This window comes from Pseudoalteromonas sp. NZS71, from assembly GCF_015864715.1.
In the GTDB taxonomy this organism is placed as follows: domain Bacteria; phylum Pseudomonadota; class Gammaproteobacteria; order Enterobacterales; family Alteromonadaceae; genus Pseudoalteromonas; species Pseudoalteromonas arctica.
In genome coordinates this window covers 1-57671 of sequence record NZ_JADYWS010000018.1, presented here as the reverse complement: position 1 = coordinate 57671, position 57671 = coordinate 1, and the positions used below count along the sequence as shown (strand labels likewise).

At 39.3% G+C, this 57671-nt stretch carries 48 protein-coding genes and 16 tRNA genes; 32 read left to right on the top strand and 32 right to left on the bottom strand.

All coding sequences use genetic code 11. The features are described from left to right. Positions 1-19: 19 nt before the first annotated feature. From lnt to miaB, 5 genes are read right to left on the bottom strand one after another with little or no spacing between them, the layout of a single operon-like run. Entirely contained in the window at positions 20-1570 is a 1551-nt protein-coding gene (lnt, locus tag I6E85_RS13030) for an apolipoprotein N-acyltransferase (protein ID WP_197236999.1), read from the bottom strand. After that, positions 1551-2435 carry a CNNM family magnesium/cobalt transport protein CorC gene (gene corC / locus I6E85_RS13025; protein WP_007585597.1) on the bottom strand — a complete coding sequence of 295 codons (885 nt, stop codon included), beginning with the start codon at positions 2433-2435 and terminating at the stop codon, positions 1551-1553. The genes lnt and corC overlap by 20 nt, the downstream gene beginning before the upstream one ends. Before the next feature lie 22 nt (positions 2436-2457). Then, the gene (gene ybeY, locus I6E85_RS13020; RefSeq protein ID WP_002958542.1) at positions 2458-2916 is read right to left on the bottom strand and encodes an rRNA maturation RNase YbeY; all 459 of its coding nucleotides are present in this window, start codon (positions 2914-2916) and stop codon (positions 2458-2460) included. A 4-nt stretch (positions 2917-2920) separates the two neighbouring features. After that, the gene (locus I6E85_RS13015) at positions 2921-3979 is read right to left on the bottom strand and encodes a PhoH family protein (protein ID WP_007585598.1); all 1059 of its coding nucleotides are present in this window, start codon (positions 3977-3979) and stop codon (positions 2921-2923) included. Positions 3980-4029: 50 nt separating this feature from the next. Beyond that, complete coding sequence (gene miaB / locus I6E85_RS13010) at positions 4030-5478, bottom strand: tRNA (N6-isopentenyl adenosine(37)-C2)-methylthiotransferase MiaB (protein WP_010554713.1); 1449 nt, start codon at positions 5476-5478, stop codon at positions 4030-4032. Between the two features lie 169 nt (positions 5479-5647). Here miaB and I6E85_RS13005 point away from each other — a divergent pair, with 169 nt between their 5' ends. Together I6E85_RS13005 and I6E85_RS13000 are read left to right on the top strand one after the other, a co-directional pair. Further along, positions 5648-6904: an FAD-dependent monooxygenase gene (locus tag I6E85_RS13005; RefSeq protein WP_024591112.1), complete on the top strand. Its 1257-nt coding sequence runs from the start codon at positions 5648-5650 to the stop codon at positions 6902-6904. A 154-nt stretch (positions 6905-7058) separates the two neighbouring features. Next, the gene (locus tag I6E85_RS13000) at positions 7059-8642 is read left to right on the top strand and encodes a bifunctional diguanylate cyclase/phosphodiesterase (protein WP_197236998.1); all 1584 of its coding nucleotides are present in this window, start codon (positions 7059-7061) and stop codon (positions 8640-8642) included. A 41-nt stretch (positions 8643-8683) separates the two neighbouring features. Here the strand turns inward: I6E85_RS13000 and I6E85_RS12995 are convergent. The 16 genes from I6E85_RS12995 to lolB all read right to left on the bottom strand — a co-directional run bounded on the left by I6E85_RS12995 (position 8684) and on the right by lolB (position 15242). Further along, positions 8684-8758, bottom strand: a tRNA-Gln gene (locus I6E85_RS12995). Positions 8759-8798: 40 nt separating this feature from the next. Beyond that, positions 8799-8883: transfer RNA gene (locus I6E85_RS12990), tRNA-Leu, on the bottom strand. 71 nt (positions 8884-8954) lie between these two features. Beyond that, positions 8955-9029: transfer RNA gene (locus I6E85_RS12985), tRNA-Gln, on the bottom strand. A 38-nt stretch (positions 9030-9067) separates the two neighbouring features. After that, positions 9068-9152: transfer RNA gene (locus I6E85_RS12980), tRNA-Leu, on the bottom strand. Between the two features lie 71 nt (positions 9153-9223). Continuing rightward, positions 9224-9298: transfer RNA gene (locus tag I6E85_RS12975), tRNA-Gln, on the bottom strand. Positions 9299-9336: 38 nt separating this feature from the next. Then, positions 9337-9421: transfer RNA gene (locus I6E85_RS12970), tRNA-Leu, on the bottom strand. A gap of 90 nt (positions 9422-9511) precedes the next feature. Continuing rightward, positions 9512-9588 (bottom strand) — tRNA-Met (locus I6E85_RS12965). Between the two features lie 5 nt (positions 9589-9593). Beyond that, positions 9594-9668, bottom strand: a tRNA-Gln gene (locus I6E85_RS12960). A gap of 39 nt (positions 9669-9707) precedes the next feature. Next, a tRNA-Leu gene (locus tag I6E85_RS12955) sits at positions 9708-9792 on the bottom strand. 47 nt (positions 9793-9839) lie between these two features. Further along, positions 9840-9916 (bottom strand) — tRNA-Met (locus I6E85_RS12950). A gap of 332 nt (positions 9917-10248) precedes the next feature. Continuing rightward, positions 10249-11340 carry a redox-regulated ATPase YchF gene (gene ychF, locus I6E85_RS12945; protein ID WP_002958547.1) on the bottom strand — a complete coding sequence of 364 codons (1092 nt, stop codon included), beginning with the start codon at positions 11338-11340 and terminating at the stop codon, positions 10249-10251. Positions 11341-11393: 53 nt separating this feature from the next. Next, a complete protein-coding gene (gene pth / locus I6E85_RS12940; protein ID WP_002958548.1) occupies positions 11394-11978 on the bottom strand; it encodes an aminoacyl-tRNA hydrolase in 585 nt (194 codons plus the stop codon). A 19-nt stretch (positions 11979-11997) separates the two neighbouring features. Next, entirely contained in the window at positions 11998-12609 is a 612-nt protein-coding gene (locus I6E85_RS12935; protein WP_002958549.1) for a 50S ribosomal protein L25/general stress protein Ctc, read from the bottom strand. 149 nt (positions 12610-12758) lie between these two features. Continuing rightward, complete coding sequence (locus I6E85_RS12930; protein WP_002958550.1) at positions 12759-13706, bottom strand: ribose-phosphate pyrophosphokinase; 948 nt, start codon at positions 13704-13706, stop codon at positions 12759-12761. Positions 13707-13794: 88 nt separating this feature from the next. Next, the gene (gene ispE / locus I6E85_RS12925) at positions 13795-14652 is read right to left on the bottom strand and encodes a 4-(cytidine 5'-diphospho)-2-C-methyl-D-erythritol kinase (RefSeq protein ID WP_154903382.1); all 858 of its coding nucleotides are present in this window, start codon (positions 14650-14652) and stop codon (positions 13795-13797) included. Positions 14653-14654: 2 nt separating this feature from the next. Further along, positions 14655-15242, bottom strand: coding sequence for a lipoprotein insertase outer membrane protein LolB (gene lolB / locus I6E85_RS12920; RefSeq protein WP_024594739.1), 588 nt, complete (start codon positions 15240-15242; stop codon positions 14655-14657). An 83-nt stretch (positions 15243-15325) separates the two neighbouring features. On the opposite strand from lolB, the gene hemA reads away from it, so the two are divergent. From hemA to I6E85_RS12850, 14 genes are all read left to right on the top strand, one after another. Then, positions 15326-16582, top strand: coding sequence for a glutamyl-tRNA reductase (gene hemA / locus I6E85_RS12915; protein ID WP_197236997.1), 1257 nt, complete (start codon positions 15326-15328; stop codon positions 16580-16582). A 7-nt stretch (positions 16583-16589) separates the two neighbouring features. Then, positions 16590-17675, top strand: a complete 1086-nt coding sequence (gene prfA / locus I6E85_RS12910; RefSeq protein WP_024597763.1) for a peptide chain release factor 1 — start codon at positions 16590-16592, stop codon at positions 17673-17675. A gap of 2 nt (positions 17676-17677) precedes the next feature. Continuing rightward, on the top strand, positions 17678-18517 hold the full coding sequence (gene prmC, locus I6E85_RS12905; protein WP_197236996.1) for a peptide chain release factor N(5)-glutamine methyltransferase: 840 nt from the start codon (positions 17678-17680) through the stop codon (positions 18515-18517). Between the two features lie 54 nt (positions 18518-18571). After that, the gene (locus tag I6E85_RS12900; protein ID WP_197236995.1) at positions 18572-20116 is read left to right on the top strand and encodes a response regulator; all 1545 of its coding nucleotides are present in this window, start codon (positions 18572-18574) and stop codon (positions 20114-20116) included. Positions 20117-20145: 29 nt separating this feature from the next. Next, complete coding sequence (locus I6E85_RS12895) at positions 20146-20520, top strand: SirB2 family protein (protein WP_024605422.1); 375 nt, start codon at positions 20146-20148, stop codon at positions 20518-20520. A 149-nt stretch (positions 20521-20669) separates the two neighbouring features. Then, complete coding sequence (locus I6E85_RS12890; protein ID WP_002958558.1) at positions 20670-21497, top strand: tetratricopeptide repeat protein; 828 nt, start codon at positions 20670-20672, stop codon at positions 21495-21497. A 14-nt stretch (positions 21498-21511) separates the two neighbouring features. Continuing rightward, positions 21512-22765 carry a DUF819 domain-containing protein gene (locus tag I6E85_RS12885; RefSeq protein ID WP_024595290.1) on the top strand — a complete coding sequence of 418 codons (1254 nt, stop codon included), beginning with the start codon at positions 21512-21514 and terminating at the stop codon, positions 22763-22765. A gap of 9 nt (positions 22766-22774) precedes the next feature. Beyond that, positions 22775-23629, top strand: coding sequence for a 3-deoxy-8-phosphooctulonate synthase (kdsA, locus tag I6E85_RS12880; RefSeq protein ID WP_024600663.1), 855 nt, complete (start codon positions 22775-22777; stop codon positions 23627-23629). Between the two features lie 121 nt (positions 23630-23750). After that, positions 23751-24653 (top strand): transcriptional regulator GcvA, encoded by a 903-nt coding sequence (locus I6E85_RS12875; RefSeq protein ID WP_002958561.1) that lies wholly within the window; start codon positions 23751-23753, stop codon positions 24651-24653. Between the two features lie 2 nt (positions 24654-24655). Beyond that, entirely contained in the window at positions 24656-25291 is a 636-nt protein-coding gene (locus tag I6E85_RS12870) for an alpha/beta family hydrolase (protein WP_024591611.1), read from the top strand. 19 nt (positions 25292-25310) lie between these two features. Further along, positions 25311-25679 (top strand): DUF423 domain-containing protein, encoded by a 369-nt coding sequence (locus I6E85_RS12865; protein WP_024591610.1) that lies wholly within the window; start codon positions 25311-25313, stop codon positions 25677-25679. 17 nt (positions 25680-25696) lie between these two features. After that, entirely contained in the window at positions 25697-26782 is a 1086-nt protein-coding gene (gene rlmM, locus I6E85_RS12860; RefSeq protein ID WP_007583974.1) for a 23S rRNA (cytidine(2498)-2'-O)-methyltransferase RlmM, read from the top strand. Between the two features lie 16 nt (positions 26783-26798). Continuing rightward, positions 26799-30107 carry a hypothetical protein gene (locus I6E85_RS12855; protein WP_197236994.1) on the top strand — a complete coding sequence of 1103 codons (3309 nt, stop codon included), beginning with the start codon at positions 26799-26801 and terminating at the stop codon, positions 30105-30107. A gap of 1 nt (position 30108) precedes the next feature. Further along, positions 30109-30630 (top strand): hypothetical protein, encoded by a 522-nt coding sequence (locus I6E85_RS12850; protein WP_197236993.1) that lies wholly within the window; start codon positions 30109-30111, stop codon positions 30628-30630. A 72-nt stretch (positions 30631-30702) separates the two neighbouring features. On the opposite strand, the gene cysZ is transcribed toward I6E85_RS12850, so the two are convergent. Continuing rightward, positions 30703-31431, bottom strand: coding sequence for a sulfate transporter CysZ (gene cysZ, locus I6E85_RS12845; RefSeq protein WP_024591607.1), 729 nt, complete (start codon positions 31429-31431; stop codon positions 30703-30705). A gap of 295 nt (positions 31432-31726) precedes the next feature. Here cysZ and I6E85_RS12840 point away from each other — a divergent pair, with 295 nt between their 5' ends. The 6 genes from I6E85_RS12840 to speB all read left to right on the top strand — a co-directional run bounded on the left by I6E85_RS12840 (position 31727) and on the right by speB (position 39817). After that, a complete protein-coding gene (locus I6E85_RS12840; RefSeq protein WP_197237003.1) occupies positions 31727-33979 on the top strand; it encodes an EAL domain-containing protein in 2253 nt (750 codons plus the stop codon). Between the two features lie 346 nt (positions 33980-34325). Further along, the gene (locus I6E85_RS12835; protein WP_024591605.1) at positions 34326-34787 is read left to right on the top strand and encodes a GNAT family N-acetyltransferase; all 462 of its coding nucleotides are present in this window, start codon (positions 34326-34328) and stop codon (positions 34785-34787) included. Between the two features lie 233 nt (positions 34788-35020). Next, positions 35021-35890, top strand: coding sequence for an MYG1 family protein (locus I6E85_RS12830; RefSeq protein WP_024591604.1), 870 nt, complete (start codon positions 35021-35023; stop codon positions 35888-35890). Positions 35891-35967: 77 nt separating this feature from the next. Beyond that, positions 35968-36300, top strand: a complete 333-nt coding sequence (locus I6E85_RS12825; RefSeq protein ID WP_007378102.1) for a YnfA family protein — start codon at positions 35968-35970, stop codon at positions 36298-36300. A gap of 676 nt (positions 36301-36976) precedes the next feature. Further along, entirely contained in the window at positions 36977-38890 is a 1914-nt protein-coding gene (gene speA, locus I6E85_RS12820) for a biosynthetic arginine decarboxylase (protein ID WP_007378101.1), read from the top strand. A gap of 3 nt (positions 38891-38893) precedes the next feature. Further along, the gene (speB, locus tag I6E85_RS12815; protein ID WP_007583987.1) at positions 38894-39817 is read left to right on the top strand and encodes an agmatinase; all 924 of its coding nucleotides are present in this window, start codon (positions 38894-38896) and stop codon (positions 39815-39817) included. Between the two features lie 54 nt (positions 39818-39871). On the opposite strand, the gene I6E85_RS12810 is transcribed toward speB, so the two are convergent. From I6E85_RS12810 to I6E85_RS12800, 3 genes are read right to left on the bottom strand one after another with little or no spacing between them, the layout of a single operon-like run. After that, positions 39872-40270: a DoxX-like family protein gene (locus tag I6E85_RS12810; RefSeq protein ID WP_024591603.1), complete on the bottom strand. Its 399-nt coding sequence runs from the start codon at positions 40268-40270 to the stop codon at positions 39872-39874. Further along, entirely contained in the window at positions 40257-41279 is a 1023-nt protein-coding gene (locus I6E85_RS12805; protein WP_197236992.1) for a M48 family metallopeptidase, read from the bottom strand. The genes I6E85_RS12810 and I6E85_RS12805 overlap by 14 nt, the downstream gene beginning before the upstream one ends. Positions 41280-41288: 9 nt before the next feature. Then, entirely contained in the window at positions 41289-42398 is a 1110-nt protein-coding gene (locus tag I6E85_RS12800) for a YjgN family protein (protein ID WP_101216160.1), read from the bottom strand. 413 nt (positions 42399-42811) lie between these two features. Here I6E85_RS12800 and I6E85_RS12795 point away from each other — a divergent pair, with 413 nt between their 5' ends. From I6E85_RS12795 to msrB, 10 genes are all read left to right on the top strand, one after another. After that, a complete protein-coding gene (locus I6E85_RS12795) occupies positions 42812-43015 on the top strand; it encodes a DUF1656 domain-containing protein (RefSeq protein ID WP_008171772.1) in 204 nt (67 codons plus the stop codon). Between the two features lie 5 nt (positions 43016-43020). After that, positions 43021-43881 carry an HlyD family secretion protein gene (locus tag I6E85_RS12790; protein WP_024591600.1) on the top strand — a complete coding sequence of 287 codons (861 nt, stop codon included), beginning with the start codon at positions 43021-43023 and terminating at the stop codon, positions 43879-43881. A 10-nt stretch (positions 43882-43891) separates the two neighbouring features. After that, on the top strand, positions 43892-45928 hold the full coding sequence (locus I6E85_RS12785) for an FUSC family protein (RefSeq protein ID WP_024591599.1): 2037 nt from the start codon (positions 43892-43894) through the stop codon (positions 45926-45928). Between the two features lie 75 nt (positions 45929-46003). Continuing rightward, positions 46004-46735 (top strand): RNA methyltransferase, encoded by a 732-nt coding sequence (locus I6E85_RS12780; RefSeq protein WP_024591598.1) that lies wholly within the window; start codon positions 46004-46006, stop codon positions 46733-46735. 68 nt (positions 46736-46803) lie between these two features. Continuing rightward, positions 46804-50196 carry a chromosome segregation SMC family protein gene (locus I6E85_RS12775; protein ID WP_197236991.1) on the top strand — a complete coding sequence of 1131 codons (3393 nt, stop codon included), beginning with the start codon at positions 46804-46806 and terminating at the stop codon, positions 50194-50196. Positions 50197-50269: 73 nt separating this feature from the next. Further along, positions 50270-51037 (top strand): cell division protein ZipA, encoded by a 768-nt coding sequence (gene zipA, locus I6E85_RS12770; RefSeq protein WP_007584012.1) that lies wholly within the window; start codon positions 50270-50272, stop codon positions 51035-51037. 80 nt (positions 51038-51117) lie between these two features. Beyond that, positions 51118-53136 carry an NAD-dependent DNA ligase LigA gene (ligA, locus tag I6E85_RS12765; RefSeq protein WP_024591595.1) on the top strand — a complete coding sequence of 673 codons (2019 nt, stop codon included), beginning with the start codon at positions 51118-51120 and terminating at the stop codon, positions 53134-53136. A 10-nt stretch (positions 53137-53146) separates the two neighbouring features. Then, the gene (locus tag I6E85_RS12760) at positions 53147-53665 is read left to right on the top strand and encodes a DUF2919 domain-containing protein (RefSeq protein ID WP_007584017.1); all 519 of its coding nucleotides are present in this window, start codon (positions 53147-53149) and stop codon (positions 53663-53665) included. 2 nt (positions 53666-53667) lie between these two features. Continuing rightward, positions 53668-54108 (top strand): hypothetical protein, encoded by a 441-nt coding sequence (locus tag I6E85_RS12755; protein WP_024591594.1) that lies wholly within the window; start codon positions 53668-53670, stop codon positions 54106-54108. Between the two features lie 147 nt (positions 54109-54255). Beyond that, the gene (msrB, locus tag I6E85_RS12750; RefSeq protein ID WP_007584021.1) at positions 54256-54696 is read left to right on the top strand and encodes a peptide-methionine (R)-S-oxide reductase MsrB; all 441 of its coding nucleotides are present in this window, start codon (positions 54256-54258) and stop codon (positions 54694-54696) included. Positions 54697-54700: 4 nt separating this feature from the next. Here msrB and I6E85_RS12745 read toward each other — a convergent pair whose 3' ends face one another. The 7 genes from I6E85_RS12745 to I6E85_RS12715 all read right to left on the bottom strand — a co-directional run bounded on the left by I6E85_RS12745 (position 54701) and on the right by I6E85_RS12715 (position 57670). Continuing rightward, entirely contained in the window at positions 54701-56347 is a 1647-nt protein-coding gene (locus tag I6E85_RS12745; protein ID WP_024591593.1) for a tetratricopeptide repeat-containing response regulator, read from the bottom strand. A 523-nt stretch (positions 56348-56870) separates the two neighbouring features. After that, a tRNA-Val gene (locus I6E85_RS12740) sits at positions 56871-56946 on the bottom strand. A 62-nt stretch (positions 56947-57008) separates the two neighbouring features. Then, positions 57009-57084 (bottom strand) — tRNA-Val (locus tag I6E85_RS12735). 32 nt (positions 57085-57116) lie between these two features. Continuing rightward, positions 57117-57192: transfer RNA gene (locus I6E85_RS12730), tRNA-Val, on the bottom strand. 48 nt (positions 57193-57240) lie between these two features. Next, a tRNA-Val gene (locus I6E85_RS12725) sits at positions 57241-57316 on the bottom strand. Positions 57317-57469: 153 nt separating this feature from the next. Further along, positions 57470-57545, bottom strand: a tRNA-Val gene (locus I6E85_RS12720). A 49-nt stretch (positions 57546-57594) separates the two neighbouring features. After that, positions 57595-57670, bottom strand: a tRNA-Val gene (locus I6E85_RS12715). Between the last annotated feature and the right edge of the window lies 1 nt (position 57671).

The window sequence follows — 57671 nt, the reverse complement described above, 5'->3', positions numbered from 1 at the left end:
GACAGCTATTAATTTTAATTCACTTTCTCAACCTAACCCCAAAACCACCAAGACCCATCAACAACACAAATCCCCACACAAATATGTTGCCGTATTGGCTGTACACGCTGTCGCCTTTTATAAGCTTAATGTTGGCTTTCAATATGGTAGCTTCAAACTGAGGCATGGTTTGTTGTGTGTGGCTTATGGGGTCGTATACGGCGCTTACACCATTGTTGGTAACTCGCACTAGAGGGCGTTGTAGTTCGAGCGACCGCATACGGGCTATTTGCATATGTTGCAAAGGTCCAATAGAGTCGCCAAACCAGGCATCGTTACTTACAGTAAAGAGTAGGTCAGAATCGCTTTTGTAATTACCGCGGACTAAATCTGCAAAAGCAATTTCGTAGCAAATAGCGGGTAGTAAATTAAAGCCGTTGGCGCGCAAGTTGTTTTGCACTTTGTCGCCACGGGTAAACGATGACATAGGCAAATCGAATAATGGGGCAATAGGGCGCAAAAAGTCTTGAAACGGTACAAACTCGCCAATAGGTAATAGCTGGTGTTTTTGATAGCGGTTTTTATCAAGGTAATGATAATGCCCGTGCTCGTCGCCGCGTTCTTTATTACCGACCACAATAAGCGTGTTGAATATATTTTTGGTGTCTCGCTGATAGTCAACAATACCGGTTACAAGGGCGGTTTTATTAAACGAGGCTGCACTGTCTAAATTGGCTAGGTAGGAATCAGCAAGCATTTCTATTTCAGGCACGGCGGCTTCTGGCCATACTATTAAGTCGGCATCCCAATGTGGGCGTGTCAGGTCTTGGTATTTGCTCATTGTGGTCCAAAACTCACTTGGCTCAAAGCGCAGGTGTTGCTGTATGTTCCCTTGCACGAGCAACACTGACATGTTTTTATCTGTGTAATGAATACTGCCGGTGGTGCTTGCGCCTATAAAAATAAGCGCAACAGCTGTAGCAGTAACCGCCGGGGTTTTAAAATCTTTTTGGGTAAGTCTATACAGTGCAAAGCCAATAGCGACACAGGTAAGTGTTAAGCCAAACTCGCCAATATAAGGGGCAAGCAGCCTTAAAGGTCCATCGGTTTGTGTGTAGCCAAAACTTAACCACGGGAAACCGGTAAGTACGGTGCCACGTAAATACTCACTAATTGCAAAGCATGCTATTAGTAATGCGCCAAAGCTTTTAGGGCCAGTGGCAAAGCGTGTAGTTGCCCAAAAGGCAAGTGCGGGAAATAACGCTAAGTATGCGCACAAAAATGCCATTAACGAGAGCGACGCTATAAGCGGCATACCGCCAAAGGTGGCAATAGAAACATGTACCCAGCTTATACCTGCACCAAACCAGCCTAGGCCAAATATAAAGCCATATTTAGCAGCGGTTTTTGCGTGTGCTTTACCGGTATTATTGGGGTTAACGCAAAAAATTATGGTACCAAGGCTAATAAATACGATGGGCCAAATTTCAAATGGGGCATAGCCAAAAGTTAAAACAAGGCCCGCAACGAGTGCGAGCCATGCTTTTTTATCTTTTGCTAATAGGGTAAGTCTAGTTAGCAGTTTCTTCACTGTCGTTATCATCAGCCTTAGGAACGGTGACTTGCAGTTGCAAAATACGACGATTGTCGGCGTTGGTTACTTTAAATTGGTAACCTTCTATGTCAATCGTTTCACCACGGCTTGGCATATGGCCAAATGCGTGCAGTACAGTTCCGCCAATAGTATCGGCTTCGTCTGTGCTGTAGCCTGTTTTAAAATGCTCGTTAAAGTCATCTACAGGTGTGAGTGCTTGCACTACGTGAACATGTTTAGCAAGTCGACGAATATCTTGATGTTCTTCTTCTTCGTCGTGCTCATCTTCGATTTCGCCAACAATTATTTCAAGAATATCTTCAATCGTTACCAAGCCCGATACGCCGCCGTATTCGTCAATAACAACAGCCATATGGTAGCGTTGCTGACGGAATTCGTTTAGCAATGTATCAACACGTTTGCTCTCAGGTACTACCATTGCTGGGCGTAAATAATCGCGTATTGATGGTAAATGCTCGTCTTTATTTAAGATCAGTGGCAATAAATCTTTAGCGAGTAAAAAACCTTCTACATGGTCTTTGTCTTCAATCACCACTGGAAAACGTGAGTGAGTTGAGTCAACCATCATTGGAATTAGCTCTTCAAGCGGGCTGTCGATCTCAAGAGTGATCATTTGTGAGCGCGGAACCATTATGTCTCGCACTTTAAGCTCAGACACGCCAAGCACACCTTCTATCATCTCTTTTGTTTCAGGATCGATTACGTCTCGTTCTTGCGCATCGGCAATAACTTCGACCAGCTCTTCTCTATTCTGGGGTTCCCCTTGCAACATTTGGGCTATTCTGCCCAACCACGTTTTGCCAGAAGAACCCTGGCTAGATTGCGAGTTACCGTCGCTCATTGCGTCTAATTGCTCCGTTAATTTAAATATCGTCCCGGTATGGGTCTGCTATGTTTAGCTCTGCAAGTAATTGCTTTTCGATGCTTTCCATCTCTAAAGCATCGTCACTCTTTATATGGTCAAATCCAAGCAAATGCAAGCATCCGTGAATAACCATGTGGGCAAAGTGGTCATGAAATGACTTCTCTTGCTCAATTGCTTCAGCTAATACAATGGCTGGGCAAATAATTAAATCACCAACCAAGGGAATATCTATTCCTGGTGGTGCTTCAAATTCGAACGACAGTACGTTGGTCGGTTTATTTTTACCGCGATAGTCGTTATTAAGTTGTTGCGATTGCGCTTCGTCGCTAATAACGATACTGAGTTCTGACTCGTCACGGTATTGGCTAAGGGCTTTGTCGGCCCACAGTGCAAATTGCTCTTCGCTTGGGAGGTTGTCAAACTCACAGGCTATTTGTAAATCAAGTTCGGTTGTCAAAGTATTACTCTTTAGTAGTAGGCTGTTGAAGAGCAGCAAGTGCGTCTTTTGCATTTTGCTTTTCAATGCGCTTTAGTCGCTCGCTTTCGTCGTTTCGCTCGTAGGCTTCAACTATGCGTGCTACAACAGGGTGGCGTACTACGTCTTGGGCTTTAAAGTAGTTAAAGCTAATTTCGTTTACGCCATCAAGTACTTCCATTGCATGGCGAAGGCCTGAACGTGTGCCACGAGGTAAATCGACCTGTGTTATATCGCCTGTAATAACCGCTTTTGAGTTAAACCCTATACGGGTTAAAAACATTTTCATTTGCTCGGCGGTGGTATTTTGGCTTTCATCTAAAATAATAAAGGCATCGTTTAAAGTACGTCCGCGCATGTAAGCAAGCGGGGCGACTTCAATGATATTTTTTTCGATGAGTTTTTCTACTTTTTCAAAACCTAGCATTTCAAAAAGAGCGTCGTAAAGAGGGCGCAGGTACGGGTCTATTTTTTGACTTAAATCACCGGGTAAAAAGCCAAGCTTTTCGCCCGCTTCTACAGCAGGGCGCGTTAATAATATGCGGCGTATTTCTTGGCGCTCAAGGGCGTCAACGGCGGCAGCAACTGCAAGGTAGGTTTTACCAGTACCAGCAGGGCCAATACCAAAGGTAATGTCGTGGTTTAAAATATTAGCCACATAAACACCTTGGTTATCGTTACGTGGTTTAATAACACCACGGCGCGTTTTAATCACCATTTCTTTGCCGTAAGCGCTGCTTGATGCGTCTTGCTCTAGGGCTTTTGATTCGGTAATAGCTAAATGAACGGCTTCGGGTTCTATTTCGCCTAAAACACCACGAACTGGCTGAGTATCAACATAAAGGTTTTTTAAGATTTCTACAGCGCCGGCGCAGTTGTGTAGTTTACCGGTTACTTTAAAAAAGTTGTCGCGGTGAATTATTTCAACAGCCAGGTGGCGTTCAATTTGTTTGATGTTTTCGTCAAACGGGCCACATAAAGAAGAAAGGCGTTTGTTATCGGCAGGTTCTAAATAAATCTCTAATGTTTTTAACTGATTACTCAAAATTGCTTCCTATAGTACTGCGCCAGCGTTAACTGGCGCTAATAGTGTGACTAAGGAACGAAAGTAGCTACGCCAATTTCGTTAACAGTGTCTGGTTTTGGCTCTGCAGCTGCAGCTTTAGTTAAAATAGCTGAAGGCGCGATTTCACGTCGTAAGTTCATTTCTGATTCTGTACGAATTAAGTCACCACGTAAAGAGTTAGGTAGTGCTTCGGTAATACGTACGTCAACAAACTGTCCGATCACTGTGTGCGGGCCAACAAAATTTACTACACGGTTATTTTCGGTACGGCCACGTAATTCCATTGGGTTCTTTTTAGAAGGACCTTCAACAAGTATACGTTGCTCTGTATCGAACATTTGACGGCTAATTTGCTGCGCCATTTGTGTAATACGGTTTTGTAGTAAGTATAAGCGTTCTTTTTTCTCTTGCTCTGTTACGTCATCTGGCAAATCTGCCGCTGGCGTACCTGGGCGTGCACTGTAAATAAAGCTAAAGCTCATATCAAAACCAATGTCGCTAATAAGCTTCATGGTTGCTTCAAAGTCTTCTTTACTTTCGCCTGGGAAACCAATAATGAAATCTGACGACATGCTTAAGTTAGGGCGAATTTTGCGTAACTTACGAATTGTCGATTTGTATTCAATTGCCGTATGGCCACGTTTCATTAGGTTTAATATACGGTCTGAACCACTTTGTACTGGTAGGTGTAAGTGATCTACAAGCTCTGGTACATCAGCGTAAACGTCGATTATATCAGGCGTAAATTCTACCGGGTGCGATGTGGTGTAACGAATACGGTCAATACCATCAATAGCAGCAATAAGACGAATTAAATCTGAGAAGTAACATATTTCGCCATCGTGCGTGTCGCCGCGGTATGCGTTTACGTTTTGGCCTAGTAGGTTTACTTCACGTACGTTTTGCTCAGCAAGCTGTGCAATTTCTAGTAATACGTCATCTACTGGGCGGCTAACTTCTTCGCCGCGAGTATACGGTACAACACAAAAAGTACAGTATTTAGAACAGCCTTCCATAATTGATACAAACGCAGATGGGCCATCCGCTTTTGGCTCTGGCAGGCGGTCAAACTTTTCAATCTCTGGGAATGAAATATCAACAACTGATGAGCCTTTGTTGCCTTGCACTTGTTTAATCATTTCTGGTAAACGGTGCAATGTTTGCGGGCCAAAAATAACATCCACAAATGGTGCACGTTGACGAATAGAGTCACCTTCTTGTGAGGCAACACAACCACCTACACCAATTATTAAGTCTGGCTTGTCGTCTTTTAACAACTTCCAACGACCTAACTGGTGAAATACTTTTTCTTGTGCTTTTTCACGAATTGAACAGGTGTTAAGTAAGATTACGTCGGCATCTGTTGCATCATCAGTTAGCTGGTAGCCGTTGGTGGCATCTAAAAGTTCAGCCATTTTCTGAGAGTCGTATTCGTTCATCTGACAACCCCAGGTTTTAATATGCAGCTTTTTGCTCATTGAAATATTGCCTCGTGTTCAATTCGATAGTGGCACAAAAATGTGCTAGAAACAGGATTAAGGAGCAAGCATGCTCACTTAAAGGAGGCGTATTTTAGCTGGATACCCGCCCAGATCCAAGTATAGTTTTCATGTTTGTGATCTCAAATCAATACGGGGCGAGTTTAATGTGCTGTTAGGGATATCCTCTGGTATAAAACAAATTAATTTTGATACAATCAAAACAGACTCAAGTAATAATAAAATGATGAAAAACATGACCAAAAATAATGTGATAGTGGTTGGCGGGGGCATGGTTGGCGCGGCTATGGCGATAAAGCTGGCTCAGCAAGGCTTTGGCGTGCGCATAATTGAAAAACACCTAATAGACCCATCGCACATTCTTAGTAGCGATAAGGTGGATATTAGAGTGTCTGCTATTAATCGTTTTTCAGAAAATTTACTTGATGAATTAGGGGCAATGCCTCTTTTAAGGCAAAACCGCATAGCACCTTATCAACAATTAGAGGCTTTTGAGCGCGGTGGTGACAATTTATTATTTGATTGCGCCGACATAAACACGACACATTTAGGCCACTTGATTGAAAATAGTTTAATTCAAGCAAGTTTGTGGCAGCAATTTGGGCATTATAAGATTGAGGTTATTGAGCAATCATTGCCGGTAACTAAAATAGAGCAAACGGATGATTTAATTACGCTTGTGTATGGTGATCAAACCTATACGGCTGATTTAGTAATTGCCGCCGATGGTGGGCAATCGCAGCTGCGCGATAAGGCGAATATTGGTATTACGGGTTGGCAGTACCAACAGCATTGCATGGGGGTGTTAATTAAACTCGATGCACCGCAACAAATTAAAACATGGCAACAGTTTACACCAAGTGGGCCGTTAGCATTTTTACCAATGCAGGCACCGTACGCTAATTTAATTTGGTACGACGATGCAAATACATTGCAAGCATTTAAAGGGCTAAGCCCAGCTCAGTTAAAAACGCACATACTGAATAAATTCCCAGAACTTGCTGGAGACTTTGAAGTACAAACCCATGCAGTATTTCCGCTTACTCGCCAACATGCTAATAATTATTCGCAAGGGCGCTTGGTTTTAGTAGGCGATGCAGCGCATACAATTAATCCCCTTGCAGGGCAGGGCGTTAATTTAGGCTTTCAGGACGTAGTGGCACTTGCTGAGGTTTTAAACGAAGCAGGAGATATAGGTTGCCCACTAAAACTTAAAGAATACGAGCGAGCTCGCCGTAAAGCTAATTTATTAATGATGAGCATGATGGACGCGTGTTACTTTGGGTTTTCTAATCAAATTACGCCACTTAAATGGGCACGTAGCCAGTTTTTAAAAATGGCTAATAATACGGGGCCAATAAAAAACTGGGTTTTAAAATACGCAATTAGTGGTGATTTAGGCTAAATTTAAAGTAGATATTAGAAAGGCTCATTTATGAGCCTTTTTTTATGTCTGTTTTTAAGTCAGCAAATAGTGACTCGGCTATATTGAACACAGTTTTAATTTAACTGGTGTTACATCACTAAATCGCAATTTAATAACTTTAAAGAGCCTGTGTGTGGATAATTTTTTTACAGTAATAATTATTTTAGGTGCGCTACTGCTTGTTGCTAGCTTAAAAACAACCGTTAAAGTTTGCAAAAAAACATCGCAAAGAGCATGGAGTGTACTGCTATGCGCTATTATTTTTTTTATTTTAGGGTATTGGTGGATACTTTATTATTTTTCAAACCACGATATTGCACCCGTCGTTATGAATATGGTGGCTATGTTGTTACTTGGCGGTGGTGGGTTTGTTTTTTTAGTTATTAAACTGAGCTTAAAAAGTATTCTTAAAATAGAGCAAGCAACGCAGTATCAAAAATATCAAACTGAGCACGATAACTTAACAACCTTACCTAACCGCGATAAATTTTTTAAATCTTTAAGTAAACAAGTTGAATATCCTTCCCCATTTTCACTATTTTATATCGACTTAAATAACTTTAAACAAATTAATGATGCGTTTGGGCATCATTGTGGGGACCAATTATTGACTGCATTTGCCAATAAACTAAATAAAGAATTATGCGGCATTGCTAAGTTATATCGAATAGGTGGCGATGAGTTTGCATTTTTATTGCATACCGATACAGATGAAAGCATGAATTATTGTGTAAACATTATAAACTCAGCCGTCAAAAGTCCGTTTTGTACGAATGAGCAAATGGTTAAAATACAATTAAGTATAGGCGTAAGCCGTTTTCCTGATGATAGCCGATTGCCCGATCAGCTATTAAAAAAAGCTGACTTGGCACTGCATGAAGCTAAAAAAACATTTCAACCTTTGGTAAATTACTCATCTGCAATAGGTAAACGAGCTGAGGACTTTTTTGATTTATCAGCCAAAATTAAAGTGGCATTACATAAAGATGAGTTTGAGCTTTATTTACAACCCATAATGGACTCTAAGGATCTGCAATTACATGGCCTAGAAGCGCTTATACGATGGCCGCAAGATGATGGTAGCTTTATTAGTCCTGAAAAGTTTATAACCGTAGCTGAGCGTACAGGGCTTATTTTTCCTTTATCGAAATGGGTTGTACAAGAAGCCGTTAATCACATTAGAAAGCTAAAACTATTTGGCTTCACCGGTACCATACATGTCAACTTATCGACGAAAGATATTGAAAGCAGTGAGTTTTACGATTTTATAATTAGTTTACTCGCAACGGATCCTACATTAAGCGACTCGTTAATTTTTGAAATTACTGAAGGTGCAATGATGACAAATATACCGGCTGCTAGAAAAATGATGCAACAGTTGAATATGCGCGGGTTTAAATTTAGTGTTGATGACTTTGGTACTGGCTTTTCGTCGCTGTCGTTATTAAGAGAGCTGCCAATCAATCAAATAAAAATAGATCAGTCGTTTGTCAAAGATATGCTTATTAACTCGCCTGATTACGCCATTGTAGAATCTACATTGTTTTTAGCGGGTCGATTAAATTGCGATGTAGTTGCTGAGGGAATAGAAACTAAAGAAGTAGAACAGGCGTTGTTGAATCTGAACTGTGATTATTTACAAGGGTATTTATATAGTAAACCGATAACAATAGATGAGTTTATAAGTGTTTATTTAAATGCAGAGAAAGTAAGTTGAACTTAATGAGTATTGAGAAGTTTTAGACAGGGGAGTCAAATTGGCTGGGATACCAGGATTTGAACCTGGGAATGCCAGGATCAAAACCTGGTGCCTTACCGCTTGGCGATATCCCAACTATAAATTTGATATTAATTTTAGTTCTTAATAAGAACATGGTGCGGAAGGAGAGACTTGAACTCTCACAACCTAAGTTACTGGAACCTAAATCCAGCGCGTCTACCAATTCCGCCACTCCCGCATCACTAATTTGCTAATTTAGACTCTAAGCTAGAGCGATTCTTTTATCCAACTTTCCTTGGTAGAAGAAGTTGGCTGGGATACCAGGATTTGAACCTGGGAATGCCAGGATCAAAACCTGGTGCCTTACCGCTTGGCGATATCCCAACAAAGAATTCTTTATAATTTTAGTTCTTATAAGAACATGGTGCGGAAAGAGAGACTTGAACTCTCACAACCGAAGTTACTGGAACCTAAATCCAGCGCGTCTACCAATTCCGCCACTCCCGCATCAACAATTTGCCAATTTAAACTCTAAGCTAGAGCAATTCTTTTATCCAACTTTCCTTGGTAGAAGAAGTTGGCTGGGATACCAGGATTTGAACCTGGGAATGCCAGGATCAAAACCTGGTGCCTTACCGCTTGGCGATATCCCAACAAAGAATTAATGATAATTTTATTTCTTATCAAGAAATGGTGCGGAAAGAGAGACTTGAACTCTCACAACCGAAGTTACTGGAACCTAAATCCAGCGCGTCTACCAATTCCGCCACTCCCGCATCGTTTGTACAATAAAGTACAGGTAGTTATTTTAAACTCTTCATTGAGCTGCAATTTAACTCTTGCAGAGCCATTTCTAAAAGAAGAAATGGTGGCTAAGACGGGATTTGAACCTGTGACCCCATCATTATGAGTGATGTGCTCTAACCAGCTGAGCTACTTAGCCATTGTTGGCTGGGATACCAGGATTTGAACCTGGGAATGCCAGGATCAAAACCTGGTGCCTTACCGCTTGGCGATATCCCAACAATAACAATTGATAGTTTTAATTCTTATCAAGAATTATGGTGCGGAAGGAGAGACTTGAACTCTCACATCCTAAGATACTGGAACCTAAATCCAGCGCGTCTACCAATTCCGCCACTCCCGCACACAAGGTAGTTATTTTAAACTCTTCATTGAGCAACAAAAAAATAATGGTGGCTAAGACGGGATTTGAACCTGTGACCCCATCATTATGAGTGATGTGCTCTAACCAGCTGAGCTACTTAGCCATCTTTTTTTGTTAGCACTTCATCGCTGAGTGCGGGGCGTATTATGCTGATATGACCCAAATTCGTCAACACCTTTTTTGCAAAAAAACACTTAACGGTGTTTGTTTGCAGGAAAATTAAGCTAACAGGCTAAAATTTAATAAAAATGCTGTTTTTTTAGCTGCCTTTAAGGCGCGGAATCTTAATTAACCCTGTACTTCTTTCATTAAGCGATATTACAAAGATAGACTAGTTGAGGTTAATTATTATTTTTATAATGCTTAAATACAAAAAAGGCTCGTAAAAACGAGCCTTTAAAAATTATTACCAAGTTAAATTGGTTTAATTTGTACTTATACGTTGAACAAGAAGTTCATTACATCGCCGTCTTTAACAATGTACTCTTTACCTTCTTGACGCATCTTACCTGCTTCTTTTGCGCCGCTTTCACCTTTAAAGGCAACAAAGTCGTCAAAAGCAATCGTTTGCGCACGAATAAAGCCACGCTCGAAGTCGGTATGGATTTTACCCGCTGCTTGTGGCGCTGTTGCACCTACAGGGATTGTCCATGCACGCACTTCTTTAACACCCGCAGTGAAATAAGTTTGTAATTGTAGTAATTCATAACCACCACGAATAACAAGATTAAGGCCGGGCTCTTCTAAGCCAAGATCAGCCATAAACTCAAGCTTGTCTTCGTCATCTAATTCTGAAAGCTCAGATTCGATAGCAGCACATACAGGAACAACAATCGCATCTTCTGCTGCAGCAATAGCGCGTACACGGTCAAGGTATGGATTATTTTCAAAACCATCTTCAGCAACGTTTGCAATATACATAGTTGGTTTAATAGTTAAGAAGTTGATAGAGCTGATTGCTGCTTTTTCTTCTTTAGTTAATGCTAAAGCGCGTAAAGTTAAGCCTTCATCAAGATGCACTTTTACTTTTTCAAGTACGGCATTTTGCTCTTTGGCGTCTTTATCACCACCTTTTGCTTTTTTTGCGTTACGGAAAAGGGCTTTTTCAGCGCTATCCATATCAGCAAGTACTAACTCAGTGTTGATTACGTCAATATCGTCAGCAGGGTCAATAGTGCCTGCTACGTGTATGATGTTTTCATCTTCAAAACAGCGAACTACGTGGCCAATTGCATCGGTTTCACGAATGTTAGCTAAAAACTGGTTACCAAGGCCTTCACCTTTAGATGCGCCCTTTACCAAGCCAGCAATGTCTACAAATTCCATACTAGTGGTAAGAACTCGTTGAGGATTAACAATTTTAGCAAGTTCGTCTAGACGAGGATCTGGCACAGGTACCACACCTGTATTAGGCTCAATGGTACAAAAAGGAAAGTTAGCGGCTTCAATACCCGCTTTAGTTAGTGCATTGAAAAGCGTTGATTTACCTACGTTAGGCAAGCCAACGATGCCACATTTAAAACCCATAGTAAGATACCTTGTTTAGAATTCGTTTAAACGGTGTACTTGGACCCAAGTTACTAGGGTTTAAACGAATGTAGTCTGTTTTGTGCTTTTAACACACCATCTTTTGCAAGTATTTCCATGCAACGAACTGCTTCATCAACAGCAGCATCCATTTTTTCTTGGTCTTCTTTGGCCGCTTTTCCAAGCACCCAACCAGTTACCATTTCACGATGCCCCGGATGACCTACACCAATGCGCAAGCGCATAAAGTCTTTTTGATTTGCCATTTTTGCAATAATGTCTTTTAAACCATTATGACCGCCATGCCCGCCACCTTTTTTTAATTTGGCAACGCCTGGGTCTAAATCCAATTCGTCATGGGCAACTAAAATGTCCTCGACAGGGATTTTGAAAAAATTAGCTAAACTACTGACCGCTTTACCACTTAAATTCATGTAAGTAGTGGGGATCAATAATTTGAATTCTTGGCCTTGAATGATCACTTTGCCTGTAAGGCCGTGATATTTAGGATCGTGTTTTAGAGTGCAGTTATAGCGTGCAGCGATTTGCTCGATGAACCAAGCACCTGCATTGTGGCGTGTGTTTGCGTATTCGGGGCCTGGATTAGCCAGGCCCACAAGCATTTGAATAGAATTCAAGGTTGCGAGACCTTAAATATTATTCTGCTGCTGCAGCGTCGTCTTCAACTGGAGCTGCTTTGTTTGCTTTGATAGTCAGGATAGACTGATCATGGCCTTCGCCTTTAGCTAAATCTACAGAGCTAACGCCTTTAGGGAAAGTTAGGTCAGAGATATGAACTGAATCGCCAACAACAAACTTAGAAACATCTACTTCAATGAATTCTGGAAGTGCTTTTGGAAGACACGTAATTTCAACTTCAGTTAACTGGTGAACAACAGTTGCGCCAGCTTTAGTTACAATCTCTTCACCGATGAAGTGTAGAGGAACTTTAGTTTGAAATTTATGAGTAGCATCTACACGTTGGAAATCAAGGTGAGTAAGCTTAGGCTTGAATGGGTGACGTTGGATATCTTTTAAGATTACTTCAACAGCTTCGCCATCAACGTTAAGCGTAAGGATATGCGTGTAGAAACCTTCGTCTTCTTGAGCTTTGATCATATCTTTATGAGCAAAAGTAAGAGATAAAGCTTCTTTATCAGCTCCGTAAAGGATTGCAGGAACTTTGTCTTCGCGACGTAGGCGGCGGCTCGCACCAGTACCAGTTTCTACGCGAAGTTCAGCGTTATACGTATAAGTTTTGTTAGACATGATGTCTCCAGTTATTTAAATGTGTAGGGCCTTTGCGACCAAGGTCCCTAGCCAAAAGGCGCGCTATCATACCACCACGCCCAGATAAAATAAACATCGCTTACAAAAAAAGCGCCAAAAGGCGCTTTTATATTCAGGAATGTTTAATTTTAGTGTTCAAACATCGCTGAGATAGATTCTTCGTTACTAATACGACGAATAGTCTCTGCTAACATGTCAGCAAGCGTAAGTACCTTAACTTTATCAAGGGCTTTAAGCTCATCAGATAGCGGAATTGAGTCAGTTACAATTACTTCATCAATCATTGAGTCACGTAAGTTTTCGGCTGCTTTACCTGAAAGGATAGGGTGTGTTGCGTATGCAAATACACGCTTAGCGCCATGTTCTTTAAGTGCTTCTGCGGCTTTACACAATGTACCACCGGTATCAATCATATCATCTACGATAATACAATCACGACCTTCAACGTCACCAATAATGTGCATTACTTGAGAAACATTTGCTTGAGGGCGACGTTTATCAATGATTGCTAAATCGGTATCGTTTAGTAGTTTTGCAATTGCACGAGCACGTACAACACCACCAATATCTGGAGATACAACAACGACGTCTTCAAAGTCGCGTTCTTTCATATCTTCAAGTAATACAGGGCTGCCAAATACGTTATCTACAGGTACATCAAAGAAGCCTTGGATTTGTTCAGCGTGTAAATCAACCGTAAGAACACGGTCAACACCAACACTTGATAAGAAATCTGCAACAACTTTAGCGGTAATTGGAACACGAGCAGAACGTACACGACGGTCTTGGCGCGCATAACCAAAATAAGGAATGACGGCAGTAATACGACCTGCAGATGCACGACGTAGAGCATCAACCATAACGATAAGTTCCATCAGGTTATCGTTTGTAGGGGCACAGGTTGATTGCAAGATAAAAACGTCCGAGCCACGAACATTTTCATTTATTTGAACACTGATCTCACCGTCGCTAAAACGGCCAACAACAGCATCGCCTAATTCAATATATAAACGTTTTGCAACTTTTTGAGCTAACTCAGGTGTTGCGTTACCAGCGAAGAGCTTCATGTCAGGCACGGTAGGGTTCCTCAGGCACTGAATATTTGGACTAACGGGCAATGATAAATTTCACTGCGGGTTAACTTATGATTACTTGTACGTTACTTCATTGATCGAATATGGCGGTTAACTCCGTATGAGCAGGTGAGACATTTGCGCTTGAAGCCACAAAACCCTGCCAAGTATGGGGGAGATTTTCAAGTACATCTTGTGCTTGAACTTGGCTAGCAAATTCGACAAAACAACATGAACCTGTTCCGGTCATCTTCGACGGTGCGTATTTTAGCAACCACTGGAGGGTTTTTTCAACCTCGGGGCAAAGCTTTTTAACTAAAGGCTCACAATCGTTGGTCAAAGTATGGTGTTTCCAGTCGCCTATTATTTTTGGTGTGTCGCGTTTTAAATCTGGATGTGTAAATATTTTTGCGGTACTTACATGTTGGTTAGGGTGTACAACGCAGTACCATTTTTGTTCAAGTGTTACGTGGTGTAGTTTTTCACCAATACCGTGCGCTATGGCGCTTTGACCTTGTATGAACACTGGAACATCTGCCCCTAACTTGAGCCCTAGTTGAGCTAGTGTTTCTAAATTTAGTGCCAATTTCCATAACTTATTTAGGGCTAATAAAGTACTCGCTGCGTCAGATGAACCTCCTCCAACACCGCCCCCCATCGGCAAGCGCTTAATTAAATTTATTTTTACACCCAAAGAGGTTTTACAGTGTGTTTGTAATAATAAAGCAGCTTTATAGATGAGATTATCATTTAGAGGGATGTCTTTAGTATCACCACCGACAGAAATACTCCCATCTGTTGTTAACTCAAAATGCAGCTCATCACCAAAATTTAAAAAAGTAAATAAGGTTTCAAGTTCATGATAGCCATCTTCTCGGCGAGCATTAATATGTAAAAATAAATTGAGTTTTGCCGGAGCAATAAGTGAAAAAGAGGTTTTGTTATTCATACTTATTTAAACTGCCAATCGTATAGTTGAATTTTAATTTTTATTTGTTGGTGCTTTAACGTCAGTTTAGTAGGTAACCAGTAACCTGCGTTTTGTACATAGGCGCCATAATCTATTTGCCATTTTTTGCCTGTATTATCAAACCATAATACTTGCTTTGCACGCCCAAGCTCATCAACAATTAAACTTTCATCGTCAATAGTGCCTTTAAGCCAGTTGTCGGCGTTATCAACCGGGAGTGTAAAACCCGTTAATCGTTTTAAAAGCTCTGCAGCGTTAGTATCAAAGTATTGTTCACCGTCAAACTCTAATTCAGCACCGTTAGCTGTTTGTTTAAGCGACAAAATACGAGTACCAATAAAAGTAGTCAGTATTAAATTATTGGAATTTGTTGTTTGCTGCCAATTTAAGTTTGCAGATTGACGCTCTTCTGGGCTAATAAATGCAAGTTTACCTTCTACTTGCCAAGTTTTTTGAGCAGCTAAACGTGGTTTCCAATCATCATAAAGTGTTGTTTTTGTATCAATTTGATGAGCACAGCCACCTAAAAACAAAAAAAACATGAATAAAATCAAATATTGTCGAATCAAATGTTGTTCCTTACTTTCCATATTCCGCTGATTTTTGGTAAAATTACCGCCTTTGAAGTAGGGCTCAGCAATATTTGGCAAATATGACCATAATAGCACTAGGTATAAATCACAAAACCGCATCCGTAGAATTACGTGAAAAAGTGGCTTTTTCGCCTGAGCAAATTTCAGAGGCGTTGCAACAATTAAGTGGCCATGCCGACTTTAATGAAGCGGTTATTGTGTCTACCTGCAATCGAACCGAGATCTATTGTAGCCTCGCTCAGCAAAATTCCCAAACACTGTTGAGCTGGCTTGCCAGTTTCCATGGTTTGGATGAACATGAACTGAGCAAAAACACTTATTGCTACGAAGATAACGATGCTATTAATCACTTAATGCGCGTGGCGTGTGGGTTGGATTCTTTGGTGTTGGGCGAACCGCAAATTTTGGGGCAAATAAAACAATCGTTTTTTAGTGCTAAAAACCACGATGCAGTAGGTGTTACGTTTGATAGGTTGTTTCAAAAAACATTTTCAGTAGCGAAACAAGTTAGAACTGAAACCGATATTGGCGCAAGTGCTGTATCGGTTGCATTTGCAGCTGTTAATTTAGCAAAACATATTTACGGCAAGCTTGATAAAACAAACGTTTTATTAATTGGTGCGGGTGAAACTATTGAACTGGTGGCCAAGCATTTATATCAAAATGAGCCACAAAACATTACCGTTGCGAACCGAACTATTGAGCGAGCTCGAAGCTTAGCTGACGAAGTGTCGGCGGATGTAATTGCTTTAGCGCAATTGCCAGAGCGTTTACATAAAGCGGATATAGTGATTAGTTCTACCGCCAGTACTTTGCCTATTATTGGTAAAGGGGTGGTTGAGCAAGCGCTTAAGCAGCGCCGTCACAAGCCCATGCTATTTATAGATATTGCGGTTCCGCGCGACATAGAAAGCCAAGTAGGTGAGCTAGATGCTGCCTATTTATATTCCGTTGATGACTTACAAACCATTGTAAGCGAGAATATGGCAGCGCGTGAGCAAGCTGCACAGCAAGCGCAAATAATTATTACTGAACGCACCAAAGAATTTGCAATGTGGATGCGCTCACTCGATTCGGTAGATTTAATCCGCCATTATCGAAATGATGTACAAACAATTAAGTCAGAACTTGTAGAGCGTGCTGTTAGTCAGCTTAATACAGGTAAAGATGCAGAAAAAATTATATTAGAGCTCGCCAATAAATTAACCAATCGCTTAATGCACGCGCCTACCCGTGCAATACAAGACGCAGCGAAAAAAGGTGAAGTGGCGCAGCTAAACCAGTTGAAAAAAATGTTAGGTATTGATCAGGAATAACCGTTAAATGAAAGAGTCTGTTTATAATAAATTAGAAACCTTAGTAGAGCGTTACGAAGAAGTACAAGCGCTGCTAAGCGACCCGTCGGTCATTAGCGATCAAAATCGTTTTCGTGGGCTTTCAAAAGAATATTCTGAGCTTGAAGAGATTGTAAAAACGTTTTTAACTTACAAAGAAACGCAAGATGATTTAGCCAGTGCAGAAGAAATGCTTAAAGATTCTGACCCTGAAATGCGTGAAATGGCGCAAGAAGAATATAAAGAAGCTAAAGCGCAAATTTTGGTAATTGAAGATCAAATTCAAGTATTAATGTTGCCAAAAGATCCACGAGATAATAACAACGTATTTGTTGAAGTACGTGCTGGAACAGGCGGTGATGAAGCGGCTATTTTTGCTGGCGATTTATTTCGTATGTACAGTCGTTATGCAGAAACTAAAAAATGGAAAGTAGAAGTTGTGAGCACCAATGAAGGTGAGCACGGTGGTTACAAAGAAGTTATTGCAAATATTAGTGGCGAAGGCGTTTACGGTCAATTAAAGTTTGAATCAGGTGTACACCGCGTACAACGTGTGCCAGAAACCGAGTCACAAGGGCGAGTTCATACCTCTGCATGTACTGTTGCGGTAATGGCGGAAGTACCAGAAGCCGAAGCAATACAAATTAACACAGCAGATTTAAAAGTTGATACATTTCGTGCATCGGGCGCAGGTGGTCAGCACGTTAATAAAACAGATTCTGCTATTCGACTTACACATATACCTACCGGTGTTGTGGTTGAGTGTCAGGATCAACGTTCACAGCATAAAAACCGCGCTAAAGCGATGTCGGTACTTGCAGCACGCTTGCAACAAGCTGAAGATGAGAAACGCCATGCGGCAGAAGCATCTGAGCGTCGTGATTTAGTCGGTAGTGGCGACCGTTCTGAGCGTATCCGTACTTATAACTACCCACAAGGTCGTATTACCGATCACCGTATTAACTTAACACTTTATCGTTTAAATGAAGTGGTAGCGGGTGATTTAGGCTGTGTTATTGACCCATTAATGCAAGAACATCAAGCTGACTTATTAGCGGCTATGGGCGACGAGTAGTCGTGAGCCAAACTCTTGAACAAGCTATTGCTGCAGGCGCTAATTTATTAGCACCTAGCAGCGAAAGTGCTAAATTAGATGCACAAGTTTTACTTTTACATATTCTTCAAAAACCTCACAGTTACCTTTTCACTTGGCCAGAGCATGAACTTAACGCTGAGCAACAACAGCAATTTAATACATTTTGCCAAAGGCGTTTAAAGGGTGAACCTGTTGCACATATTACGGGGCAGCGTGAGTTTTGGAGTTTATCGCTTGAAGTTAACGCAACAACCTTAATACCTCGACCAGATACCGAAACGCTAGTAGAACAAGCACTTGAAGTGACTGTACCTGCTACAGCTAAAGTACTTGATTTAGGCACCGGTACTGGTGCAATTGCGTTGGCACTGGGTAGTGAAATGCCTAATTGGCAAATTACTGCAGTAGATAGAGTAAGCGATGCTGTTGCACTTGCTACACGTAACCAGCAGCGATTGGCGATTAACAACGTACACGTTAAGCAAAGCAACTGGTTTAGTGAGTTGCACGGTGAAAAATTCAACCTAATTGTCACTAACCCACCTTATATTGAAAGCAGTGATATACATTTAAATCAGGGCGATGTTCGCTTTGAGCCTTTGTCGGCATTAGTGGCTGATGATTGCGGAATGTCTGATATTAAACAAATAATTACACAATCACGTGACTATTTGTTATCTAGTGGCTATCTTTTAATAGAACACGGTTTTGAGCAAGGTGAAGCTGTTCGTCATTTTTTCAAAAAAATGGCATTTGTTAATATTAAAACAGTGAAAGACTTTGGTAATAATGACCGTGTAACGTTTGCACAGTGGCCCTAAAGAATAATAATTGCTTACTAGTGCGTTAAATAATGCCATGAAGGAATTTCGACTATGATGGGTGATTTTTTATTTTCAGATGAGCCAGAAGAACCAATCAATGAGATTGAACTTGGTACCTGGAAAGTCTTAATCGTTGATGACGAACCTGAAGTTCATGCTGTTACAAAACTAGCGTTGAGTGATTTTGAGTTTCAAAATAAACGTTTAGAATTTATCAGTGCTTATTCGGGAGCTGAAGCCAAAGAGCTTATAAAAGAGCATCCGGATGCCGCAATTGTGTTACTTGATGTTGTAATGGAAACCGACGACGCTGGTTTGCAAGTTGCTAAATTTATTCGTGAAGAAGCTAAAAATAATCATATTCGAATTATTTTAAGGACAGGTCAACCTGGTCAAGCCCCTGAACGACAAGTAATTATTAATTATGATATTAACGATTACAAATCGAAAACGGAGCTAACGGCTCAAAAATTATTTACAGTCATTATGTCGAGCCTGCGCTCGTACCGCGATATTATTTCAATAGAGCAGTCACGCGAAGGACTTGAGAAGATAATTATAGCGTCTCGTGATATTTTTTCTGCGCATTCAATAGAGCACTTTATTGAAGGCGTTATGCAGCAATTAACATCTTTATTGGGTATTGCTGATCAAGCTATGTATGCCACCACTTTAGTTGCACAAAACCCAGAACATGAAAAAAATAAAAAACTAATAGTTTGCTCTGGCACTGGCGATTTTGAAAAAAGTGAAGGTAAAGAGCTTGATGAGGTATTACAAGCTGAGCAGTTAAGTGCGTGTCATCAGGCGCTTAATGATAAAAGTATCATTTATAAAGATAATTACTTATTTGCGTACTGCAGTAGTGAGTACAATCATAATTCAATGCTGTTCATATCAGGTGTCCCAAAGGATTTAACGGATACTCAGCGTCATTTAATCAAAATATTTTCTCAAAATGTGCAACTTGCCTTTGAAAATGTGCAGCTTCAGTCTGAAATAGAAGCGACACAACAAGAGCTTGTTTATAGGTTAAGTGAAGCAGTAGAGCAGCGCTCAACCGAGACAGGTAATCATGTTAAACGAGTAGCACATATTTGTCATATTTTAGCTGAGGGCTATGGTTTATCTAAACATGATGCAGATTTAGTAAGGTTGGCGTCTCCTCTTCATGATGTAGGTAAAGTGGGTATTCCTGATGCGATTTTAAACAAACCAGCAAAGTTAGAACCTCAAGAATGGGAAGTGATGAAAATCCATACTGATAAAGGCTATACTATTTTAAAAGACTCTCCCCATGAAATTGTGAGTACAGGTGCAATTATTGCAAAAGAGCATCATGAAAAATGGGATGGGTCTGGTTACCCGCAAGGTCTAAGCGGAAACGCAATTAGCGTATTTGGCCGCATAGTCGCACTTGCTGATGTATACGATGCACTTCGCCATAAACGGTGTTATAAAGAGCCTTGGACATTACAAAATGTGGTTGATGAAATTAATGCTGAAAAAGGCACACATTTTGAACCAAAAATGGTTGAAGTATTTAACGAAAAGCTTGATGAGTTAGAGGCGGTTCTTAGCCGTTTTCCTGATTAAATTTTTATAAAACAGAAGTACAGGGGCATATGGATTATTTAGCAGTAAAGCACTCGCACATGGCAATTGCGATGTTAAGTGTAATATTATTTTATGTTCGCGCTTTTTCGCGAATGGGCAGTGGTAAATTAGCAAAAAATAAAGCGGTAATGATTGGTAGTCACAGTATAGATACTTTATTGTTAGTGTCTGCACTTACGCTTATATTTATGGCTAAAATTAATCCGTTTGAACAATATTGGCTATTAGAAAAAATAGTTTTAGTGGTTATATACATTGGTATTGGGGCTAAAAGCGCCCGACAAACTAAAATGGCGGCTAAAGTTGCTTACGTTTTAGTTAACACTGCTGTTATTTTAGCGATAGGTTATTTAGCGACGTCTAAATCAGCTTTTTTGCTTTAAGTAATATCTGACTATTTGAGCTTTATAGTTGTTTTGTAAAGCTCAAATACAACTCCCTCTCAGAAAATATTCAAATACACCTCTATATTGGTATATAGCTTTAAAGTTAGGTAAACTACGCCTTCGTTTTCTAAAATGTTGCAGTATTAATGACTACCCTCGGGTTTGACGAACACGATGAATCTTATCTTGACGATGCTTACGATGAATTTACACCTCCAGCGATTTACCGCTGTATTAAAGCAGAGTCAAAGTGGGACCCTCAGATAGATTTAACACCATGTTATGAAACTTTAACTGACTTTGAACAGCAAATTTCAGCGCTGTGTTTAAAAGTGAGTGATGAGCACGATCGCCTCGAAAAATTATTAGATATGTTTTACAGTGATTGGCTATTTAGTGCATCAGGTTTAAAAGTACCTGAATATAAATTAAATACATTAAGCTATACGCTTTCTATGCGCAGTGGTTCACCTACAACACTGGCAATTATACTTTGTCATTTTTTACAACAAGCTAACTGTGACGCGAACCTTAGTCTTACCCAAGGTGATGTTGGTGTACATGTGGCGATTAGTGATGAAGAAGGCTACATAATAGAGCCAAGCAGTGGACAACAAAGTTGGTATATTATCCCTGAAAACGCAGATGAAGATGATGGTCAAGAGCAAGAGCCACTAGAACTGATTTTTGATGACGAAGTATATAAGTTATTTTTAGCTCAGCAAAAATGGTCTTTCATTAGCGAAAATAAATTTGGTCATGCTTTAACCTGTGTAGAGATGCTAATGGAGTTAATAGGCGACGACCCGTATGAGAGACGCGACAGAGGTTACTTATTAAATCAGCTCGGTTGCCCTAAAATGGCACGTGATGATTTACAGTTTTTTGTAGATGAGTGTCCGGACGATCCTGCAATAGAGATTATTCAACACCAAATAGAAGAACTAGAAGACAATAATAAAACGCACCATTAAGAATAGGAATAATTATGGTTGAAACTCAAAGCGCATTAATTACAAATGATGCCGTTGTGCTTGGTTTGCTTGCTATTATTTTGGGATTTATTTTTAAAACCTCAAACAGTGAGCGTCCAGCTTTAAAACGATTTTATAAATACGTACCTGCTTTATTACTGTGTTACTTTTTACCTTCGTTATTAAATACCTTTGGTATTGTAGATGGTAATAAATCTAATGTTTATTATGTGGCTTCGCGCTACTTACTACCTGCCTGTTTGATACTACTTACCATTAGTATTGATTTAAAAGCGATTATTAACTTAGGCCCTAAAGCACTTATTATGTTTTTAGTGGGTACTTTAGGCATTGTTATTGGTGGGCCATTAGCTATTTTAGTGGTGAGCGCATTTGACCCAAGTATTGTTGGTGGGCATGGCCCAGATGCTGTATGGCGCGGTATGACAACTGTTGCAGGTAGCTGGATTGGCGGCGGTGCTAACCAAGCATCAATGAAAGAAATGTTTGAAGTTGGTGGTGATATATTTTCTGTAATGATTACAGTCGATGTAATTGTCGCTAATATTTGGATGGCTGTTTTATTGTTAATGGCAGCAAATCATAAAAAGATTGATGCAGCGACGGGTGCTGATACAAGCGCAATTGAAGATTTGAAAAAGCGTGTGGAAGAATATCATGCAGAACATGCACGCATTCCAACTCTTAATGATTACATGACGCTGATTGCAATTGCATTTGGTATAACTGGTTTAGCGCACTTTTGCGCTGACTTTTTAGGGCCATACTTTGGCACTACTTATGAGTGGGCAAAAGAATACAGCTTAAACAGTAAATTCTTTTGGCTAATTGTTATATCAACAACGATTGGTATAGGCTTATCGTTTACTAAAGTGAGGCAAATAGAAGCGTTTGGCGCTTCAAAAGTAGCTTCTAGCTTTTTATATATTTTGGTTGCATCGATTGGTTTACACATGAATGTAACCGCTATTTTCAATAACCCTGGGCTATTTTTAGTGGGTGCAATTTGGATGTTAGTGCATGCAAGCATTATGTTAATTGTGGCTAAACTGATTAAAGCACCGTTATTTTATATGGCAGTGGGTTCTCAGGCTAATGTGGGCGGCGCAGCGTCAGCACCTGTTGTCGCATCAGCGTTTCATCCGTCACTAGCGCCTGTTGGTGTCTTGTTAGCTGTACTAGGCTACGGTGTGGGTACTTATATGGCTTATATTTGTGGATTAATGATGCAAGCAGTTGCACCTTAAGGAATTTAAATGAAAGACCAAATTATTAAAATTAATGAAATTGAACTTGCAAACAATAAACCGTTTGTACTGTTTGGTGGTATTAACGTATTAGAATCTCGCGATTTAGCAATGCGTGTTGCAGAGCATTACGTAGAAGTTACGACGAAACTAAATATTCCTTATGTATTTAAGGCCTCATTTGATAAAGCTAATCGCTCTTCAATCAATTCGTACCGTGGTCCAGGTATGGAAGAAGGTTTAAAAATATTCGAAGAAATTAAAAACACGTTTAAAATTCCACTAATTACTGACGTACATGAACCGCATCAAGCAGCACCTGTTGCTGAAGTTGTTGATGTAATTCAGTTACCAGCCTTTTTAGCACGTCAAACAGATTTAGTTGTGGCGATGGCTAAAACAGGTGCAATTATTAACGTGAAAAAACCACAGTTTTTAGCACCGCATGAAATGCGCCACATCATTACTAAATTTAATGAAGCGGGTAATAATAACATCGCACTTTGTGAGCGTGGTTCTAGCTTTGGTTACAACAACCTAGTGGTTGATATGCTGGGTATGGATGACATGAAAGCAATGGCGCCTGTTATTTTTGATGCAACACATGCGCTACAACGCCCTGGTGGACGAGCTGACTCTGCTGATGGTCGTCGTGCACAAGCTGCAGAGCTTGCTCGAAGTGGTATGGCGCTAGGTATTGCAGGTTTATTTATTGAGGCGCATCCAAACCCTAACGAAGCGAAATGTGATGGCCCATGTGCGCTAGCGCTTAGCAAGTTAGAAGGGTACTTAACGCAAATGAAAGCGGTTGATGATTTAATTAAAAGCTTTGCCCCACTTGATACAAGTGCAAGCGATTTATAATTAAGCATGATGTTTATTAAAAAGCGACTCAGGTCGCTTTTTTTATGCCTTTAATATACACAAACTTATATGATGTATATAATCTCACGCATAAGAAAAACTAATTCTAAGCTTGGTTATTATGTCAAGACGGGTACCTCCATTAAACGCATTAAAAGCCTTTGAAGCGGCTGCGCGTCATTTAAGTTTTACTAAGGCTGCAGAAGAGCTCTATGTAACGCAGGCGGCAGTAAGTCATCAAATAAAAACACTTGAAGAGCATTTAGGTTTAAAGTTGTTTTTACGTAAAAACCGCTCATTATTATTAACTGAAGAAGGCCAAGGCTATTTTTTAGATATAAAAGAGATTTTTACTCAGCTTATTGATGCAACTGAAAAGCTATTAGCCCGTGGTGCTAAGGGCTCATTAACAGTTAGTCTAACACCAAGTTTTGCTATTCAGTGGTTAGTGCCTCGTTTGAGTTTGTTTAATGAGTTACACCCAGAGATAGACGTGCGAATAAAAGCACAAGATCAAGATGAAAACTCACTGACTGATGACGTAGATATTGCTATTTACTATGGAAGAGGTCATTGGAATGGCGTACAAGCGTACAAACTTCATACCGAGTATTTAGTACCACTTTGTAGTCCTATGTTATTAAGCGGATTAAAGCCGCTTGATCAACCTAGTGATTTAGCGCATCACACCTTATTGCATGACACCACACGTAAAAACTGGAAAACGTGGATGAAAACTGCAGGCGTGCGTAACATTCAGGTAAATCAAGGGCCTATATTTAGTCACTCATCAATGGTGTTACAAGCTGCAGTACATGGGCAAGGTGTGGCAATTGGTAATAGTGTATTAGCTAAACCCGACATAGATGCAGGGCGTTTGGTTATTCCGTTTAATCACAGTCTAGAAAGTAAAAATGCATATTACTTAGTGCTTCGCGAATCGCAAACAGAGCTTGGTAAAATAGTTTCGTTTAAAGAGTGGATGCTGAGCTTAGTAGAGCATGAGCAAGAACATGAGTATTAATAATGATTGAATGGTTTAAAAACACCGCACAACCTGCAATTGCACAGTTTATATTTGCGCATGGTGCAGGTGCTGGTAGCGATTCTGACTTTATGCAACATATGGCAAAATTAATAAGCGAGCAAGGTGTTGATGTTGGTTTATTTGATTTTGAATATATGCAAATTGCTAAACAAACTAATAAACGTAGGCCTCCAGAGCGAGCGCCAAAGCTACTTACTCATTATGAGCAAGTGCTTGGGCAGGCGCAGCCAGATTTACCGTTATTTATAGGCGGTAAATCGATGGGCGGACGCATGGCATCAATGCTTGCGTGCAGCACAGAGCAAAGACTTTCGGGTGTTATTGCATTTGGTTATCCATTTCATCCGCCGGGTAAGCCAGAAAAGTTACGCACCGATCATTTTGCTGATATTGTTTGCCCTTTTTTAGTATTACAGGGCGAGCGAGATACATTTGGTACACGTGAAGAACTGCTTACTATGGAAATGCCAAAACAGCCTTTACTCACATGGCTGACTGATGGCGATCATTCATTAAAACCACGTAAAAAAAGTGGCGTAACTGAACTGCAAAATAGAGAAACAGCAGCGTTAAGTGCCGTTGAATTTATTAAGCAACAAGTAGAGATGTGTTAAGACTCGATTAGGGGATTAGATGATTAAATTATTTTTAATGACCGGCAGTATTTTTTGTATGCTCTCGGTTATGTTAGGTGCATTTGCTGCCCATGGTTTAAAAAGCCGTTTATCGGAGTATTCATTAGGGGTTTTTAAAACAGCTGCTGAGTATCAAATGGTGCATGGCCTTGCACTTATTGCGGTGGCTATTTTAATCAAATGGGGCATAAACCTGAGTTGGGCTGGTGGTTTTTTTATAACGGGCACACTACTTTTTAGTGGCAGTTTATATTTACTCGCTCTAACAGATATGAAGTGGCTAGGGCCGATAACACCGCTTGGTGGATTGTGCTTTATTATTGGTTGGATTGTTATTTTAGTGCAAGTCGCACGATTTAAGTTTTAAAGAGTTTAAGGGTTAATATGTCTAGTGTTGTGATTTATTGTCGTAGTGGTTTTGAAAGCGATGCCGCTGCTGAAATAACGTTTCATGCTGCAGAGCAGGGTTTTGCAGGGTATGTAAAAGCAAAGCCAAATACAGGTTATGTTGTTTACGAATGTTTTGAAGCGCATCACAGCGACGAAATAATCAAAAAAGTCGATTTTAAAAATATGGTGTTTGCACGCCAATGGTTTGCCGGTACATTACTTGAAAACATGCCAGTAGAGGACCGTGTAAGTGCAGTAGTTGAAGCTGCTAAAGATTTTACATTGTGCTCAGAACTGCGCGTAGAAACGCCAGATACAAATGAAGGCAAAGAGCTTTTAACGTTCTGTAAAAAAATATCAACGCCGCTTAAAAAAGCCCTCGAAAAACAAAATACAGTACTGCGTGAGCCAAAAGCAAACCGCCCAGTAATGCATGTCATGTTTTTAACAAACAATACGGCTTATGTTGGTTACTCGTATAGCTTTAATAATTCTCCATTTTTCATGGGTATTTTACGCCTTCGTATGCCAAGCGATGCACCGAGTCGTTCAACGTTAAAACTCGACGAAGCGTTTAATGTATTTATTCCTGAGCAACAACGTGAATCACGCGTGGCAGCAGGTATGCGCAGTGTTGATTTAGGTGCATGCCCGGGTGGTTGGACTTATCAGCTTGTACGCCGTGGTATGTTTGTAAGTGCGATTGATAACGGCCCAATGAATGACGATTTAATGCAAACGGGGCAAGTTAAACATTTTAGAGCAGATGGTTTTAAATATCGCCCAGAAAAAAGAAATATTACTTGGTTAGTGTGCGATATGGTGGAAAAACCAACCAAAGTGACTACGCTAATGATTGACTGGGCAGTAAATGCATACGCAAAAGAGTTTATATTTAACTTAAAACTACCTATGAAAAAACGCTTTGATAGTGTTTATGAATGTCTTTCGATGATAAGAAAAGAGCTTGAGAAACATAGCATTAATTACGAGTTACAAGCTAAACATCTCTATCATGATCGTGAGGAAATAACCGTTCATTTAAACGTTACTAAGGTGCCACAAAATTTGTATAGTTAATATGTAGAGGCTAAAAGTGGTAAAAAACAATATTAATAAATGGCTAAGTTTACTTTTTTTATCACTTTTAATCACAGGTTGTGGCGGCGGCGGAGAAGGTAGTGATTCAACTACGCCCTCTGGTAACGCTGCGCCCAGTGTTACGCTCTCTGTTAGTAGTAACGTTATTGTCTCTAACCAATCGTTTACTATTACTGCGCTTGCAAGTGATAGTGACGGGCAAATAGCCAATTATCAATGGCAACAACTTAGTGGTCCTGAATTTACATTTATTGTTAATGGCAATACGCTTACAGCTACTGCACCGAGTGTAACCACTGACACGACCTTTAGTTTTTCAGTTACTGTTACTGATAATTCAGGTGCTACTGCACAACAAGTATTTTCAGGCACTATCACTTCTCAAAATAATGCACCTACAGTTAATATTACAGGCCCAAGTAGTGCACTTGCTAACACACAAGTAAGCTTAGTTGCTAACGCTCAAGATACAGATGGAACCATAAGCACTATTAGTTGGATTCAGTCTGCGGGAGATAATGTTGATTTTAGCCAGTCAGATGGTGTACTTAGTTTTACTGCCCCCAATGTATCTGAAAATACAACGCTAGGCTTTAGCGTAACCGTAACTGACAATGCCGGTAAAAGCGCTCAAGCGAGTAAAACGGTTTTAATTAATCAAGTAAATAGCGCGCCAACAGTCATTGTTACAGGCCCAGAAGAAGCTGAAAAAGATGACAGTGTAACCCTAGTTGCAGATGCACAAGACAGCGATGGTAGTATTAATAACATAACCTGGCAGCAAACAAGTGGCCCTGTAGTTGAATTTACCCAAACAGAAACAAGTATTAGCTTTAATGCGCCCACTGTTGCGCAAAATACCAATGTAACGTTTGTAGTAACTGTTACCGATGACGATAACGCTACAAATAGCGCCCAGAAAATAGTTGTAATATTAGCCCCAAATAATCCACCGGCTGCCGATGATGTAAATATAAATGTGCAATATAACCAAGCCACGGAATTTAGTTTAGTGGTTAGCGACGCTGATAACGATAGCGTACAGATTGACTTTGGTGATGATTTAAATGGAGCGCAAATCAGTGTTATTGATGGCCAAGCCTTACGTTTTAGTTACACACCTCCTGCAAACAGTATCACTCCACAAAGCTATACGTTAACGGCGACAGATACAAAAGACACAACCGAATTTGTACTGAGTGTTACCGTTGTTGATTCAACGCCCGCTACAATTAGTAATGTAACGCCCCAAAATAGTAATGACCCAGTCTTTGTAGATAGCCCTGTTAGCATTACATTTTCAGATATTATGCTCGTGAGTACTTTAGCCGTTAACTCTAGCAGTGGTACTTGTACTGGAAGCGTACAAGTGTCAGCAGATAATTTTACTACTTGCTTGGCCTTAACTATTGAAAGTTTGTCGGGTACTACCAGCGACACAAGTACTTATTTTCATACTGTAAATTTAAGCGCAAGCTTTGATGAAGACACTCAATATATTGTTCGTGTTACAGCTGATTTAGCTAATTTTGATAGCACAACTATTTTGGCGCAAACTGCCACCTCGTTTACAACTTCTAGCCAAGATATAAAAATAACAGAGCTTTCATCTGTGCAATTTAGTAATGACTTACCTTGGATTGAACTTTATAACGGCACCGGTGCGACAGTAAATTTACAAGACTACTCTCTTAAAGCTCGCAGTATTAATATGTCTGATAGTACGTTGAGTGATGAGCAAATATTTACGCTGCCTAATAAAGAGCTTTTAAATGGCGCCTATATTATTTTACAAAGCCGCTTTGGCGATGATTTTTTAGCAATTGCATCATTAAATAACACTAAGCTTGTACTTGTTGGTAGCGCGAATGATCAAATTAGGCCTTATTGGTACATAAATGGTTTTGCAGAATTACTTAATAGTGCGGGTACACAAACTATCGACTTTGTTAAGTTTGGAAATTCAACCCAAGAGCCTGTAACAGCCTCGCAGTGGCAAGGCGAAAACGCTGCACAAATACTGCCAGAGCAGGGCGCCAGCTTAAAGCGTACGCTCGGCGCAACCGATACCAACCAAAATACAGACTGGAACTACTCAGTATTCAATACTCCGGCAGGGCCTAACGATATATCTTGCTCAATAGATGATGATGAAGACGGTATTCCAGATTGCGCAGAGGTAGAGGGGGCAACATTTGGTGGGCTGCCTTTATATGAATGGGGAGCGCGTACTTCACAAAAAGATATATTTATTGAAATAGATTATATGGATAGTAGTGATGTTGGAATAACGCCTCATCGAAATGCACTTGAAAAAATTGTTAGTGTATTTGCAAGTAAAGGCTATACCGTTCATTTTGATGTAGGTGACTTATTTGATCAAAATAGCGATATTGCGCCGCAAAACTTTGATTTAGGTGGCGGAAATGTTGTCCCTTTTAATAGTTATACTCCGTTTGAGTACGATTTAAGTAGCCCTAATTTGTTTGCTTATAAAATGGAATATACCGATATAACCCGCAGACCCATTTTTCATTACTTATTAATGGCAAGTAGTGGAAATGAAGATGGTAGTATTAGTGGGTCGGGTATTGCTGAGATCAGCGGTAATGATTTAATGGTAACTATGGGCGGCTGGGGCTTAACGCTCGATACGCAAATAGCAACCAATGTAACTTATAATTATCAAGCATCAACTATCTTTCATGAGCTAGGCCATAACTTAGGCTTATACCATGGTGGCGATGAAGAGGTTAACTTTAAGCCTAATCATTTAAGCTCTATGAATTATTTATATCAATTAGCGGGTTTATCAACAATAGGTAATAACGAAGGCGATCGTTATTATGAGCGTTTTTATCCCGGCAATGCTAGCTGCGATATTACACCAAATACTAATAGTCATTTAGGCTCTACAGATGATTTTATTATTGATTATTCAAGTGGTAGTTCAGCAGATTTAAATGAGAGCACAATACTTGAAGCACAGGGGCTAAATCGAAATGGCTCACTACCTGTTGATTTTAACTGTAATGCAATTAACACCGAAAGCTTAACCAGCTTTGATACTAACCAAGATAATACAATATCAATACTTAGTGATGTAAATGAGTGGAGCATGCTTAATTTGCAGTTTTATATGCAAAGTGCAGGTAATCGATTTGGCGTGCCAAATACTAATAATAGTAAGGTGTATAATTTACAAAGCTCACCTACTAATATTGAAACGCTGCCCAGTTATATAAAAGAAGCGCAGCCAAGTAGTGCAATTATTGCTGAGTTAAAAGCAATTAAAGAGCATTAATATGAAACTAGGGTTAAGTATTAAGTTTATTGTTTGTAGTAGTTTTTTTAGCTTACTAATAGCGTGTAGCGATACTAACAATGCACGTGAATGGTTACTAAAAAATGACAATTTATATTACAAAAATATAGCTATTGACTGGCGAGTTGAATCAGTAAAGGGCTGTAAGACATGCGTTATAAACCAAGATGTTGTTTATCAGCCTGAAGGCATTAGTAGTTATAATACGTTAATGCAGAGTCAAAATTGGGTGGCGGTACATGAGTTAAGTAAAATCAATGTTATCCGTTTAAAGATGCCAGACCAAACACCTTACTTATTCGTAGAGCGTATAAAAGGGCGAACACTAAAGCTGTTTGATCAGCAGCAAAACTACAGTATAAAAATTGGTGAAGTTACAGCCGTTAATTTTAACAATCAGCGCTTTAGTATTTTGATTAAAAAATTTGAAGAAGTAGATAAACAAAGCGTCGCATTACCAAGGCGTGCATCGCTTGAGTTTATTGTTTTAAAAATAGATTAAAAAAGCACCTTAGGTGCTTTTTTATCTCGGGTGCGGTGTCCTTCGGATATTAAAAAGTCAGCAACCTCTTAATTAACTACGGTATTTTGGTCGATAATTATCGACCCACAAACGTGTTGCACCACACACAGCTACAGGCATAACTATTAAGTTTACAAAGGGTATAGCCGTTAATAACATAACAGCAAAACCAAACCCGTATGATAAACCTTGCTTAGATTTTAAATCGTCTTTCATCTGTTTAAAGCCAATTTTATGGTTATCGAACGCATAGTCTTCGTATTGTACTGCGTACATCCAACAGGTAAACAAAACCCATAGTATTTGGCCAATGACAGGTAAAACCCAAAGTAGTATGAAAAAACCAATAGCGCGAGGAAGGTAATAGCACAGCTTTGTCCACTCACGGGCAAGCATTCTAGGTACATCTTTAACTAATTCGGAAAAACCATCATCGTTAATTTTTTGACCCGTTAAATAAAGCTCAACTTTTTCGCTTAATAAAGCATTGAATGGGGCTGCAATAAAATTAGTGATTATAGTAAATAGCATACTGTAGCTAAATAATACGACTAATACAGCAATTGGCCACATTAGCCATTCAAGCCAGCTTAACCATTCTGGTAGCATGTTACTGATGTAGCTAAAGCTATCACTTAGCCATCCAAATAAGAAAAACAACGAACTACCAAATAGCAGAACATTAATTAAAAGCGGGATAAGTACAAAGCGCTTTAACCCTTTTTGGCTAATTAATTTAAATCCCGAAAAAAAATATTCCATACCTTGTGTGATCTGCACTGTAACCTCAAAAAATATTTACCATTAGTTATAGTATAAATAGCTTAATAATTTTGAACAGTAATTTTAAGTAACAAAGTGTTAGCTTTAATGTTGCGGTTTTGGTTATATAGTAACTACAGGTGTTTAGTAATATGCAATTATGATTAATCAATGTAGACCAGATTAGTTTTTTTATTAATAAAAGAATGAACTTACTAATCATGACTATACTGAACTTTACTACGTAGAAAAAAAGCATCTACCAGAGGCTTTTTGTTGTATCAATATGTATAAATAATGCGAGCAAGTGAAAATGGGTACGGATAGGTTAAAAAAGTTATTATCTCACCAGCAAGGCATTTTATCTAAAATTGCATTAGGGGTACCTTTAAATGAGGTGCTTACTGAAATTTGTTTATCAATAGAGCAGATTATTGATGATGAATCTGCTAGGTGTTCCATTTTATCAGTTAAAGGCCAGCAGCTTTTTCATTGCGCAGCCCCTAATATTCACCCAGAGTACTGTAGTTTGCTTAATGGGGTTCACATAGGGCCAAAAGTGGGCTCTTGTGGTACTGCTGCATTTTCGAAATCGCGCACAATTGTAGAAAATATTGAAATCTCACCGCTATGGGAGGACTTTAAAGCTTTAGCGCTAAAGTTTGATCTTAGGTCATGTTGGTCAACACCTATTTTTTCAACTCAAGCTGATTTGTTAGGCACCTTTGCTATCTATCACAGCACACCTAAAACCCCATCAGAGCAAGATTTAGAATTAATAGATTTTTTTGTGCACTTTTCAAGTATCGCTCTTGAGAAAAGTAACGAATTTGAGAAGGCAAAACAGCTTGTCGTTAATTTACAGCATAGTAATGAAAAATTTAAAGCCTTCACCAAAGTAATGCCCGATCTCATCCTCATTTTAAGTGAAGATGGCACATATACCGATGTTTATGGTACCTCTAATGAGTTACTGCTTGATTCGACCACGGATCTTATTGGTGAAAATGTTAAAGACCTGCTTCCTCAAAAAGATGCGCAGATGATAATGGACGTCATTGAAACAACACTCTCGACTAACGAGATGCAAATTTTTGAATATGAATTAGATGTGCCAAAAGGAAGTGTAGTTTTTGAGGGACGAGCTGCCGCTTTAGATCATTACAACCCCAATAGTCCTACAAAAAGACATGTAGTATGGATGGCCAGAGATATTTCAATAAAGAAAAAGGCTGAGCAAGAAGTTCATAAACTCGCCTTTTACGATCCATTAACTAATCTTCCAAATAGAAGAATGCTTAGCGACAGATTAAGCGCGTGTGTAGAGAGTGTTAAGCGTAATAAAAATATAGGGGCATTATTATTTTTAGACCTAGATAACTTTAAGCGTATTAATGACTCGTTAGGGCACAGTGCGGGTGATGAAGTACTTGTAGAGTTATCAAAAAGGTTAAGCGCAATAATAAAAGGCTCAGATACACTGGCCAGAGCGGGTGGTGATGAATTTATTATTTTACTCAAACACATAGGGCAAGATACAAAGCAAGCAATCCTAGAATGTAAAGCCGTTGCTAAAGAAATTCAAAGAGCTTTTCATGATAAGTTTGAAGTGGGCAACCTTGCATTTCAAGTAAGTTGTAGCATAGGTATTTGCCTAATTGATAGCGTAAATGCACAGGCTGACAATATATTAAAATTTGCAGATACTGCTATGTATCGTTCTAAAAATAAAGGAGGTAATAGCAGCAGCTTTTACGATCCAGCCTTGCAAACACTACTTGAAAAGCAAACAGAGCTAGAAACCGACATAGTGAGAGCAATTGCATCTAATGAGTTTTGTGCTTACTTTCAGCCACAAGTTAATACGCAGGGTGATGTTGTTGGTGCTGAAGCACTTATTAGATGGGACCACCCTCAAAGAGGGCTGATAACAGCAAACGAATTTATACCTATTGCAGAGCAATACGGACTTATTCAAAAACTACAAAATATTGTTTTGCATGATATATGTATTTTAATTAACGAGCTTAAAGCAAGCGCTATCATTGACGACTCGTTTAGTGTTTCAATTAATATTAGTCAAAGTCAGTTCAATTCATCAAATTTAAAAGGTGAGCTGTTCAACACTATCAATGAATTTGATATTCGAGCATCACAAATTAAGTTAGAAATAACCGAGTCAATGCTCTCTAGTGATATAGATTATACAATTAGGCAAATGAAAGAGCTCATTGCGGCTGGCTTTTTATTTTCGATTGACGATTTTGGAACTGGATACTCTTGCTTAGCTTACTTAAGTGCGTTTCCTGTTAAAGAATTAAAAATAGATAAAAGCTTTATTGATAAAATTTTAGATAATGAGATTGGCTTTAATATCGCGCAAACAATTATCAGTTTAGGAAAAAGCTTAAACTTAGTGGTCGTTGCAGAAGGCGTAGAAACAATAGAGCAGTATGACTTACTTAAAAAAATGAATATTGACACTATGCAAGGCTACTTAGTTGCAAAGCCGATGGATAAAGAACGTTATTTAAAATGGCATAGTGCTAATAGCAATCCGCAATAATACTTAATCAATTAGAGGGATTAAATCTGGCGGTAACTGTGTTAAAAAATTCTGCCTTGTTATCGACACGATTTTCTTATCTCAAAATAGATCACTTAATTAAGCAAATTTGGTACGGAAATGCTCTCAGAGCTTAATTACTTAAAGGCCAATGTTTAATAATTGGGAATAACCTAACAGAGATTTCCCATATGCTAGGTCACTTTTACTTTTTCTAACTGCTAAAATTCCCCAAACTATATGCTAAATAAGGACTAAAGATTTTTTGGTTAAACAATGCTAAGCTATGCCCGCTTGAATATATTATTTAAAGCTTAATAAACTTATAACAATGAATGGAAGCTTTATGCAGTTAGTCGATTTGAACCCTAATGATCCCGATGTAGTAAATGTATTTGACGATATAGACCGACTTATAAATTCTTTATACCCTGTTGCTACAGCGCAGTCTTTGGAGTTAAACGAATTAACCTTACCTAATGTGTATGCTATTGGTTTAAAAACTGAAGAAGGTATTATCGCTTGTGGTGCGATTGTAGAGAAATTTGATACTCAGCCTTATGGCGAAATAAGACGTTTATATGTAAAACCAAGTCATCGTGGTAAAGGGCTATCAAGACGTATTATGCAGATTTTATTACATCAAGCTGGCGAAAAGAAAATCCCGTTAATACGTTTAGAAACAGGTCCAAAGCAAATAAAATCAATCAATTTATATGAAAATTTAGGCTTTAAACGCTGTAGCAGTTTTGGCTCATATGTAGATAATCCACAAAGTGTATTTATGGAGTTAGGGCTTAGCCAATAAGCTTATTAACGCTACGACATGTTAAAGCTTAATGTGTCGTAAATATCTGGCCTCATTATTACCTTGTAATAAAAGTCATACTCAAACTATTAACTATAAAAGCAGCTTTTATAGTGATGCAAAAAATACTTCACTGTTTTTAACACCTGTCTTCGTATAAAATCTGCCTCGATAATTAGTGACTAACTTACAAAGCGAGAATTTTTATCTTTTCTAAAAGTAGCAATAAACAAATGAGCGAAATAACAGTAGTAACCCACAATGGTAATTTTCATGCAGATGACGTTTTTAGTATTGCGGTACTTAAACATGTTTTGCCAACGTTTAAACTGGTACGTACTCGCGATAAAGCGCTTATAGAGAGTGCCGACTTTGTAATTGATGTAGGTGGCGAATACGACCCTGAAACTAATCGCTTTGATCATCATCAACGCGGTGGTGCAGGCGAGCGAGAAAATGGCATCCCTTTTTCATCATTTGGTTTAGTGTGGAAAAAATACGGCTTAGCGCTGTGTGATGATAACCAAGCCGTGGCTGATAGAGTGGATTCAGGCTTAGTTTCAACCATTGATGCCATTGATTGTGGTCATGTTGAAGGTGTATCAAAAGGAATAAGCTTGAGCCAAACAATCTCAATGTTTAACCCTACGTGGGAAGAAGAGAGTAACTTTGATACCTGTTTTGATGAAGCTGTTGAATTTGCAGCTCGCATGCTCATTCGTTTTATCGCCTCAGCTCACGGTAGTGTAAATGCAAAAGCGATTGTTGCTAAAGCAATTGAAAATGCAGAAGATGCCAGAGTTATAGTGCTTGAAAAATACACACCGTGGAAAAAAACAGTGCATATTTTATCAAGCGATGCGCTATACATGGTTTACCCATCGCATTCTGGGCAATGGATATTACAAACAGTACCCGTTGAGCCTGGCTCGTTTGAAGATAGAAAACCGCTTCCTAAAGCATGGTCAGGTTTATCTGATCAAGCGTTTATAGATGAAACCGGTATTGACGACGCTGTGTTCTGTCACAATGGCTTATTTATAGCGGGCACTAAGTCGTTTGAAAGCACAATGAAACTTGCCACCATGGCGCTTAGCGAATAACAACGCAGATTCATAACGAATACTAAGCATAACAATTTATATAGATTGTTATGCTTGTTATATTAGCGTGGAGCATTATGTTTGAACTAAAAACAATCGCACTTTTTACTATTACAGCCTTAGCAGAAATAGTGGGTTGTTATTTGCCTTACCTTTGGCTTAAGCAAGATAAAAGCATTTTACTTTTAATTCCTGCGGCTTTAAGTTTGGCACTATTTGCATGGTTGCTATCTTTACATCCTACTGCAGCAGGGCGCGTGTATGCAGCTTATGGCGGCGTATATATTTGTGTTGCGCTATTATGGTTATGGGTTGTTGATGGCGTAAAGCTTACTATGTGGGATATTATTGGTGGTTTAGTTGCACTGCTAGGTATGGCTATAATTATGTTCGCACCAAAAAGTGCATAGCTGGCTCATACTCAATAAATAAAAAGCGCCTATTTATAGGGGAAAACACATATAGGCCCTGTCTTGGCTAAAAACCAAATGCACAGCTGCAATTTCTACCTCCAAAGATAAACACACCCTAGTGCTATTTAAAGTCCTATCTCGATTATTTTCAAACTGCCAATAAAATATAACAACTTCAATACGACAGGCAATACCTAACGCTACATATGCACTAAGCAACTATTGAAGCTGGTGGATGTTATGCTGAGCGTTTTAGAAGTGCAGATTATATTCAATTTTAAAAATGCATAGGTATTACTTAAACACAACACGTTGGCTAAACTATGAGTAATATGAAGCGTGTAGAACACTCGGTTCTAATTCTTCAAAAGCAGATTCTATTACCAAAGTAACTCCAGATTAGTTTTATTGAATAGGGTAACTCATTTTTGCTAATAAAATTTATAAAGAGTCATTTAAAAACAGCCATTTTTTACAGCTTTTCTTATCTTTAATAATCATCAAAGTCCTATTTTATATACGCTGGAGGGCAATGCGTGATTGGTTGTTTTGTTAATATTAGAAATCACTCGTTACGAGTAAAAATACTTGTTGGACTTAGATCTCTATTTTTCTTTTAATGCGCGGCACTAGCCGAGTTGGCACTAATTAATTAAATAAAAGAGAAAGATAAATGAAAGAAACAACATCACTAGAACAAGCTCGTACGAGCTACAATGTTCGTCATTGGAGCCAAGGTTTTTTTGGTATTAATGATCAAGGTGATGTGTATGTTGCGCCCAAGGCTCATGCCCCAGAGCAAACCATTGCATTAACAGATATCGCAAAGCAACTACAAGATAAAGGTTTAAGCTTACCTGCTTTAGTTCGTTTTCCGCAAATTTTACACCATCGTGTACACAGCTTATGCGGCGCATTTAATACTGCGATTGAAAACTATGGTTACCCTAAAGACTACCTATTAGTTTACCCAATAAAAGTAAACCAACAACGTGAAGTGGTTGAGGAAATAGTAGCAAGCCAAGCACAAGTAGAAAAAAAGCAACTTGGTTTAGAAGCAGGCAGCAAGCCTGAACTACTTACAGTATTAGCATTGGCTGAAAAAACCAGCGCCGTTATTGTATGTAATGGCTACAAAGATAAAGAATACGTACGTTTAGCACTTATTGGCGAAAAGCTAGGTCATAAAGTGTATATCGTACTTGAAAAGCTTTCTGAGCTAGACATGGTGCTTAGCCAAGCAAAAGAGCTTAACGTAAAACCACGCATTGGTATTCGTGTACGTTTAGCGTCGCAAGGTAAAGGTAAATGGCAAGCGAGTGGCGGCGAAAAATCAAAATTTGGTTTATCTGCATCGCAAGTTTTGCATGTAGTTAATCGTTTAAAAGACGCAAACCAGCTTGATTTACTTCAGCTAGTACATTTTCACTTAGGCTCACAAATGGCGAACATTCGTGACGTACGTTTAGGTGTAAGCGAAGCTGCGCGTTTTTACTGTGAGCTACGTAAATTAGGCGCAGAAATTGATTGCCTTGATGTAGGTGGCGGTTTGGCTGTTGATTACGACGGCACACGTAGCCAGTCGCATAACTCTATGAATTACAGCTTAGCTGAATATGCAAATAACATTGTGTACACCATTGGTGATACATGTAAGCAATATGAGCAACCAATGCCGACTATTATTTCTGAGTCGGGTCGTGCGCTTACAGCGCATCATGCTGTGCTTATTTCCAATGTTATTGGTACTGAAAGCTACACGCCAGAAGAGTTAGTAGCGCCAGCGGCAGATGCACCCCTGTTATTAAAAAACATGTGGGCATCGTTTGTACAATTAACTGATTTAACGGATGACCGTGCATTAATTGAAATTTATCACGACAGCCAAGGTGATTTAGCTGAAGCGCATAACCAATTTGCACTCGGTTTATTAGACTTAGCGCAGCGTGCGTGGGCTGAACAAATTAATATTCGTATTTGTTATGAACTTAACAAGCACATGGATAACAAAAACCGTTTTCATCGTCCTATTATTGACGAGTTAAACGTACGTTTAGCCGATAAGTTTTTTGTAAACTTTTCGTTATTTCAATCGCTTCCAGACGCATGGGGCATTGATCAAGTGTTTCCGGTATTGCCATTAAGTGGCTTAACTGAAGCACCAAAAAAACGTGCTGTATTACTTGATATAACCTGTGATTCAGACGGTGCACTTGAGCATTACGTAGATGGACAAGGCATTGAAAGCACACTACCTGTACCAGAGTTTAGCGCTGATAAACCTTATTTAATGGGCTTTTTCTTGGTGGGTGCTTATCAAGAAATTTTAGGTGACATGCATAACTTGTTTGGCGATACGCACAGCGCAATTGTTAATATGGATGAGCAAGGCGTTGCAAGTATTACCGAGATAAACCAAGGTGACACTGTTGCCGATATGATGCGCTATGTACATTTAGATGTTGAAAGTTTTCAGCAATCATACGAGCAGTTAGTAAGCACTAAAATTGAAAAACACGAACAGCAAAGCGTTTTAGACGAGTTGCAAAGCGGCCTTGATGGCTACACTTATTTAGAAGAGTTATAAGCAATGTCGACTTTGTTTGGTCACGCAGATCACTCATTGTACTCAAATGGGATGACGTTTTTACGTCGTCCTATGGTGCAAAATATTAATGCAATTGATGCAGACGTAGTCGTTTTAGGCTTACCGTTTGATTTAGCGACATCGGGTCGCCCTGGTGCACGTTTAGGTCCTGATGCGATTCGTCGTGCGTCGGTTCATTTAGCATGGGAAGACACTAAGTACCCGTGGACGTTCCCGTTGTTTGAGCGCTTAAAAGTGGCAGACGCAGGGGATTTTACTTACCCTGTTGGCGACCCTGAATATTTTACTGCGCAACTTGAAATGGCTGCTGAGCAAATACTTCGCCAAGGTAAAACGCTATTAGGTTTAGGGGGCGATCACTTTGTGACGCTTCCGCTGTTACGCGCTCACGCAAAAATACATGGCAAAATGGCGTTAGTGCACTTTGATGCGCACACAGATACCTATAGCAACGGCTCGCGATTTGATCACGGCACTATGTTTTATCATGCGCCAATGGAAGGGCTAATTGATGTTGAACACAGTATACAAATAGGTATTCGTACCGACTTTGATCAAAGCAAACATGAGTTTGCTGTGATTGATGCAATGCAAGCCAACGATTTACATGCAAATGATATTGCAGCGCAAATACTTGAACGAGTAGGTGACCTACCTGTTTACTTAACGTTTGATATTGATTGTTTAGACCCTGCGTTTGCGCCTGGTACAGGCACTCCTGTGTGCGGTGGTTTAACGTCAGATAAAGTACTTAAAGTACTGCGTGCGCTAAAAGGCATAAACATGGTAGGTATGGATGTGGTAGAAGTATCACCTTCGTACGACCAAAGTGAGCTTACCGCTATTGCCGCAGCAACCATTGCGAGCGAATTACTGCATTTGTGGACGCATAAAAATAAGTACTAATTTTACAAATTAAATACTACAAAAAAGGGTATGCGCAGGCATACCCTTTTTTAGTTAGAGGTATCGATTATTCAGCAGCTTAATTTCCTTTAACCAAATAACGCTTAGCCCAATAAGAGGCAGGTTAGTAGTAACAGGGTTAAATGCTTCAATAAGTAATTGTGGCTGCATTGCAACTACAGCGAGTAAAAGGCCAATTAATGCTAAAATATTTAAAATTACTAGGTGTTTATTTTTATAAAACACAAATAAACACAATCCAAATATAATTTCGCCAACACCCGCCGAACGTGTAATTAAGTCAGACAATTCTGCTGAAAAACCAGCACTGCCAGTCATTAATTTTTCAAGAGGTGCTATATGATAAAGCTTTGGAAAAAAGCCATGATATATCCAACTTAAACTCACTATGTAGCGAGCAAGTTGAATATAACCGCGATTATTTCCTAGCATTGTCAATACGCTCTTGTGCACTTGGGTGGCTAGATAAGTACTCTAAAAAGTCATTTACTTTTTCTAGGTGTTCGTTTTCGCTGGTATGGCTTTCTTGCAGCGCTTCTATTGCATCAGCAAAATCATTACTCGAATACCCAAGCGACTCTAATTGAATGAGTGCAAAGGTATCTGCCTCGCGTTCCATATCTCGTGAAAACCCTTGCTGAGCAAACGATGCACCCGTACCTAATGCAACCTCTGCAACCCCTTCTAAATCACCAAATACAACCGCTAGCACAATCGTACTTGCGGCAGATTGTGCTGTAATACGTACGCTATGCTGGTGGACTACATGGCCCATCTCGTGTAGCAATACCGCTTTTAGTGCATTGGGTTTATCGGCAAGTAAATTTGCTAAATCATCTGTGACCACGATACGACCATGGGGTAGTGCAAACGCGTTAGCACCAAAGCTGTCTGATTTATAAAACGATAATCTATAAATCGATTGATCAAGCGATAACGCATTAAGCATACTTGTAAAATGCGCTTGTACTTTAGCTTGTTGCTCTGCGGGCAGCTCGCTTGGGTCAAGCGCAATCTTTTTAATTAGTGTAAAGCTTTGCTCCCCCATTTGTTCCACAACATTTCGTGGCAAGGTATCAACACTGTAAACAGCAATGGCCGGTACCGCTTTATAAAGTACTAACCACATAAAAAGCGGTGTAAATATGACTGCAGTTAAAATTGCCCATTTACTTTTTTCAAGGCGCTCCATTATGTGATGGTTATTTTCTTTAAATGGCCATCTGTAACTTACATCTTGAGGAATAAAACGACTGCCATCTTCAAAGTTTAGTTCGTCGGCAAGTCCTGCCATCCCCGAACTTAATTTTAGACTTGAGATTGCGTGGCGAGCTATAACGTGTTCATCGTTGATAACTTCAATGTGTGTGTCGCTAATAGTTGCAACACACACTTGATAGTTACTCGATGCGATGGGGAAAAAATGTCCCTTTACATGCATAGTGAGCTCTTAAGTTAGAGAAAGGTCAATATCAAATACGTTTGCAGCTTCCTCAGCAAATGATGATTGCTGTTCTTGCGCGGTATCAATTAGGTTTAATGCACCAGGATAAATAGTGACGTTAGTTACATCAGCGAGCATTTTTGATGTACGTACTTTTGTCCATGGGTATGCAAGGCCTAAAGAAAATACAATAGCCAACATATTAGTTAATAGTAAAACAGCGAAAGGAATTGGTTTTAGCTCTGATTTAAATGTAGCAACGCCTTCAAAATAGCTGTTATCAAAAATGTGATTTCTAATAGCGGCGTGCCATACAGCAGAAACAATGGCAATCATTAGCACGTAGGCAATCATCATAAAGATAGGAAGCATAACCATAGCTGCAGAGTTTTCTAAATTTTGTTGATTTTCAATATCTACTAAGTTGAGGCCAAATAATCCTAAAATCCCCATAAATACCACCATGGTGATAGAGCTCACTACAAAGCAAATAAGCGCTGTTAAGTAATAGGTTTCGCCTTTTAGATTTACAGTAAGCGGTTTGTCGCCATAACTAATATTGCTATGGATATAGCTATCAATACGTTTTATAACGTAAGGCATTAATAAATAAAGCGTAAATATGCTGGCAATAGGTAAAAGTATAAAGTTAACAAAGGCTTCGCCATAGCTGCCTTTAAAAGCAAAGCGAACATTACGATGGCGGGTCATACGCAGATTAAAACGTAAACCTTGGTTAATAATCCATGGCATTAAAAAGATAAAACCAAGAGCAATAAACAGGCCTAAAATAGGCATAAAGCTAATAGAAAATGTATAAATAAAAAATACAATAACCGCTAAAATCCGACCTTTTAAAATTTGTATTGGCGTTGCTAGGTAGTCAAAGCTATGACCATTTATACGGGTGTGGCCGTAAAAATAGCGATGCGTACGTACTTTAGCCCATGCTGAGTATATGCCAAGCGTAATAACGCTAAGTAATATATTTACGATCCAAATTCCAAAAAACTCACCGCCTTTACCACTAAACTGCACTTTTCCGCTAAAAATTGGTTCAGCAGGCTCATTTATTGGTGGGGTTGTTTCAGATGGGGTAGGGTGTATTGATTCCATTAAAATTATATCCATGTTGTTTTTTTGTTAATTTACCCATTTTTAGTGCAAAATTCAATGTTTATAATTATCTCACCCTTCTGTAAACAGCTATAAATAGGCGTTTTAAGTATTGAGTTAAATACTCTAATACTTTTTTATAAATAAACCTCGCTGGTTTTATTTATTTGGCTGGTAACTGGGATCTTTAGCTTTTTAATATGCGATTTAGCTACTATACATAGTTAATGCTGCTTAAATGTAATGGCATTAATTAAATGTAATGGCATTAATTATGTATTAAGCACACCTACGTACAATTAAGCTAATTGATTTATATGCCAAAATAATAGATTGTAAGAGTAGTAGGGATGTAAATTTATTTAGGTTTTACAGCTTTTATCACCGCTTTAAATAACATTAGGATATTTATTATGTTTCAAGCAGTCGTGCTAGGGGGATTAGAATTTAGCCCGCTGATTGTTTATTTCCCAATTGCGTTTATTTTAACAGCGCTGACTCGTTTTGCTTTGCATCGACTAGATTGGCATGACCGTATTTGGAAAGTGGCTTGGTTTGAAGTGTCACTATTTGTTTGTTACTTGGCACTGGCCGTCTATTTACTAAGTGGAAGATAAATTGAATGATTAAATATCTGCGTATTACTTTTACTATCTTGGTTGTTATAGCTGCGGTTTTTGCTGGGCGTTGGGTATGGACTGACTACATGCATACTCCTTGGACGCGCGATGGTCGCATTCGAGCAGACATAGTTACAGTTGCTCCAGACGTATCGGGTTGGGTGACTGCTTTAAACATTAAAGATGGTCAAAACGTACAAAAAGGCGAAGTACTTTTTAATGTCGATCAAAAGCGTTACCAAGCAGCGCTTGATAAAAGTAAAGCCAATACAGAAAATACGCTATATACATGGGAGCTTGCTAAACATAAATACGAAAGACGTGTTGAGCTAAACACTCAACAGGCAATAAGTGAAGAAACGCTAGAATCAACACGTATCAATACTAAAATTGCTGAGGCAAATTATAACCTAGCTAAAACAGAGCAAACAATTGCGCAATTAAATGTTGATAGAACTAAAATTGTTGCACCTGCATCGGGGCAAATAATTAATCTGAATTTACGCCAAGGTAACTATGTAGCTCAAGGCACCCCTGTGTTTGCTATTGTGCGGTTAGATTCGTTTTACGTAACAGGTTACTTTGAAGAGAGTAAAATACCGCTTATTTATCCTGATCAAAAAGCTAAAATAGCGCTTTTAAGTGGTGGTAAGCAATTAACAGGGCATGTAGTGAGTGTAGGTAAAGCAATTGCAAATACGAATACACAAAGTAACGGACAACTTTTACCGCAAGTGCAACAAACATTTAATTGGGTGCGCTTATCACAACGTATTCCTGTTGATATTAAGTTAGATTCATTGCCCGAAGATACACTGTTAAGCGCAGGAATGACCGCCACAATACATCTCGCTACACGTTAAGGGGAAGACAGTGGGCGTTGTATTACAAAATTTGTTTTTTCCTAAAAAACAGGCAATTATTTTTGCGACTAAGGGCGTTATAGCCATGGTAATGGCGCTTACTATTGCTATGTGGCTTAATCTTGAAAGACCTTATTGGGCGTTAGTCTCGGCTATATTTTTGCAATTACGCCCGCAAAGCGGATTAGTTATTGAAAAAGCAATTTGCCAAATAATAGGCACCATAGTGGGTGGTTTATTTGGCATATTGCTTTTAACTCAGCTAATTCTTTACCCTTATTTAGCGCTCGGTGCACTTGCATTATGGTTGGGGGTAAACTCTGCGTTATCGGCAATGGTACGCCAAGCAAACTTTGTTTATGCGTTTGCTATGGCAGGTGTAACAGCCGCTATTATAGTGCTTTTAGTGATGGTTACTCCGGCAATGGTAAGCAGTCAAAGCATATTTGATATTGCACAAGCGCGCGTGAGTGAAATAGTAATAGGCTCAATATGTGCAGGGCTTGTGAGCCATTTGTTTTGGCCTGTAAAAGTTAAACACTTACTGCAAGTACAAGCGCGGTCGGTTATAAACCAAACGTTAGATTATTTAGTAACTGAGCTTGATTCTAAAGGCTCGCACGAAAATCGCCATCAGCAAATTGATGGCATTATGGCAACATTAGGATCTATAAACGAAGACTCCAGCGCAGTAAGGTACGAAGGACCAAAAGGTCCAGGGCGCTCACGTGCTGCAAATCAATTGTCGCAAAAAGTGCTTTCTTTACTGGCTTCAATTCAAATAATTGGTCGTCTGCAACGAAACCACGCTGACCTTATTACTCCCACATTAGACAAATTAATAAGTAAACTTAAACACGTATTCGCGCAAATTAAAGAATCTGACGATTTTGATTACTGCGCCGAACAAGTTAAAACGCTGCGTAAAGAGCTAACCGACTATAGAGCAAATACGGTGTGTGATTCGCCATTTGAATCTCACATGCTCAATGTGAGTTTAGAAGTGGCAGCCGACTTAACAATTTTACTACGCGCATACAGAGCTTTAGAACAACGCGATAAAACATTATTAAATGCACCCAGTATGCTTACATATCGTGACCCATTAGCTGGCATTATTGTTGGATTTAGAACTGCTTTGGTGTTTTCTATCGGCGCATTTATTTGGATTAATACTGGTTCTTCAGCTGCATTATTAATTATGATTTTACCGGTCATATTTTCGATAATGCTGGCGCGAATACCCTTGGCTATTTTACAGGTTGTAATTAAACGTTTATTGGCAGGTATAATTGTTGCCACTTTTGTAACTATTTTTTATGCGTTAAATTTACTGTCGCAAAGTGGAGGGCAATTAGAAATATTATTGCTTGTATTAGCTGGTCCGTATTTTTTGGGTTTGCTGTTACTCGCTGATCAACAAACGCTGCCATACGGCTTAGGGTTTTGTATTCCATTTACTATTTTGGTTAGACCCAGCATGGATATGAGCCTAGCATTTTCAATTGATTATACACTCAGCTCTGCAATCGCTATTTTTGCTGGCGTGAGTATTTTATTTTGGATTTTTCAGTTATTTACAGGACCAAGTGTTCAGTTACTTGTTCATCGTGTTTTTAAGGCTACCTATAAAGATTTACTCGAAATAAATACCCATCAAACTCCGAGTATTTGGTACAACCACCGCATGGCAGATAGGTTAATCCGCTTAACTAATTACGATCAGGGCTCACACTCACGCGCTATTACCGATATGGCTCTTACCGGTCTAAACTTAGGGCATGCTTCAGTGCGATTAAACTCAATTTGCGAAAACCTTGCTGGTGACACAAAGCTAAAATACTTAAATGAGTGGCAACGCACGTTGGCTGATGCATTTATGCTGGCTACCAAAGGTAAGTTTGATGAAAACTTTAAGCAAGCGTCTGATAATCTTTATAACGAATTAGCCGCATCTGTTGGTGATTCAAATCAATTAGAAGCGATAAAAGGGATGTTTATTCGCATTAATCTGACCTTTGAAAGAAGTGCCAGCAAGATAAATTAACCCCATTCGCTGCTTTCGAGTTCAGATGTTATAACGAAATCTGTTATACTTGATGGACAATTTTATGGGGCTGTTATGATTTCAAAAAACCAACTCAAACTTATTCGCCAACTTGGCCAAAAAAAGTACCGAAAGCAATATAATCAATACCTTGTACAAGGTGAAAAAAACGTACTTGAGTTATTAAACAGCCCATTAAATGCGGTTAATATTTTTGCTACAAACGAATTTATAAATGCGTACCAAAGTGAGTATCAGCACGCTAATTTTATTGAAGCGGATGAAGAAACCCTCACTAAAGCGAGCACATTAGTTAGCAATAATGCAGCCATTGCTATTGTTGATATGCCAAAGGCGGCTTTACCACAAGCAAATGGCTTAATACTCGCGCTTGATGGCGTATCAGACCCTGGTAATTTAGGCACTATAATTAGAGTAGCCGATTGGTACGGTATTAAACATATAGTAACTAGCACCGACAGCGCAGACGCTTACAACCCTAAAACAATTAGCGCCACAATGGGCTCGTTTGTAAGGGTATCGGTAAGCCAAGTAGATTTACCTGATTACTTACAGTCTTTAAATTTACCTGTTTACGGTGCTTTTTTAGATGGACAAAGTGTACATAAAACCCAATTTACGGGCTCAGGCGTTTTGCTAATGGGCAGTGAGTCGCATGGTATACGCGAGACATGTGCAAAGTTAGTGACCAATAAAATAACCATTCCCGCTTTTGGTGGTGCAGAGTCACTTAATGTTGCAATGGCGACCGGTATTATTTTAGATAACTTTAAACGACAAGCTTAATCTATTAGTAAATTATGGGTTAAATTGTTTATGACAAATAACAATAATAAATTGGTAATAACAATAAGATGCGCTTAAGCACTATTAAATTAGCGGGCTTTAAATCGTTTGTAGAGCCCACTAAAATTCCATTTCCTGATCAAATGACGTGTGTTGTAGGCCCTAATGGCTGTGGCAAATCTAACGTTATTGATGCAGTACGATGGGTGCTAGGTGAAAGCTCTGCTAAAAACCTGCGTGGCGATGCCATGACCGACGTTATTTTTAATGGCTCAACTAATCGTAAAGCCATATCACAAGCTTCTGTAGAGCTTGTTTTTGATAACGATAAAGGTAGTCCTTCAAACACATTTGCCGACAGAAACCAAATTGCCATTAAACGCTTAGTAACGCGCGACGGGCTATCGCTGTACTTTTTAAATGGCAGTAAATGCCGTAAGCGTGATATTACCGATATATTTTTAGGTACAGGTCTTGGTCCGCGTAGTTACGCAATTATTGAGCAAGGGATGATCTCGCGCTTAATAGAAAGTAAACCACAAGAATTACGCGTATTTTTAGAAGAAGCTGCTGGTGTTTCTAAATACAAAGAGCGCCGCCGCGAAACACAAACACGCATTAAAAGCACCCGCGAAAACCTTGAGCGTTTGTTAGATGTGCGTAAAGAGCTGCAAAGCCAGTTAGATAAATTGGCTGTGCAGTCGGTTGATGCAAAAAAATACCGCGAGTTAAAAGCGCAAGAGCGAACGTTAAAAGGGCAAATTGCGGTTTTAAAATGGCAAAAGTTACATCAGCAACAACTTGAAAAAAGTACTCTAATTAAAAAACTGAACGATCAAATTTCGTTTTTTAAAACTGCTAACTCAGGGCATGACGATGTACTTGCAAGCTTAGAAGGGCAAGTACAAGCTCAGCAAGATAAACTAAGCGATGCACAACATCAGCAACATGTAATACACACCGAGCTTACCCGCGCTGAGCAACAGCAAATAAATGTAAAGCAACAAACTCAAACGCTTAAACAAAATTTAATTAAATTACAGCAACGCCAAACCCATAGCACTGAAGTTAAAACGCAGCAGCAAATTGTGTGCGAGCAACTAAATGAAACCCTGCAAGAGGCAAGTGAAAACGCGTTAATGTGCGAAGAGCAAGTAAGGAAGTTAACGCATGAGCTTGAGGAATTATTAGCACTGAAGCAGCGCCACAATACACACTGGCAAACTTTGTGTGAGCAACAGCAGCAACTTAATAATAATGCGCAACTGCATAGCAGTCACATTAAACAAACTCAGCAGCAAATAAGCCACGTTAACGAGCAAATTGATCAGTTAAATGCGCAGCTTACTGACTTACAAAGTAGCGATGTAGAACAACAATTAACGCAGCAAACACAAACATTAACCCAAGAACTTGCCGCTAAACAAACAGCGCACACGCAGTGCAGTGCTAAGCTTGAAGTGCAAAATGAGCGTGTTAATAACTCACAAAAGCAATATTCGACGCTTACTCAAACAATAAATGAGTTAAAAGCCAGTATAACGGGGCTTAAAAGTACATTAGGGCTTGATGAAGAAAGTGAAAGTACTAATGGTTTGTTTAATCAGCTAAGTGTTAAAGAAGGCTTTGAGCCCTTAATAGAGCAAGCACTTAAATCGCTAGAGCACTTAAATGTAAGTGAGCAGCAAGCTGATAATAGTGTGTGGCCAATTAGTGGTAAGCACATTGCTGAAAATAGCTTAGCGGCATTAATAACAAGCGGCGTGTACCCAGATCATTTAACGCGCATTGCTTATAGCGAGAGCGGTGATCTAACGCTCTTAAAAGATGCTTATTATACAGCCGTTATGGATAAAAACGGTGCTTTATATGGTCGTAACTGGCATGTAAGTGCCGATCGAAATGCCGAAAACTCATTGCTTTTAAAACATAAGCAGTTGCAGGATAAAGCTCAGCAGTTAACCAATGCCGAGGATGAGCTAAAACAAGTAACACACACTCGTGATGAACATACAGCTGATCAAATAAAGTTAATTAACGAGCAAAGCGAGCTAAAAGAAGCCATACATGAGCTTGCGCAAAATATAGCAGTAGCCGGTACACGCAGCGATATGCTTAAACAGCAAGTAGCGCACTTTAAGCTGCAACTAGAAAAGCTACAGCAAAAAAAACAGCAATTAACCACCCAGCTTTTGCAATTAAATACCGTGCTTGATGAGCAAACAGAGCAATTTGAAGTGTTAAATGAGCAGCAACTCAACTTAACGGATGAGTTAGACGCTGCAAATAGCCTGCGCTCACAAAGTGATAAAAGTTATAGCGAAGCATTAAGCATGCTTGAGCAATATAAAACGCAAGCGCATAAGGCAACGCTCTCAGAGCAAAAGGCACGCAGTGAATGGCAGTTAAGCCAAACCAAATTGAGCCATGCAGAGCAAGAGCACGTTAGTGCATCTGAAGGTGCACAAGAATTACTCAATGAAATAGAAGAACTGCTTATACCAGAGCAAGAGCTTAGCGATAAAATAACGCAGTTTTTAGTACAGCATCAAAAAGGTGAGCAGGCCCTGGTAATGCTACAAAAAGAATTAGCTCACGCTAAAGAAAGTTTAAATAGCAAGCAAGCAAGTCTTAAAAACTCACAAGGTGAGCTGGTGGGCTTGCAAGAGCAGCATCAAAAGCTAACAATTGAAGAGCAAAGCTTACTAATAAAAGCGCAAGTTGCGCTCGAACCATTAGAAGAGCTAAAGCAAAGCTTAAAAGCAATACTTGATGAATTACCTGATTCATTGAATTTAAGTGCAGCGCAAAATCAGTTAACCGGATTTACTAATCAGTTAGATAAATTAGGTGCAGTAAACTTAGCGGCAATAGAAGAGTTTGATTTAGCTAAAGCTCGTAGTGATTATCTTGATAATCAATTAGATGATTTAACAAAAGCGTTAAGTACCCTTGAAGGTGCAATTCGTAAAATTGATAGTGAGACCAAAACACGCTTTAAAGCGACGTTCGATCAAGTTAACGAAGACTTTGCAGAGCTATTTCCTAAAGTTTTTGGTGGTGGTAGTGCGTATTTAGAATTAACCAGTGACGATTTACTCGAAAGTGGTGTTAGTATAATGGCAAGACCACCGGGTAAGAAAAATTCAACAATTCATTTGTTAAGTGGTGGAGAAAAAGCGCTGACCGCATTATCATTAGTGTTTTCTATATTCAGGCTCAATCCAGCTCCTTTCTGTATGCTGGACGAAGTAGATGCACCATTGGATGATGCCAACGTTGTGCGTTTTTGCCGTTTGGTTGAAGAAATGTCACAATCAGTGCAGTTTATTTATATTAGTCATAATAAAATTGCGATGGAAATGGCTGGTAGATTAACCGGTGTTACTATGGCAGAACCTGGCGTATCGCGTATGGTTGCTGTAGATATAGAGCAGGCTGTGCAACTTGCACATGCATAAATTTTTATAACAAGTGTATTATTTTTAATTAATATACAGGTTTTAGGCATATCAAATAATAAAAGGTGAGGGGATGGCCGAACAATTAAGATGGGTTTTAATCATTATCAGTGTAGTTGTCATTGGTGGTTTATTAATACATGGATTGTGGTCTGTGAGAAAAAAAGACCGCCCAGAAGTATCTGATAACGAGCGGGTTGAACCATTACAAGAAAGCGCATCAGCTTCATCTAAACCGTTTCGAACTGAGGCTGAGCCAAAAGAGCCAATGCAAAACGAACGTGATGAGCCACAGTTTGGCGAGCTTAACTTTGATGCAAATGAGCCGCAAATAGATACAAGCGTGCCAGAAGTGCCGATTGAAGATGACCTAGAAATAGTTGATGACCTAGAAGCAAAAGAGCAAAGCGCTGAAGAAGCACCTGCCCAAATGTCTGACTTTGTTATTGTACATATTCAAATGCCAGAAGAGCTTAGTATGCAGGGCAGTAAATTATTGCCAGCAGTTAACACTTTAGGTTTTAAATATTCTGAGGAAGGCTTTTTTAATCGCCATTTAGATCCGGCTGGTCAAGGCCCTGTTTTATTTAGATTAGTAAATATGTACAACCCAGGTACGTTTGATATTGATAATATGGAACAGTTTAGTACCGCAGGGGTAAGCTTATTTATGACGTTACCGTGCGACGGCGATGGTCTAGCTGCATTTAATATGTTGCACAGCGCAGCTAAAAAGTTAGCGGATGAATTTGGTGCGCAAATTTTAGATGCTGAGCGAAATGAAATGACAGTAGATCGCGTAAGACAATATGTTGAGCAGGTTCGTTCTTTTTCAGCGTAAATAACGCATATATTATATTTTTATAAGCCACTGGACGGTGAATCGTCAAAGTGGCTTTTTTTATGTTTATTGAGGTTTAAATGTCTAGCAGCATTAGTGAGCAAGTTAATCATCTTCGTACTACATTAGAGCAACACAACTATAATTATTATGTGCTCGACACCCCCAGTATTCCTGATTCTGAATACGATAGGTTATTACGCGAACTAAGCGCACTTGAAACCGAGCATCCTGAATTTTTAACCGCCGACTCACCTACACAAAAAGTAGGCGGTGCAGCACTTAGTAAATTTGAACAAGTAGCGCACCAAGTACCCATGCTCTCACTTGATAACGCCTTTAGTGAAGAAGAATTCACTGCGTTTAATCGCCGTATAAAAGAGCGTTTAATGAGTACTGATGAGCTTACTTTTTGTTGTGAGCCAAAACTTGATGGTTTAGCTGTATCAATTATTTATCGTGATGGTGTGCTTGTACAAGCAGCGACTCGAGGTGATGGTTTTACCGGTGAAAACATTACTCAAAATGTAAAAACAATTCGTAATGTACCGCTTAAGTTACGTGGCGATTATCCGAAAGAGCTTGAAGTGCGCGGCGAAGTATTTATGGATAGCGCAGGTTTTGACAAACTAAATACTGAAGCAGAAAAGCGTGGCGATAAAGTATTTGTTAACCCACGTAATGCAGCAGCCGGTAGCTTACGACAACTCGACTCTAAAATTACCGCTAAGCGCCCACTCATGTTTTACGCATATAGCACTGGGCTTGTTGCCGATGGCAATATTCCCCAGGATCATTATCAGCAATTAGAAAAGTTGACTGATTGGGGTTTACCTCTGTGCCCAGAAACAAAATTAGTTGAAGGTCCAAAAGCCGCGCTTGAGTACTACAGCGATATTTTAACGCGCCGTAGCTCACTTAAATACGAAATTGATGGCGTAGTAATTAAAATAAATGAAAAAGCCTTACAAGAGCGCTTAGGCTTTGTAGCTCGCGCACCTCGTTGGGCTATTGCGTATAAATTTCCGGCACAAGAGGAAATAACCCAACTACTTGATGTTGATTTTCAAGTCGGTCGTACTGGCGCCATTACACCTGTTGCACGTTTGAAGCCTGTTTTTGTGGGTGGCGTTACCGTATCAAATGCAACACTGCATAACAGTGATGAAGTTGCACGTTTAGGTGTAAAAGTGGGGGATACGGTTATTATTCGGCGTGCAGGTGATGTAATCCCACAAATAACACAAGTTGTACTTGAACGCAGACCTGATGATGCCAGAGATATTGAATTCCCGACGACTTGCCCAATCTGTGATTCTCATGTTGAAAAGGTTGAAGGCGAAGCTGTAGCCCGTTGTACGGGTGGACTTGTATGTCCTGCACAGCGTAAGCAAGCTATTAAGCACTTTGCTTCGCGCAAAGCGCTGGATATAGATGGTCTTGGCGATAAGATTGTTGATCAGTTAGTCGATAGAGAACTTATAAAAACGCCTGCTGATTTGTTTATTTTAAAACAGGGGCATTTTGAGTCACTTGAACGTATGGGACCTAAGTCAGCTAAAAACTTAGTAACAGCACTTGAAGAGGCTAAAGGCACTACGCTTGCTAAGTTTTTATATTCATTAGGTATTCGAGAAGCCGGGGAGGCGACAGCACAAAATTTAGCTAATCACTTTCTAACCCTTGAAAATGTAATAAATGCCAGCATTGATAGTTTAACGCAAGTAAGTGATGTAGGCGAAATAGTAGCTGCTCATGTTCGTGGCTTTTTTGATGAAGAACATAATTTAGCAGTTGTTAATGCGCTGATAGATCAAGGTGTAAACTGGCCAGCGTTGAGCGCACCTTCTGAGGAAGAACAGCCGCTCGCTGGGCTTACATATGTACTTACAGGTACACTTAATACACTTAATCGCAATGATGCAAAAGCACGATTACAACAACTTGGTGCCAAGGTGTCTGGTAGCGTATCGGCTAAAACAGATGCGTTAGTGGCGGGTGAAAAAGCAGGTTCAAAACTAACAAAGGCACAAGACCTAGGCATAGACATACTAACTGAAGATGAATTAATTGAGTTGCTTATAAAGCATAACGGTTAGGAAAATGACAATGAGCCGATATGGGCCAGAATACTGGGATAAGTACGGAAGTTACCGTACGCCTATTGCATTTCATTTAAGTGTGCTTGTGCTATTACGCAGTTATTTTATTTGGGTTATTGCGGCTTTAAGCCGCAGGCCTGAACTAGATTTAATGTCATTATTTTTTAAAAATAAAAATGATTTTTTTATCGCAATAACGATTGGAAGTATTGCAATAATACCGACTATTTTATTTTGTTTACGCAGACCACGAGATTCACACAGTGCAAGCAACAGGTTAGCAAGAATATGGCGACATATGCGCTGGCCTCTTATTTTATGTGCAGTTGTTGATTTAACATGGTTAAGTGTTCAAGCAGCGCATAGCCATTATCGATTTTCATCATTTTTAGCAGTACAAATGATGATTGTTTTATGGGTATTATGGTATTTGGTGAAAAGCCGCTATTTAACTGTTTTCTTTAATGATTGGCCTGAGCCGACAGAAAAGGCATCAGAAGAAAAAAAGCGACTTAAAAGGGATTAGTTGTGGACGCCGTAAATAGAAAAATAGCGATAGCTATATCGATAATAGGCTTTGTGCTTATTATTTTAATGATTAGCACTGAGCTTTTAGAGTTTATGTGGTTTAAAGCGTTATTTGGGTTATGGGTATTTGTTTTTTGCTCAAGCGTTTATCGGTTAACGCCTTTATTTAAATCAAGAAACAGGTTAGAGGATTTTATTCAGCGAGACGCCCAACACTTATTACTTTTTAGTTTGATGGGATTTTTTGATAAAAAGCACGGTCCAGATTGGTTAGTTATTGAGAGTATTGAACGTATAACGACAAAGGATGATGGGCTAATAATTTACAGTAATAACGAGCGCCAAATGAGTGTTAGTTTACCTGTAAAAAAAGCAGAGCTAGATAGTTTTATTAAACGAATACTTACCGACTCAGAAAAACAAAATATTACCTTTAGCTAAGAAAATTACCTTTAAGATTGAACGAGTTTTAGTCTTAAACGGTCAACACTCCTTAGCTGATCTTTAGTGTATTAAATAACGTAATAATTAGCCGTACTTTTTATGACTTTATAAAGTATAGCTAATCAACTATTCAATGAGGCTATTATGTTGAAGTGGAATGATGTTATTAACTTTGCCACCAATGGCAATCCTACCCCAAGTAAAAAAGTAGTCAAAACTGACGAGCAGTGGCGGATGCAACTATCAGAAGATGAATATTACGTAACACGTAAAAAGGGAACAGAGCGCCCAGGTAGTTCGGGTAGTTGTACATTACTCGAACCTGGCAAGTATGTGTGTATTTGCTGTGATAATCTATTGTTTGATGCTGATGAGAAGTTTGATAGTGGTACTGGTTGGCCGTCATTTACGCAACCTGCGACAATTGAAGCGATTGGCTATGTAAGCGATACAAGTCATGGTATGGAGCGCATAGAGGTGGTTTGTAACGTGTGCGATTCGCACTTAGGCCATATTTTTCCAGATGGTCCATTACCAACGGGTTTACGTTATTGCGTTAATGCCGCATCAATGAAAAAGCTCTAATGTTTTATTTACTAGCGCTTTGAATATCTAAATTCATTTCTTTTGCTATGTGCAAAATCTTATCTAAACGCTGCGTCTGATCTGCTTGTAATTTAGTTTTATCAAGAAGGGCGTAGCACCTTCTAGCAAGATCCATATTAAATGAGCTGCCAGATTGCTTAGTTGAATCAAATAGGCACTGTAATAAATTAAGTGCGATACTTTGATTACGAGGCATGACTCTAAACGCCTGTGTAAAAGCTTCCAACGCAGTATTTAATTGGCCTTTATTAAATTGACTAACGGCATGGTTATTAAGCTCTTTTGGACCCATTTTAATATCGCGTCGCTCACTTTGTTGCTGCTGAATATAACGCAAGTAAGTTGTATCGCTAACTGCGGGATGTCTTTCACAGTGGCTAATTATTTGTGTGAATAAGGTTTGCGCCTTTTGATGAAACCCCAGTTCATGAAATGCTTTTGCTTTATCAAGTGCGCCATCAACCGATCGGATATGAGTATCGTCATCATCAAGTTGTTCAATTAGCTTTTTCGCTTTTTGATGCTCGTCTTTTAAGTAATGGAGTCGTGCATTAAGTACATCAATTTGAGCTTGATTTGTATTATTAGGAAACTGTTTTTTTAAATCATTAATGTACTGATTGGTTTGCCTAGAAATTCGTTGAATTTGATCGGTTTGATCAGTCGTTAGCGCAAAGTCGATACCTGCACGTGCTGCATTCAAATATACATCGGGGTGGTCGTGTATTGAGTGTTTTGCAAAGGTGGCTATATCTTTTTGAGTTAAATAGCTTTTTTCGTAGTCGTGATTAATTAGCGACACATTACTTAGCGATTTTTGGCGTGTGATATTTCGCGGTGCAATTTCTGCAGCTTGGCTTAAAAAGCTTTGTGCTAGCTCAAATTGATTTAGCTTTATTTCTAATCTGCCCAACAAATCAAGGGCTACTAAACGAGTTTCTTGGCGCTCTAACATTGTTTTGAGCATTCGCTGCGCCAAAATATGTTCGTTATTCGCTATAAGTGCTTCTACTAAGCCTACTTTTGCCCAAGCAAATTTTTGAATGTCGAGAACAGACTTAAAAAAGTCTTTCGCATCTTGAGCGCGCTTTAAGCGAAGTAAGGCATCACCTTTTAAGCGAAGTAGGATAGGGCTGTAATTATTATTTTTTTTATCCAGAGCGGTATCAATAAACTTAATAGCTTTTGAATCGTTACCATCATCAATTAATGAATACACTGTTTGTAAGTCGTGTTTACGCTTTAGGATTCGTTCAATGCGTATTTTAAGCTCTTGTACTGTAAAAGGTTTAACTAAAAAGTCATCAGGTTGCAGCTCAAGAACACTATGAACGAGTGAGCCACTTGTTTCTGCTGAGATAAAAATAAAGCCAGTCGAGCTTTTTATGAGTTGCTTTACACGTAACTCTTCATAAAGCTGGTAGCCATCTTGGTGTTTATTTAAGTTGAATGAGCAAACGATTAGATCAAATTCTTCACTTAAACACTGCTCTTTTGCAGAATTTGCATGATCAGCAAAGCGCAACTGCCGAAAGCCAAGCCTTTCTAACGATTGTTTCATATAGCTTTGAGCAAGTGGTTGCTCTTCTACTATAAGTATTTTGGCTTTTGAATAGATCTTAGTTGGCATTGGCTTAAGCGTAATTGTATTTAACACAGACTATAATCAACAGTTTAACTCCTTACAAGGGAATTTAAATGATAGCTGTATTTATTAGGTACTTAACTTTGCCTAATACGTTTATCTAACTACGAAGGTACTGAGCCGAATAACATAATTAAAAACTAAATAAGTAAAATTGATAACGCTATATTTGATGAGTGCTTTGATATGGAAATTTAGATTTTAATAAAAATATGAAATGTATTTAAGGTAAAAAGAGGAGTTAAACGTATTTAATATGGGAAAAGAGTTATTACTAGAGAAGTTGTCATTTAAAGAGTTGTCTGATGGTATTTATATGTGGTGGGTGATTACTTGGCTTGATACTAGTGACCCTCGCCATTATTTGTAAAGGGTGGCGATGCTCTTTTTCTTACGGCTAAGTTAATTACATACGATTTATATATTGAGTTTTTATAAAGTTCTTAAATGTATTTAATATGCGAAGAAAGAGTTATTACTAGAGAGGTTGTCTGATGGTATTTATATGTGGTGGGTGATACTGGACTTGAACCAGTGACCCTCGCCTTGTAAGGGCGATGCTCTCCCAACTGAGCTAATCACCCACATATAATAGGTATGCCTGTTATTTAATTCTTTATTATCAAATTAACCGCTTGATGTAATTTGGTGGGTGATACTGGACTTGAACCAGTGACCCTCGCCTTGTAAGGGCGATGCTCTCCCAACTGAGCTAATCACCCAAATTACATTTTAATATGCACCATTCTAGGAATGGTGGGTCGTACTGGACTTGAACCAGTGACCCTCGCCTTGTAAGGGCGATGCTCTCCCAACTGAGCTAACGACCCATATTAAATTTTAAAACGCGACTATTGATATAATAATAGGTTTATATGTGGTGGGTGATACTGGACTTGAACCAGTGACCCTCGCCTTGTAAGGGCGATGCTCTCCCAACTGAGCTAATCACCCACATATAAATTAAAACGCTACTATTGAAATAAATAGTACTGGACTTTAACCAGTGAACCTCGCCGTTACTTGTAAATAGCGGTAATGTTCTCTTTTTTCTAACTGAGCTAACGACCCATTTAGATTTTCTTGTAATATGCACCATTCTAAGAATGGTGGGTCGTACTGGACTTGAACCAGTGACCCTCGCCTTGTAAGGGCGATGCTCTCCCAACTGAGCTAACGACCCATATTACAATTTTAAAACACGACTATTATATAATAATAGGTTTTATATGTGGTGGGTGATACTGGACTTGAACCAGTGACCCTCGCCTTGTAAGGGCGATGCTCTCCCAACTGAGCTAATCACCCA

What these genes read in the sequence shown, in the direction of transcription:
- corC (WP_007585597.1), bottom strand. Translation starts at nt 2,435, where the DNA reads ATGAGCGACGGTAACTCGCAATCTAGCCAGGGTTCTTCTGGCAAAACG.
- miaB (WP_010554713.1), bottom strand. Translation starts at nt 5,478, where the DNA reads ATGAGCAAAAAGCTGCATATTAAAACCTGGGGTTGTCAGATGAACGAA.
- ychF (WP_002958547.1), bottom strand. Translation starts at nt 11,340, where the DNA reads ATGGGTTTTAAATGTGGCATCGTTGGCTTGCCTAACGTAGGTAAATCA.
- I6E85_RS12935 (WP_002958549.1), bottom strand. Translation starts at nt 12,609, where the DNA reads ATGTCTAACAAAACTTATACGTATAACGCTGAACTTCGCGTAGAAACT.
- ispE (WP_154903382.1), bottom strand. Translation starts at nt 14,652, where the DNA reads ATGAATAACAAAACCTCTTTTTCACTTATTGCTCCGGCAAAACTCAAT.
- hemA (WP_197236997.1), top strand. Translation starts at nt 15,326, where the DNA reads ATGACCATAATAGCACTAGGTATAAATCACAAAACCGCATCCGTAGAA.
- prfA (WP_024597763.1), top strand. Translation starts at nt 16,590, where the DNA reads ATGAAAGAGTCTGTTTATAATAAATTAGAAACCTTAGTAGAGCGTTAC.
- I6E85_RS12900 (WP_197236995.1), top strand. Translation starts at nt 18,572, where the DNA reads ATGATGGGTGATTTTTTATTTTCAGATGAGCCAGAAGAACCAATCAAT.
- I6E85_RS12895 (WP_024605422.1), top strand. Translation starts at nt 20,146, where the DNA reads ATGGATTATTTAGCAGTAAAGCACTCGCACATGGCAATTGCGATGTTA.
- I6E85_RS12890 (WP_002958558.1), top strand. Translation starts at nt 20,670, where the DNA reads ATGACTACCCTCGGGTTTGACGAACACGATGAATCTTATCTTGACGAT.
- I6E85_RS12885 (WP_024595290.1), top strand. Translation starts at nt 21,512, where the DNA reads ATGGTTGAAACTCAAAGCGCATTAATTACAAATGATGCCGTTGTGCTT.
- kdsA (WP_024600663.1), top strand. Translation starts at nt 22,775, where the DNA reads ATGAAAGACCAAATTATTAAAATTAATGAAATTGAACTTGCAAACAAT.
- I6E85_RS12875 (WP_002958561.1), top strand. Translation starts at nt 23,751, where the DNA reads ATGTCAAGACGGGTACCTCCATTAAACGCATTAAAAGCCTTTGAAGCG.
- I6E85_RS12870 (WP_024591611.1), top strand. Translation starts at nt 24,656, where the DNA reads ATGATTGAATGGTTTAAAAACACCGCACAACCTGCAATTGCACAGTTT.
- I6E85_RS12865 (WP_024591610.1), top strand. Translation starts at nt 25,311, where the DNA reads ATGATTAAATTATTTTTAATGACCGGCAGTATTTTTTGTATGCTCTCG.
- rlmM (WP_007583974.1), top strand. Translation starts at nt 25,697, where the DNA reads ATGTCTAGTGTTGTGATTTATTGTCGTAGTGGTTTTGAAAGCGATGCC.
- I6E85_RS12850 (WP_197236993.1), top strand. Translation starts at nt 30,109, where the DNA reads ATGAAACTAGGGTTAAGTATTAAGTTTATTGTTTGTAGTAGTTTTTTT.
- I6E85_RS12840 (WP_197237003.1), top strand. Translation starts at nt 31,727, where the DNA reads ATGGGTACGGATAGGTTAAAAAAGTTATTATCTCACCAGCAAGGCATT.
- I6E85_RS12835 (WP_024591605.1), top strand. Translation starts at nt 34,326, where the DNA reads ATGCAGTTAGTCGATTTGAACCCTAATGATCCCGATGTAGTAAATGTA.
- I6E85_RS12830 (WP_024591604.1), top strand. Translation starts at nt 35,021, where the DNA reads ATGAGCGAAATAACAGTAGTAACCCACAATGGTAATTTTCATGCAGAT.
- I6E85_RS12825 (WP_007378102.1), top strand. Translation starts at nt 35,968, where the DNA reads ATGTTTGAACTAAAAACAATCGCACTTTTTACTATTACAGCCTTAGCA.
- speA (WP_007378101.1), top strand. Translation starts at nt 36,977, where the DNA reads ATGAAAGAAACAACATCACTAGAACAAGCTCGTACGAGCTACAATGTT.
- speB (WP_007583987.1), top strand. Translation starts at nt 38,894, where the DNA reads ATGTCGACTTTGTTTGGTCACGCAGATCACTCATTGTACTCAAATGGG.
- I6E85_RS12810 (WP_024591603.1), bottom strand. Translation starts at nt 40,270, where the DNA reads ATGCTAGGAAATAATCGCGGTTATATTCAACTTGCTCGCTACATAGTG.
- I6E85_RS12805 (WP_197236992.1), bottom strand. Translation starts at nt 41,279, where the DNA reads ATGCATGTAAAGGGACATTTTTTCCCCATCGCATCGAGTAACTATCAA.
- I6E85_RS12800 (WP_101216160.1), bottom strand. Translation starts at nt 42,398, where the DNA reads ATGGAATCAATACACCCTACCCCATCTGAAACAACCCCACCAATAAAT.
- I6E85_RS12795 (WP_008171772.1), top strand. Translation starts at nt 42,812, where the DNA reads ATGTTTCAAGCAGTCGTGCTAGGGGGATTAGAATTTAGCCCGCTGATT.
- I6E85_RS12790 (WP_024591600.1), top strand. Translation starts at nt 43,021, where the DNA reads ATGATTAAATATCTGCGTATTACTTTTACTATCTTGGTTGTTATAGCT.
- I6E85_RS12780 (WP_024591598.1), top strand. Translation starts at nt 46,004, where the DNA reads ATGATTTCAAAAAACCAACTCAAACTTATTCGCCAACTTGGCCAAAAA.
- I6E85_RS12775 (WP_197236991.1), top strand. Translation starts at nt 46,804, where the DNA reads ATGCGCTTAAGCACTATTAAATTAGCGGGCTTTAAATCGTTTGTAGAG.
- zipA (WP_007584012.1), top strand. Translation starts at nt 50,270, where the DNA reads ATGGCCGAACAATTAAGATGGGTTTTAATCATTATCAGTGTAGTTGTC.
- ligA (WP_024591595.1), top strand. Translation starts at nt 51,118, where the DNA reads ATGTCTAGCAGCATTAGTGAGCAAGTTAATCATCTTCGTACTACATTA.
- I6E85_RS12760 (WP_007584017.1), top strand. Translation starts at nt 53,147, where the DNA reads ATGAGCCGATATGGGCCAGAATACTGGGATAAGTACGGAAGTTACCGT.
- msrB (WP_007584021.1), top strand. Translation starts at nt 54,256, where the DNA reads ATGTTGAAGTGGAATGATGTTATTAACTTTGCCACCAATGGCAATCCT.
- I6E85_RS12745 (WP_024591593.1), bottom strand. Translation starts at nt 56,347, where the DNA reads ATGCCAACTAAGATCTATTCAAAAGCCAAAATACTTATAGTAGAAGAG.